The sequence below is a fragment of the Rubellimicrobium roseum genome (genome assembly GCF_006152145.1).
Lineage (GTDB): Bacteria > Pseudomonadota > Alphaproteobacteria > Rhodobacterales > Rhodobacteraceae > Rubellimicrobium > Rubellimicrobium roseum.
In genome coordinates this window covers 1-54,989 of sequence record NZ_VDFV01000008.1, presented here as the reverse complement: position 1 = coordinate 54,989, position 54,989 = coordinate 1, and the positions used below count along the sequence as shown (strand labels likewise).

Annotated in this window: 53 protein-coding genes, 1 tRNA gene and 4 pseudogenes (1 of these 58 running past the window's edge); 38 read left to right on the top strand and 20 right to left on the bottom strand. The window is 72.2% G+C overall.

Annotation, left to right across the window (positions count from 1 at the left end; translation table 11 throughout):
• The 10 genes from purH to FHG71_RS08345 form a co-directional block, all read left to right on the top strand.
• On the top strand, positions 1-926 hold the 3' portion of the coding sequence (gene purH / locus FHG71_RS08390; RefSeq protein ID WP_139081181.1) for a bifunctional phosphoribosylaminoimidazolecarboxamide formyltransferase/IMP cyclohydrolase. 649 nt of this gene lie to the left of the window's left edge; the window shows 926 of its 1,575 coding nt (coding positions 650-1,575); the start codon falls outside the window, past its left edge; its stop codon occupies positions 924-926.
• Position 927: 1 nt separating this feature from the next.
• Positions 928-1,485, top strand: coding sequence for a signal peptidase II (lspA, locus tag FHG71_RS08385; RefSeq protein WP_139081180.1), 558 nt, complete (start codon positions 928-930; stop codon positions 1,483-1,485).
• Between the two features lie 31 nt (positions 1,486-1,516).
• Positions 1,517-1,729, top strand: coding sequence for a hypothetical protein (locus FHG71_RS08380; RefSeq protein WP_139081179.1), 213 nt, complete (start codon positions 1,517-1,519; stop codon positions 1,727-1,729).
• 138 nt (positions 1,730-1,867) lie between these two features.
• Complete coding sequence (locus FHG71_RS08375; RefSeq protein WP_246045385.1) at positions 1,868-3,241, top strand: M16 family metallopeptidase; 1,374 nt, start codon at positions 1,868-1,870, stop codon at positions 3,239-3,241.
• Positions 3,241-4,626: a M16 family metallopeptidase gene (locus tag FHG71_RS08370; RefSeq protein ID WP_176559347.1), complete on the top strand. Its 1,386-nt coding sequence runs from the start codon at positions 3,241-3,243 to the stop codon at positions 4,624-4,626. The genes FHG71_RS08375 and FHG71_RS08370 overlap by 1 nt, the downstream gene beginning before the upstream one ends.
• Positions 4,627-4,678: 52 nt before the next feature.
• Positions 4,679-6,493 carry a DNA mismatch repair endonuclease MutL gene (gene mutL / locus FHG71_RS08365; RefSeq protein WP_139081176.1) on the top strand — a complete coding sequence of 605 codons (1,815 nt, stop codon included), beginning with the start codon at positions 4,679-4,681 and terminating at the stop codon, positions 6,491-6,493.
• 62 nt (positions 6,494-6,555) lie between these two features.
• The gene (locus FHG71_RS08360) at positions 6,556-7,032 is read left to right on the top strand and encodes a hypothetical protein (protein ID WP_139081175.1); all 477 of its coding nucleotides are present in this window, start codon (positions 6,556-6,558) and stop codon (positions 7,030-7,032) included.
• 64 nt (positions 7,033-7,096) lie between these two features.
• Positions 7,097-7,429, top strand: coding sequence for a DUF3775 domain-containing protein (locus FHG71_RS08355; RefSeq protein WP_139081174.1), 333 nt, complete (start codon positions 7,097-7,099; stop codon positions 7,427-7,429).
• A gap of 134 nt (positions 7,430-7,563) precedes the next feature.
• Positions 7,564-8,445 carry a DUF481 domain-containing protein gene (locus FHG71_RS08350; protein ID WP_139081173.1) on the top strand — a complete coding sequence of 294 codons (882 nt, stop codon included), beginning with the start codon at positions 7,564-7,566 and terminating at the stop codon, positions 8,443-8,445.
• Between the two features lie 174 nt (positions 8,446-8,619).
• Positions 8,620-10,272, top strand: coding sequence for a peptidoglycan-binding protein (locus tag FHG71_RS08345; RefSeq protein ID WP_139081172.1), 1,653 nt, complete (start codon positions 8,620-8,622; stop codon positions 10,270-10,272).
• A gap of 31 nt (positions 10,273-10,303) precedes the next feature.
• Here the strand turns inward: FHG71_RS08345 and FHG71_RS08340 are convergent, their stop codons facing one another.
• On the bottom strand, positions 10,304-11,620 hold the full coding sequence (locus tag FHG71_RS08340) for an ABC transporter substrate-binding protein (protein ID WP_176559337.1): 1,317 nt from the start codon (positions 11,618-11,620) through the stop codon (positions 10,304-10,306).
• A 242-nt stretch (positions 11,621-11,862) separates the two neighbouring features.
• Here FHG71_RS08340 and FHG71_RS08335 point away from each other — a divergent pair, with 242 nt between their 5' ends.
• From FHG71_RS08335 to FHG71_RS08325, 3 genes are read left to right on the top strand one after another with little or no spacing between them, the layout of a single operon-like run.
• Positions 11,863-12,816, top strand: coding sequence for a calcium/sodium antiporter (locus FHG71_RS08335; protein ID WP_139081171.1), 954 nt, complete (start codon positions 11,863-11,865; stop codon positions 12,814-12,816).
• Between the two features lie 44 nt (positions 12,817-12,860).
• Positions 12,861-13,580 (top strand): AzlC family ABC transporter permease, encoded by a 720-nt coding sequence (locus FHG71_RS08330; protein WP_139081170.1) that lies wholly within the window; start codon positions 12,861-12,863, stop codon positions 13,578-13,580.
• A complete protein-coding gene (locus tag FHG71_RS08325) occupies positions 13,577-13,897 on the top strand; it encodes an AzlD domain-containing protein (RefSeq protein ID WP_139081169.1) in 321 nt (106 codons plus the stop codon). The genes FHG71_RS08330 and FHG71_RS08325 overlap by 4 nt, the downstream gene beginning before the upstream one ends.
• On the opposite strand, the gene FHG71_RS08320 is transcribed toward FHG71_RS08325, so the two are convergent.
• The 3 genes from FHG71_RS08320 to FHG71_RS08310 form a co-directional block, all read right to left on the bottom strand.
• Positions 13,894-14,472 (bottom strand): hypothetical protein, encoded by a 579-nt coding sequence (locus FHG71_RS08320; protein ID WP_139081168.1) that lies wholly within the window; start codon positions 14,470-14,472, stop codon positions 13,894-13,896. The two genes, FHG71_RS08325 and FHG71_RS08320, sit on opposite strands and share 4 nt — an antisense overlap.
• The gene (locus tag FHG71_RS24660) at positions 14,472-14,687 is read right to left on the bottom strand and encodes an aa3-type cytochrome c oxidase subunit IV (RefSeq protein WP_139081167.1); all 216 of its coding nucleotides are present in this window, start codon (positions 14,685-14,687) and stop codon (positions 14,472-14,474) included. The genes FHG71_RS08320 and FHG71_RS24660 overlap by 1 nt, the downstream gene beginning before the upstream one ends.
• A 66-nt stretch (positions 14,688-14,753) precedes the next feature.
• Complete coding sequence (locus tag FHG71_RS08310) at positions 14,754-16,451, bottom strand: acyl-CoA dehydrogenase (RefSeq protein WP_139081166.1); 1,698 nt, start codon at positions 16,449-16,451, stop codon at positions 14,754-14,756.
• Between the two features lie 83 nt (positions 16,452-16,534).
• On the opposite strand from FHG71_RS08310, the gene FHG71_RS08305 reads away from it, so the two are divergent.
• Positions 16,535-17,512 carry an L-threonylcarbamoyladenylate synthase gene (locus tag FHG71_RS08305; protein WP_139081165.1) on the top strand — a complete coding sequence of 326 codons (978 nt, stop codon included), beginning with the start codon at positions 16,535-16,537 and terminating at the stop codon, positions 17,510-17,512.
• Between the two features lie 45 nt (positions 17,513-17,557).
• Positions 17,558-18,040, top strand: a complete 483-nt coding sequence (locus tag FHG71_RS08300) for a pyridoxamine 5'-phosphate oxidase family protein (RefSeq protein WP_139081164.1) — start codon at positions 17,558-17,560, stop codon at positions 18,038-18,040.
• 51 nt (positions 18,041-18,091) lie between these two features.
• Here the strand turns inward: FHG71_RS08300 and FHG71_RS08295 are convergent, their stop codons facing one another.
• From FHG71_RS08295 to ubiA, 3 genes are all read right to left on the bottom strand, one after another.
• Positions 18,092-18,418, bottom strand: coding sequence for a hypothetical protein (locus FHG71_RS08295; RefSeq protein ID WP_139081163.1), 327 nt, complete (start codon positions 18,416-18,418; stop codon positions 18,092-18,094).
• Between the two features lie 22 nt (positions 18,419-18,440).
• Positions 18,441-20,411 (bottom strand): OmpA family protein, encoded by a 1,971-nt coding sequence (locus tag FHG71_RS08290; protein ID WP_139081162.1) that lies wholly within the window; start codon positions 20,409-20,411, stop codon positions 18,441-18,443.
• Between the two features lie 96 nt (positions 20,412-20,507).
• Positions 20,508-21,473 (bottom strand): 4-hydroxybenzoate octaprenyltransferase, encoded by a 966-nt coding sequence (gene ubiA, locus FHG71_RS08285; RefSeq protein ID WP_139081161.1) that lies wholly within the window; start codon positions 21,471-21,473, stop codon positions 20,508-20,510.
• Between the two features lie 12 nt (positions 21,474-21,485).
• Between ubiA and FHG71_RS08280 the strand changes: the two genes are divergently transcribed.
• The 3 genes from FHG71_RS08280 to FHG71_RS08270 are packed head-to-tail and all read left to right on the top strand — an operon-like array spanning position 21,486 to position 23,567.
• Entirely contained in the window at positions 21,486-22,205 is a 720-nt protein-coding gene (locus FHG71_RS08280; RefSeq protein WP_139081160.1) for a 16S rRNA (uracil(1498)-N(3))-methyltransferase, read from the top strand.
• Entirely contained in the window at positions 22,202-23,038 is an 837-nt protein-coding gene (locus FHG71_RS08275; protein WP_139081159.1) for a GNAT family N-acetyltransferase, read from the top strand. The genes FHG71_RS08280 and FHG71_RS08275 overlap by 4 nt, the downstream gene beginning before the upstream one ends.
• Positions 23,031-23,567: a hypothetical protein gene (locus FHG71_RS08270; protein WP_139081158.1), complete on the top strand. Its 537-nt coding sequence runs from the start codon at positions 23,031-23,033 to the stop codon at positions 23,565-23,567. Before FHG71_RS08275 ends, FHG71_RS08270 begins: the two co-directional genes overlap by 8 nt.
• A 3-nt stretch (positions 23,568-23,570) precedes the next feature.
• On the opposite strand, the gene FHG71_RS08265 is transcribed toward FHG71_RS08270, so the two are convergent.
• Positions 23,571-24,074, bottom strand: a complete 504-nt coding sequence (locus FHG71_RS08265) for a hypothetical protein (protein WP_139081157.1) — start codon at positions 24,072-24,074, stop codon at positions 23,571-23,573.
• Positions 24,075-24,244: 170 nt separating this feature from the next.
• Between FHG71_RS08265 and FHG71_RS08260 the strand changes: the two genes are divergently transcribed.
• The 6 genes from FHG71_RS08260 to FHG71_RS08235 all read left to right on the top strand — a co-directional run bounded on the left by FHG71_RS08260 (position 24,245) and on the right by FHG71_RS08235 (position 31,099).
• Positions 24,245-25,600: a glutamate--cysteine ligase gene (locus tag FHG71_RS08260; RefSeq protein ID WP_139081156.1), complete on the top strand. Its 1,356-nt coding sequence runs from the start codon at positions 24,245-24,247 to the stop codon at positions 25,598-25,600.
• A 20-nt stretch (positions 25,601-25,620) separates the two neighbouring features.
• Positions 25,621-25,959, top strand: coding sequence for a hypothetical protein (locus FHG71_RS08255; RefSeq protein WP_139081155.1), 339 nt, complete (start codon positions 25,621-25,623; stop codon positions 25,957-25,959).
• A 48-nt stretch (positions 25,960-26,007) separates the two neighbouring features.
• Positions 26,008-27,147 carry a succinyl-diaminopimelate desuccinylase gene (gene dapE / locus FHG71_RS08250; RefSeq protein ID WP_139081154.1) on the top strand — a complete coding sequence of 380 codons (1,140 nt, stop codon included), beginning with the start codon at positions 26,008-26,010 and terminating at the stop codon, positions 27,145-27,147.
• On the top strand, positions 27,144-27,560 hold the full coding sequence (locus FHG71_RS08245) for a GNAT family N-acetyltransferase (RefSeq protein ID WP_139081153.1): 417 nt from the start codon (positions 27,144-27,146) through the stop codon (positions 27,558-27,560). Before dapE ends, FHG71_RS08245 begins: the two co-directional genes overlap by 4 nt.
• A 41-nt stretch (positions 27,561-27,601) precedes the next feature.
• A complete protein-coding gene (gene rnr, locus FHG71_RS08240) occupies positions 27,602-29,869 on the top strand; it encodes a ribonuclease R (protein WP_139081152.1) in 2,268 nt (755 codons plus the stop codon).
• A gap of 90 nt (positions 29,870-29,959) precedes the next feature.
• A complete protein-coding gene (locus FHG71_RS08235; RefSeq protein WP_139081151.1) occupies positions 29,960-31,099 on the top strand; it encodes a lytic murein transglycosylase in 1,140 nt (379 codons plus the stop codon).
• 21 nt (positions 31,100-31,120) lie between these two features.
• Here FHG71_RS08235 and FHG71_RS08230 read toward each other — a convergent pair whose 3' ends face one another.
• From FHG71_RS08230 to FHG71_RS08190, 9 genes are all read right to left on the bottom strand, one after another.
• Positions 31,121-31,597, bottom strand: coding sequence for an RNA pyrophosphohydrolase (locus tag FHG71_RS08230; protein WP_139081150.1), 477 nt, complete (start codon positions 31,595-31,597; stop codon positions 31,121-31,123).
• On the bottom strand, positions 31,594-33,018 hold the full coding sequence (locus FHG71_RS08225; protein WP_139081149.1) for a S41 family peptidase: 1,425 nt from the start codon (positions 33,016-33,018) through the stop codon (positions 31,594-31,596). Before FHG71_RS08225 ends, FHG71_RS08230 begins: the two co-directional genes overlap by 4 nt.
• A 10-nt stretch (positions 33,019-33,028) precedes the next feature.
• Entirely contained in the window at positions 33,029-34,144 is a 1,116-nt protein-coding gene (locus FHG71_RS08220) for a murein hydrolase activator EnvC family protein (protein ID WP_139081148.1), read from the bottom strand.
• Complete coding sequence (gpmI, locus tag FHG71_RS08215; protein ID WP_139081147.1) at positions 34,141-35,655, bottom strand: 2,3-bisphosphoglycerate-independent phosphoglycerate mutase; 1,515 nt, start codon at positions 35,653-35,655, stop codon at positions 34,141-34,143. The genes FHG71_RS08220 and gpmI overlap by 4 nt, the downstream gene beginning before the upstream one ends.
• A gap of 120 nt (positions 35,656-35,775) precedes the next feature.
• On the bottom strand, positions 35,776-36,363 hold the full coding sequence (locus tag FHG71_RS08210; protein ID WP_218014060.1) for a DUF1440 domain-containing protein: 588 nt from the start codon (positions 36,361-36,363) through the stop codon (positions 35,776-35,778).
• Positions 36,364-36,429: 66 nt separating this feature from the next.
• Positions 36,430-36,897 (bottom strand): 23S rRNA (pseudouridine(1915)-N(3))-methyltransferase RlmH, encoded by a 468-nt coding sequence (gene rlmH, locus FHG71_RS08205; protein ID WP_139081146.1) that lies wholly within the window; start codon positions 36,895-36,897, stop codon positions 36,430-36,432.
• A gap of 49 nt (positions 36,898-36,946) precedes the next feature.
• Positions 36,947-37,300 (bottom strand): ribosome silencing factor, encoded by a 354-nt coding sequence (gene rsfS, locus FHG71_RS08200; RefSeq protein WP_139081145.1) that lies wholly within the window; start codon positions 37,298-37,300, stop codon positions 36,947-36,949.
• A 137-nt stretch (positions 37,301-37,437) separates the two neighbouring features.
• Positions 37,438-38,004 carry a hypothetical protein gene (locus tag FHG71_RS08195; RefSeq protein ID WP_139081144.1) on the bottom strand — a complete coding sequence of 189 codons (567 nt, stop codon included), beginning with the start codon at positions 38,002-38,004 and terminating at the stop codon, positions 37,438-37,440.
• Positions 38,001-38,567 (bottom strand): HupE/UreJ family protein, encoded by a 567-nt coding sequence (locus FHG71_RS08190; RefSeq protein ID WP_139081143.1) that lies wholly within the window; start codon positions 38,565-38,567, stop codon positions 38,001-38,003. The genes FHG71_RS08195 and FHG71_RS08190 overlap by 4 nt, the downstream gene beginning before the upstream one ends.
• A 281-nt stretch (positions 38,568-38,848) precedes the next feature.
• Between FHG71_RS08190 and leuC the strand changes: the two genes are divergently transcribed.
• The 10 genes and pseudogenes from leuC to FHG71_RS08140 form a co-directional block, all read left to right on the top strand.
• Positions 38,849-40,279: a 3-isopropylmalate dehydratase large subunit gene (gene leuC / locus FHG71_RS08185; RefSeq protein ID WP_139081142.1), complete on the top strand. Its 1,431-nt coding sequence runs from the start codon at positions 38,849-38,851 to the stop codon at positions 40,277-40,279.
• Positions 40,280-40,291: 12 nt separating this feature from the next.
• On the top strand, positions 40,292-40,897 hold the full coding sequence (gene leuD / locus FHG71_RS08180) for a 3-isopropylmalate dehydratase small subunit (protein WP_139081141.1): 606 nt from the start codon (positions 40,292-40,294) through the stop codon (positions 40,895-40,897).
• Positions 40,898-41,130: 233 nt separating this feature from the next.
• Positions 41,131-41,967, top strand: coding sequence for a hypothetical protein (locus tag FHG71_RS08175; protein ID WP_139081140.1), 837 nt, complete (start codon positions 41,131-41,133; stop codon positions 41,965-41,967).
• On the top strand, positions 41,850-43,031 hold the full coding sequence (locus FHG71_RS08170; RefSeq protein ID WP_246045384.1) for an endonuclease/exonuclease/phosphatase family protein: 1,182 nt from the start codon (positions 41,850-41,852) through the stop codon (positions 43,029-43,031). The genes FHG71_RS08175 and FHG71_RS08170 overlap by 118 nt, the downstream gene beginning before the upstream one ends.
• A gap of 112 nt (positions 43,032-43,143) precedes the next feature.
• On the top strand, positions 43,144-45,102 hold the full coding sequence (locus FHG71_RS08165; RefSeq protein WP_139081139.1) for a calcium-binding protein: 1,959 nt from the start codon (positions 43,144-43,146) through the stop codon (positions 45,100-45,102).
• Positions 45,103-45,372: 270 nt separating this feature from the next.
• Positions 45,373-46,854, top strand: coding sequence for a M10 family metallopeptidase (locus FHG71_RS24550; RefSeq protein ID WP_139081138.1), 1,482 nt, complete (start codon positions 45,373-45,375; stop codon positions 46,852-46,854).
• 71 nt (positions 46,855-46,925) lie between these two features.
• Positions 46,926-48,029 carry a 3-isopropylmalate dehydrogenase gene (leuB, locus tag FHG71_RS08155; protein WP_218014059.1) on the top strand — a complete coding sequence of 368 codons (1,104 nt, stop codon included), beginning with the start codon at positions 46,926-46,928 and terminating at the stop codon, positions 48,027-48,029.
• 92 nt (positions 48,030-48,121) lie between these two features.
• Positions 48,122-49,102: a DMT family transporter gene (locus FHG71_RS08150; protein ID WP_139081136.1), complete on the top strand. Its 981-nt coding sequence runs from the start codon at positions 48,122-48,124 to the stop codon at positions 49,100-49,102.
• Between the two features lie 48 nt (positions 49,103-49,150).
• Positions 49,151-49,227: transfer RNA gene (locus FHG71_RS08145), tRNA-Pro, on the top strand.
• A gap of 155 nt (positions 49,228-49,382) precedes the next feature.
• Positions 49,383-50,351: pseudogene (locus FHG71_RS08140) on the top strand (IS5 family transposase); the annotation flags it as partial.
• A gap of 127 nt (positions 50,352-50,478) precedes the next feature.
• On the opposite strand, the pseudogene FHG71_RS08135 reads toward FHG71_RS08140, so the two are convergent.
• The 3 pseudogenes from FHG71_RS08135 to FHG71_RS08125 form a co-directional block, all read right to left on the bottom strand.
• Positions 50,479-50,685, bottom strand: a pseudogene (locus FHG71_RS08135) (transposase); the annotation flags it as partial.
• Positions 50,686-50,770: 85 nt separating this feature from the next.
• Positions 50,771-51,085: pseudogene (locus FHG71_RS08130) on the bottom strand (ATP-binding protein); the annotation flags it as partial.
• Positions 51,066-51,463 (bottom strand): annotated as a pseudogene (locus FHG71_RS08125) (IS21 family transposase); the annotation flags it as partial. The pseudogenes FHG71_RS08125 and FHG71_RS08130, both read right to left, overlap by 20 nt.
• 150 nt (positions 51,464-51,613) lie before the next feature.
• Between FHG71_RS08125 and FHG71_RS08120 the strand changes: the two are divergent.
• From FHG71_RS08120 to FHG71_RS08105, 4 genes are all read left to right on the top strand, one after another.
• On the top strand, positions 51,614-53,626 hold the full coding sequence (locus FHG71_RS08120; protein ID WP_139081135.1) for a methyl-accepting chemotaxis protein: 2,013 nt from the start codon (positions 51,614-51,616) through the stop codon (positions 53,624-53,626).
• A 3-nt stretch (positions 53,627-53,629) separates the two neighbouring features.
• Positions 53,630-53,914, top strand: coding sequence for an STAS domain-containing protein (locus FHG71_RS08115; RefSeq protein WP_139081134.1), 285 nt, complete (start codon positions 53,630-53,632; stop codon positions 53,912-53,914).
• The gene (locus tag FHG71_RS08110; protein WP_139081133.1) at positions 53,911-54,276 is read left to right on the top strand and encodes a response regulator; all 366 of its coding nucleotides are present in this window, start codon (positions 53,911-53,913) and stop codon (positions 54,274-54,276) included. Before FHG71_RS08115 ends, FHG71_RS08110 begins: the two co-directional genes overlap by 4 nt.
• A 30-nt stretch (positions 54,277-54,306) precedes the next feature.
• The coding region (locus FHG71_RS08105; protein ID WP_176559336.1) for an Hpt domain-containing protein at positions 54,307-54,989 on the top strand (683 nt) is incomplete at its 3' end.

Below are 54,989 nucleotides of genomic sequence, written 5' to 3'. Positions count from 1 at the left end.
AGACGCTGCGGTATGGCGAGAACCCGCACCAGCGCGCGGCCTTCTACCGGACGGCCGAGACGCGGCCGGGCGTGGCCACGGCGTCGCAGGTGCAGGGCAAGGAGCTGTCCTACAACAACATCGCCGACACGGACGCGGCCTACGAGCTGGTGGCCGAGTTCGACGCCGCCGAGGGCGCGGCCGTCGTCATCGTCAAGCACGCCAATCCCTGCGGCGTGGCCCTGGGCGCGACCCTGGCCGAGGCCCATGCGCGGGCGCTGGCCTGCGACCCGGTGAGCGCCTTCGGCGGCATCGTGGCCGTCAACCGCCCGCTGGATCGCGCGGCGGCCGAGGCCATCGTGGAGGTCTTCACCGAGGTCGTCATCGCGCCCGACGCGGACGAGGAGGCCAAGGCCATCTTTGCGCGCAAGGGCAACCTGCGCCTGCTGCTCGCGGGGGGCCTGCCGGACGCGCGGGCGCCGGGCCTTGCGTGGAAGCAGGTCGCGGGGGGGCTTCTCGTGCAGGACCGCGACGCGGGCGCGGTCACGGCCGCGGACCTCAGGATCGTGACGCGGAGGGCGCCGTCGGAGACGGAACTGGCCGACCTCCTGTTCGCCTGGCGGGTGGCCAAGCATGTCAAATCCAACGCCATCGTGCTGGCGCAGGGCGGCGCGACGGTGGGCGTGGGCGCGGGGCAGATGAGCCGCGTCGATTCGGCCCGCACCGCGGCGCGCAAGATGTCCGAGATGGCGCAGCCCCCCGGCGCGCCGGTGCTGGCCTCGGACGCCTTCTTCCCCTTCGCGGACGGATTGCAGGCGGCGGCCGAGGCGGGGGCGACGGCGGTCATCCAGCCGGGCGGCTCGATGCGCGACGCCGAGGTGATCGCGGCGGCGGACGCTGCCGGGCTCGCCATGGTCTTCACCGGCCTGCGCCACTTCCGGCACTGACATGCCCAAGCTGCGCCAGCCCCCTGCGCCCACCCGCCTGATGATCTGGACGATCTTCTGGGTCTTCCTGCTGGACCAGGCGACGAAGTGGCTGGTGGTCCACTGGCTGGACCTGCGCACGCGGCTGGAGATCGACGTGCTGCCGCCGTTCGTGAACTTCCGCATGGCCTGGAACCGGGGGGTGAACTTCGGCCTCCTGGCCGAGGTGGACATGCGCTGGGTGCTGGTGGCGCTGGCGGTCGTCATCTCGGTCGCCGTGGTGGTCTGGGTGCTGCGCGAGGGGGGCAGCCGCCTCGTGCATCTGTCGGCGGGGCTCTTGGTCGGGGGCGCCATGGGCAACGTCGTGGACCGGCTGCTCTATGGGGCGGTGGCGGACTTCCTCAACATGAGCTGCTGCGGGATCGAGAACCCCTACGCCTTCAACGTGGCCGACATCGCGGTCTTTGCCGGGGCCGTGGGGCTCGTGCTTTTCGCCGGCGGGGGCAAGGGCGGGGCGCAGGGGACCAAGCCGCCCAAGCCCGCGCCGAAGCCTGCGTCGAAGCCCGCCAAGACGGGGTGACGCCCGGATCGGGCTGCGCTAGAAGAGCGCCATGACCGGATTTTCGCAGATGCGGCCGCTGGCCTTGCTTGCCCTTCTGACCCTTGCCGCCTGCGGCGGGGGGCCGCGCGGCGACTGGCGCGCGGCGGTCGGGCAGACGACCCCGAACCCGGTGGTGCTGGTCCCGGCCGAGCCGCTGGTGGTTCCTCCGGTGCTGGAGCTGCCCCCGCCGGGCGGCGCCAGCCTCGCCACGCCGGGGCGCTGAAGCCCCCGATCACGGCGGCCTCACGGTCCGGGCCCCTGGGCTCGCGGCCCTTCACGTCGCCGTAGCCCCCGCTTGCGGGGGGCCTATCTTCCGTGGATCGTGCGGCCCGACGGCCCGCTTTCCCGGAGGACCATGCCCGTGACACGCCTCACCGCCCTTCTGCTGTCCTGCGCGGCGGCCGCCCCCGCCGCGGCCCAGGAGGTGACCACCGCCACGCTCGACAACGGCATGGAGGTCGTGGTCATCGAGGACCACCGCGCCCCCGTTGCCGTCCACATGGTCTGGTACAAGACCGGCTCGGCCGACGAGCCGCCCGGCGTCTCGGGCGTCGCGCACTTCCTGGAGCACCTGCTGTTCAAGGCCACCGACGACCTAGAGGCGGGCGAGTTCTCCCGCACCGTGGCCGAGAACGGGGGCACCGACAACGCCTTCACCAGCTACGACTACACCGCCTACCACCAGCGCGTGGCCGCCGACCGGCTGGAGCTGATGATGCGGATGGAGGCGGACCGGATGAACGACCTCCGGCTCACGCCCGAGGACATCGAGACCGAGCGGCAGGTTATTCTGGAGGAACGGTCGCAGCGGGTGGACAGCGATCCGGGCTCGATCGCGCGCGAGCAGATGCGTGCGGCGCAGTTCCTCAACCACCGCTACGGCCAGCCCGTGATCGGCTGGCGGCACGAGATGCAGGAGCTGGACCTGGAGGACGTGCTGGCCACCTACGACCTCTGGTATTCGCCCAACAACGCCATCCTAGTGGTCGCGGGCGATGTGGAGCCCGAGGCCGTCATCGCCATGGCCGAGGAGCATTACGGCGTCCTGCCCGCCGAGCCGGGGCTGCCCCCGCGCGAGCGGCAGCAGGAGCCGCCGCAGCTCGCCGCGCGGAGCGTGACCTACGAGGACCCGCGCGTGTCGCAGCCCTATGTCCTGCGCAGCTACATCGCGCCCGCCCGCAACGCCGGCGACCAGGAGAGGGCGGCGGCGCTCGTGTATCTCGCGCAGATCCTGGGGGGGTCGTCCTTCACCTCGGTCCTGGCCGAGAAGCTGACCTTCGAGGAGAACGTCGCGCTCTTCTCGGGGGCGGGCTACGACGGGACGGCGCTGGACGATTCCACCTTCGGCATCACCGTGGCGCCGCGCCCCGGCGTGAGCCTGGAGGAGGCCGAGGCCGCCATGGACCGGGCGGTGGCCGAGTTCCTGGAGGAGGGCGTGGACCCCGCGCAGCTCGAGCGCATCCGCACGCAGCTCCGCGCCTCGGAGACCTACGCGCTCGACAACGTGGCGGGGCTTGCCAACCGCTACGGGGCGGCGCTGGCCACGGGGCTGACGGTCGAGGACGTGAAGGCCTGGCCCGAGGTGCTGCAGGCCGTCACCGCCGAAGACATCATGGAGGCGGCGCGCGAGGTGCTCGCCCCCCGCTCGTCCGTGACCCTCTACGTCTCCGCGCCCGAGACGGAGGCCGCGCCGGCCTCCGAACCCGAACCTGTCTCCGAGGAGGCTTCCCAATGATCCGCGTCGCACTGGCCGCGCTCGTCTCCGTCTGGGCCGTCGCCGCCCAGGCCGCCATCGAGATCCAGGAGGTGACCTCGCCCGGGGGCATCGAGGCCTGGCTGGTGGAGGAGCATTCCATTCCCTTCACCTCGCTGGAGATTCAGATCCGGGGCGGCGCCAATCTCGACCCCGAGGGGAGCCGCGGCGCGGTGAACCTGATGACCGCGCTTCTAGAGGAAGGGTCGGGCGACATGGACGCCCGCGCCTTCCAGGAGGCGCGCGAGGGGCTGGCGGCCTCGTTCGGCTTCCGGGCCTATGACGATTCCCTGTCCATCTCGGCCACGATGCTGACCGAGAACCGCGAGGAGGCGGTGGCCCTGCTGCGGCAGGCGCTGGCCGAGCCCCGCTTCGACGAGGACGCCATCGAGCGGGTGCGGGCGCAGGTGCTGTCGGGCATCGCCTCGGACGCGCAGGACCCCTCGACCATCGCCAGCCGGACCTTCATGGCCGAGGCGTTCCCGGACCATCCCTATGGCACGAGCCTCGATGGCACCGTCGAATCGGTGGCGGCGCTGACGCGCGAGGATCTCGTTCAGGCGCATCGCGACACGCTGGTGAAGGACCGCGTCTACGTGGGCGCGGTGGGCGACATCACGCCCGACGAGTTGGGCCGCCTGCTCGACGAGCTGCTGGGCGACCTGCCCGAGGCGGGGCCGGCGCTGCCCGGCGAGGTGCCGGTGGCCCTGTCCGGCGAAACCACCGTGGTCGAGTATCCCACGCCGCAGGCGGTCGCCATCTTCGGGCAGCAGGGGCTGGAGCGGGACGACCCCGACTACTTCGCGGCCTATGTGCTGAACCACGTCCTGGGCGGCGGCGGCTTCGAATCGCGGCTCATGAACGAGGTGCGCGAGAAGCGGGGGCTCACCTACGGGATCGGCTCGTCGCTGGTGGACCGGGACTTCGCCGACCTGTGGCTGGGCTCGGTCGCGTCGTCGAACGCGACGGTCGGGCAGGCCATGGACCTCGTGCGGGAGATCTGGGCCGACGTGGCGGCGAACGGGGTAACCGAGGAGGAGCTGACGGCCGCCAAGACCTACATCACCGGCGAATATCCGCTGCGCTTCGACGGCAATGCCAAGATCGCGTCGATCCTGGTGGGGATGCAGATGATCGGGCTGCCCCCCGACTACGTGGTGAACCGCAACAGCTATGTCGAGGCGGTGACCATGGAGGACATCAAGCGCGTGGCGGCGGAGCTGATGAATCCCGAGGACCTGCACTTCGTGGTGGTGGGCCAGCCCGAGGAGCTGGACGGCGCGGCCCCGGCCGGGACCGAGACGCCCGCCCCGGTCGCCGCCGAGCCGGCCCCCGCGATGTCCACCGAGCCCGCGATGACCGAATGATGCCCGTCCCGCCCCTTGGCCTCCGGGCCTTGGGGCGGGTAGTCTGGGGCGCATGACCCTACCCGCCGCTCTCCCGACCATCCGGCCGCTCGACCCTCACGCCATCAACCGCATCGCGGCGGGAGAGGTGGTGGAGCGCCCCGCCTCGGCCGTGAAGGAACTGGTGGAGAACGCGCTCGACGCCGGGGCGACGCGCATCGACGTGGCGATCCGCGAAGGCGGCCGCGCGCTGATCCGCGTCGAGGACGACGGCTGCGGCATCCGGGCGGGGGAGCTGCCGCTGGCGCTCGCCCGGCACGCGACGTCGAAGACCGACGGGGCGGACCTCCTCGACATCCGCAGCTTCGGCTTCCGGGGCGAGGCGCTGGCCTCCCTGGCCGCCGTGGCGCGGCTGACGCTGACCAGCCGGGTCGCGGGGGAGGAGGCGGCGGTGATCGCGGCCGAAGGCGGGCGGCTCGCCCCGGTGCGTCCGGCGGCGCTGTCGCGCGGGTCGGTGGTCGAGGTGCGGGACCTGTTCTTCGCCACGCCCGCGCGGCTCAAGTTCCTGCGGGGGACGCGGGCCGAGGCGCAGGCCATCGCCGACGTGCTGCGCCGGCTCGCCATGGCCGAGCCCTTCGTGGCCTTCACGCTGCGCGACCTGACCGAAGGCGAGCGGCTGGTGATCCGGCTCGACGCCGAGGTGCCGGACCTGGGCGACCCGCGCGAGGCGCTGCGGCGGCGGCTGCGCGCGGTGATGGGCCGGGGCTTCTCGGAGGGGGCGGTCGCGGTCGAGGCCGAGCGGGAGGGGCATCACCTCACGGGCTGGGCGGGGCTGCCCGCCGAGGCGCGGGGGGCGGCCACGGCGCAGCACGTCTATGTCAACGGTCGGCCGGTGCGGGACAAGCTGCTGCTGGGGGCGTTGCGGGCGGGCTACATGGACGTGCTGGCCTCCGGGCGGCATCCGATGGCGGCGCTGTTCCTGGATTGCGATCCGCATCTGGTGGACGTGAACGTCCATCCCGCCAAGGCCGAGGTGCGCTTCCGCGACGCGGATTGCGTGCGAGGCCTTGTCGTGGGGGCGCTGCGGCGGGCCTTGGCGCCGCTCCGCCCCGCGCCGCTGCTGGCCGAGGATCTGGTGGAGGCAGCGCGACCCGAGCCGCTGGCGGCGTCGCTGGGCTTTCCCGAGCCGCGCCCGTCGCCCCGCGCGGTCGAAGCCGCGTTCCGGGCGCAGGCCCCGGCCTTTGCCGAAGCGATGCCGCCCGCCGCGCCCTGGGTTACCGCGCCCGAGCCCGCGCCCGAGGAGCCCGACCATCCGCTGGGCGTCGCCCGCGCGCAGCTTCACGGCAACTGGATCGTGGCCGAGACGGCCGAGGGGCTGGTGCTGGTGGACCAGCACGCCGCGCACGAGCGACTGGTCTACGAACGGCTGAAGCGCGAGGCGGCGCGGGGGCCGGTGCCCACGCAGGCGCTGCTGATCCCCTTGGTCGTGGAGATGGCCGAGGACGAGGCGCAGCGGCTTGCGGACGCCGCGTCCGACCTCGCCCGGCTCGGGCTGGTGCTGGAGGGCTTCGGGCGGGGCGCGGTGGCGCTGCGCGAGGTGCCGGCGGCGCTTGCGGGGGCGGACGGGGCGGCGCTCCTGCACGACGTGGCGGACGCCCTGGCCGAGGACGGGGGCGCGGGCGGGCTCCAGCGGCGGCTCGACGCGGTGCTGGCCTCCGCGGCCTGCCACGGGTCGGTGCGCTCGGGACGCCGGCTCCGGCCCGAGGAGATGAACGCGCTCCTGCGCGAGATGGAGCGCACCCCCAACGCCGGTCAGTGCAACCACGGCCGGCCCACCTTCGTGGCGTTGCGGCTTCAGGACATCGAGCGGCTCTTCGGGCGGCGCTGAGATGGACAGGGGCCTGCGGGCGGACTAGCCTTTCCGGTGCGGCAGCAGCGGGAGTTTCGGCGATGTCCTGGCAGATGGTGGCGATGGCGGCGGCGGGGCTTGCGCTGCTCGGAGCCTGCGCGGATCTCGACGATGGCTCCTACCGCGTCTTCGAGCCGCCGGAGGCGACCTTCGCCACAGCCTCGCCCGCCTGGGACCGCGCGGTCGAGCGGGCGCTGACCGAGGCGCCTTTCGCCAAGGGGCCCATGGCGGTGGTCGCGAACGAGGAGGGCGAGATCGACGTCTATCGCCTGGTGCCGTGCCGGGACGGCCGCGCCATCTGCGCGGGCGGGCCCGAGGGGGCGGCGGGGACGCTGCGCCGCACGCCCGACTGGTTCGTGGTGGAGGGCCTCTATGGGCGGACCTTCTGGCTGGGCTACGGCGGCGACGGCTATGTCGAGCGGGCGGGGCGCTTCGTGCCGCTCGCGTGGAACGCCCGGCCGCTGGGCACCGGCCCCGGCGACGACCCGGCGCTCGAGACCGCCTTCCGCCACGACTGAGGCCGCAGGGAACCGGCCCCGCCGGCGCTCCGTTCCGTGGCCAGAGCAGTATAAGGAGCGCCTCATGGACATCGGGATCGATCAGGTGGGCGAGGTCATCCTTCTCGCCCGCGAGATGACCGAGCAGTATACCGGCGCCGAGGAGCAGTTCGACGGGCTCTTCGAAGGCATGAACGAGGACGAGATCCTGGACCTGGTGGCCCTGGTCTGGATCGGCCGGGGCGACTTCGAGCCCGAGGAATGGGACGACGCCCGGCGCACCGCCGCCGAGGAGCGCACCCTGCCCACCACCGAATACCTCAAGGGCGTCGATCACTTGGCCGAGCATCTGGAGGCAGGCCTGGAGGCCATGGGCCTGTCGCCGGTCGAGGCGGAGGACAGCGCCACCGAGACCTGATGGCACAATTGTGGCATGATTGCCACATTCTCTTGTTCATCGTTTGGCTACGGGCAACAAAAGCCAGCCGGGCGTGTTCGCCCCCTGTGTATTCCTAACAGCATGACGGCTGTTTGATGAGAGGGGACCGATCCATGAACGATATCCGACTCTGGGCCAGCGTGGCCGCCGCTGCATTGCTGGCCTCGGCCGCTCAGGCGCAGAGCACCGTCTTCGGCATCGAGGATGCCGCGATCGACGTGGTGGACGAGATCCAGGAGGACGTGGAGGACGACTTCGACCGCGACCTCGACGTGGTCGGCAACGTCGGGCGCGAGCTGGGCTATTCTGGCTCGATCGCGGGGCGGCTCACCGCCCTTTCGGGGAACAACGACGATCTCAACGCCGGGATCGGCGCCCGTTACGGCTTCTACGACGGCGTGAACGGCGGCGAGATCAACTTCGCCTTCACCTATACCGACGACGGCGAGGACGAGCAGGAGACCAGCTTCTATCTCTCGACCGAGTACACCCGGGACTTCTCGGACCGCTTCTACGCCTATGCCCAGGGCGTGGGCGCCTTCGACGACAACCCCGGCGAGTTCGACGAGCTGGAGGACGACGAACTGTCGGGCCAGCGCGAGGACATCTTCGTGGGCGTGGGCCTGGGCTACCGCATCATCGAGACCGAGCGTCTGGCCTGGGGCGTGCAGGCGGGCCCCGGCTACCGCTGGTACGAAGGCTTCGACAACCTGACCACGCCTGAGGATGAGGGCGACCGGGTCAAGGAAGTGGCGGCGAGCCTGTCCTCGGACTTGATCTACCAGTTCACGGACACGGTGGCTCTCAGCAACGACACCGACGTGATCGCGTCGGACGACAACACGGCGGTGACCAACGACCTCGCGCTGGTGGTCGGCATCAGCGAGGCGCTGCAACTGCGCACGAGCCTCCTGACCGAATACAACAGCGATCCGGCGCCGGGTCTCAAGGACACCGACAACACGCTGGGCGTCGCGGTCGTCTACAACTTCTGATCCTTCGTGCGGGCGGCCCGGCCGCCCGTTCCCTGCAGGGCCGCCCCGACCCGGGCGGCCCTGTGCTATTGCCTAGCGGCGTGGCCTCTGGCCCGCTTCGGAGGCCGTGCTAGTCTGGTCCCGTGCGCGTTCCGCCGGGCCGGACCCGCGGGGAACCCGAAGAAGGAACCGTTCATGCGCCGCCTCGTGATGCTCGTCCTCCTGGCCCTGCTGCCCTTGTCGGCGCGGGCCGACGCGCTGGCGCTGGTGCTGGGCACCGGCCAGTACGACACATTGGACGACCTTCTCCGCGCGGCCCATGTCACCGAGGCCGCCGACGAGCTGGAGGCGGCAGGCTTCCGGGTGCTGGCGGTCGACAATGGCGGGCCACAGGGAATCGGCCGGGCGCTCGCGGACTTCGCCGCCGCCGTCCCCGAGGCCGACCGCCTCCTCGTGGTGCTGTCGGGCCGCTTCGCCACCGACGGAACGCGGACCTGGTACCTGACCCGTCAAACGCCGCGCCCGTCGCTCCTGGGTCTCGATGACCGCGCGGTGTCGGTGGACAGCCTCCTGACGATACTGGCGGGGCGACCGTCGCGGGCCCTGCTGATCCTGGGCATCGATCCCGAGGCGGACGACCTGTACGACCCTTGGCTGCGCGAGGGGCTGGGCCCGCTCGCGATCCCGCAAGGAGTGACGGTGCTGATCGGGCCGCACCGGAGGACGACCGGCTTCGTGACCGATCAGGTGGCCCAGCCGGGCGCCGACCTGTCCCGGCAGGTGGCCGCGGCGGAGGGCATCACCGGCCTGGGCTACTTACCCCGTGGCTATGTCTTCACGCCCCGGGCGGGGGAGGCCGCCGCCGGGACGCGCCCGGGGGCCGAGGCCCGCGAGACGGCGCTCTGGCAGGGCGCGGCGGCGCTGGGCACGGTCGAGGCCTATGGCAACTATCTCGACGCCTATCCGCAGGGCCGCTGGGCCGGCGACGCGCGCGCGGCCATCGCGGCGATCCGGGCCGAGCCCAACCGCGAGCAGCGGCTGGCCGAGGAGGCGCTGGGCCTGACGCGCGAGCAGCGGCGGACGATCCAGCGCAACCTGTCGCTTCTCGACTTCGATCCGCGCGGGGTCGACGGGATCTTCGGGCCCGGCACGCGGCGCGCGATCACCGACTGGCAGCAGCAGAACGGCTTCGGCCAGACCGCCTACCTGGATCGCGAGCAGATCGAGCGGCTGGCGGCGCAGGCGGCGCGACGGTCCCAGCAGATCGAGACCGAGGCGGAGCGCACGCGCGAGGCGCTGGAGCGCGCCGACCGCGCCTTCTGGGAGGAGACGGGCGCGCGGGGCGACGAGGCGGGGCTCCGGGCCTATCTGGAGCGTCACCCCGAGGGGCTGTTCGCCCGCAACGCCCAGGAGCGTCTGGACGCCATCGCGGAGGACAAGCGCCGGGTCGCGGCCGCGCAGGAGCGCGCCGCCTGGGATGCCGCGCGCGAGGCCGACACGACCGGCGCCTACCGGCGCTACCTGGAGGCCCATCCCGAGGGAAGCTTCGTCGAAGAGGCGCGGGCGCGCATCGCCGCGCTGGGCAGCGAGCGCTCCGAGGCCGAGACGCGGGCCCAGGCGGGCGAGGCGTCGCTGGGGCTCAACGCCCTGACCGCGCGCGTGATCGAGCAGCGGCTGGACGCGCTGGGGCTGAACCCCGGCGCGGTGGACGGGCGCTTCGACGGCGACACGCGGCGGGCGCTGCGCGGCTACCAGCGCGACCGGGGCCTGACGGCCACGGGCTTCCTAGACGAGCCGACGCTGGTGCGGCTTCTGGCGGATACGCTGGGGCAGCGGCTGGAGGAGTAGCGCGGCCCTCCGTGCGGGGCCGCGCCGGAGGTCAGGGCGCGGGCTGGGTGGGGACGTAGAGTTCCAGCAGCATCCGCGTGAGCGCCTGCGCGCCGTCGCCGAACTGCCGCACCCCCACGAGATAGGTCCCGGGCATGACGCGCGCGGCCACCAGCGCGTCGTAGGAGCCGCCGTTGTCGTCGTTGAAGGCGATCTGGCGGCCCACCTCGTCGAAGAGCACGAGCGAGGGGTCGCCCAGGTTGTTGGTGACGGCCTCGATCACGATCAGGCCGGGCTGGCCGACCTCGAAGGACAGCCAGGCGGCGGTGTCGTCGGTGCGCACGTCCTGCCGGAGCCGGCCGTCGACGGGGCCCAGCGCCGTCACCGGATAGGAGCCGTCGAGCGGGGGCGAGGCCTCGCCGCGCTCGTACAGGCCGATCTGGGCGGCCTGCACGTCGAAGGGGGCGACGGTGACGGTGATGGGCTGCGCCGTGTCCGCGAGCGCATTGACCTGGAGGCAGTAGCTGCCCGGCTGGAGCGGCGCCGACAGGTCGATGCGCGAGTTGAGCCCGTCCCAGTCGTCGTTGTCCGCCAGATAGCCGCCGAACTCGTCGGTGATGGTGATCGAGGGGTCCGCGTCGGGGTTCTCGGCGGTGATCGACAGGGCTGCGGGCGTTTCCAGCCGGAAGCCCCAGAAAGGCACCTCGTTGGCTGTGGCCGTGGCGGTGACGGGGCCGTTCGCCAGGAGCCGGTCGAGCGGCTCGCCCTCGCCCAGGAAGGTGGACAGCGTGGCCGGGTCGCAAGCCGCGTCCAGGCCCGTGGCGTCCGGGTCCTCGGCGGGCGGCATCGCCGGATCGGTGGGCGGCGCGGCGGGCGTGTCGGCACCGGTGGTCAGCGCCTCGTGCTCGGTCCGGCCCACGCGGACGAAGCCGGTCATGGGCGAGCCGTCGTAGCTGCGCATGGCGAGGCAGTAGCGGCCGGGCTGCAACTCCGTCTCGGCCCGGGCCGCGCCGTCGCCGCCCGAATCGTCGTCGGACAGGACCACGGCCCCACCCTCGTCATACAGGTCGATGGCCGGGTCGCCCGAGCCGCGGCCCTGCGCCTCGAGCCGGACGGCGGCGGGGGCCGAAAGCGAGAAGAGGCCCACGTATTCGTTGTTCTGGAGGACGAGCGCCATCTGCTCCAGATGGGCGTTGGCGGCGGCGAGGTCCGAGGCGGACTCGGTTCCGCCCAGCCACTGGCCGTTGGCGGACAACCCGCCGCAGAAGGTGGCGTCCGCGGCCAGCGCCTGATCCTGCGCCGCGGCCGGCAGGGCCCCGCCCAGAGCGAGCGCGGCGGCGGCGGCGAGCCGCGCGGTCCTGGTCGTCATCGGATGTTCCCTCCCCTTCGGCCTGTCCTGGCGCCGAACCTATGAGCAAGGGGAAGGGGGACGCCAGCGGCAAGTGCGGCGGGTCGGGAAAACCGGACCGGGGACGGAGGCCGCCTGTCGGCCGGGCAGAGACCCGTCAGATCCGTGAACGAAGCTACGGAGGCCGGGCGATCGGTCCGCTCCCTCTGGACAGGGCCCCGGCGACGGGCATCATTGCCTCAGGCTGACAAGGACCGTGCGGGATGACGTTGCTGCTTCTGCTGGTCGGGCTCCTGCTGCTGGCGGGAGGTGGAGAGATCCTCGTGCGGGGCGCCGTCGGCGCGGCGCGCAGCCTTGGCGTGTCGCCTCTCCTGATCGGGCTCACTCTCGTGGGCTTCGGCACTTCGACGCCCGAGCTGATCACCAGCCTCTTCGCGGCCTTCGAGGGCGCGCCGGGCATCGCGGTGGGCAACGTTGTGGGGTCCAACACCGCCAACATCTTGTTGATCCTGGGAGCCACGACGTTGATCCGGCACCTGCCGGTCACGCCCGAGGCCTTCTGGCGCGACGGGCTCGCGCTGGTGGGCTCGACCGTGATCTGCGTCGCGGCCGTGCTGTTCGGGCAGCTCGACCGTTGGGTGGGTGCGGTGCTGCTGGCGGCGCTTGCGGGCTATATCCTCTGGGCCTACCGGAGCGAGAGCGCCAACCCGGACGCCGAGGCCGAGATGCACGAGCACATCGCCGCCGACGCGCCCCAGGGGCCGTCCTCGGTGCTGCTGTCGGTGGGGCTGGCCCTCCTGGGCGTCGTGATCACCATCGTGGGCGCGCGGATGCTGGTGTCCAGCGCCATCGTGCTGGCGCAGGGATGGGGTATCAGCGACACGGTGATCGGGCTCACGGTCGTGGCGGTGGGCACCTCGCTGCCCGAACTGGTGGCCTGCGTGATCGCCGCCCTGCGCGGGCATTCCGACGTGGCGCTGGGCAACATCATCGGATCGAACATCTACAACGTCCTGGGCATCCTGGGGATCACCGCCCTCGTTCATCCGATCCCCGTCCCGCCCGAGATTGCGCGCTTCGACATCTGGGTGCTGGTGGGCACGACGGCGGTGCTGATGCTGTTCCTGCGCACGGGCTGGCGGCTGCGGCGCTGGGAGGGCAGCGCCTTCCTCCTGGCCTATGCCGCCTACGTGGCCTGGCTGCTCGGGACCGTCTGAGGACGGTTGCCACCTTCGCGTGCCGGGGCTAGGGCAGGCGCGCCATGACCGTCGCCCTGTCCCGTTCCCCCTCTCCGCTCGTGCAGGGCCTGCGCGACGGGCTGCCCTTCCTGGCGGCGCTGATGCCCTTCGGGCTCCTCTTCGGGGTGGCCGCGAACGAGGCGGGGCTGGGGCTGGGCGCGGCGATGGGCTTTTCCATCGGCGTGATCGCGGGGGCGTCGCAGTTCACCGCCGTCAGCCTGATCCACGACGGGGCGCCTGCTCTGGTGGTGGTGCTGACGGCGCTGGCGGTCAACCTGCGCATGGCGATGTACTCGGCGGCGCTGGCCCCGCACCTGGGCGCGGCGCCGCTCTGGCAACGGGCGCTGGCGTCCTATGCGCTCTTCGATTCGACCTATGCCTGCGCGGCGGCGGCCTATCCGCGCCATCCGGGCTGGTCCTTGGGCGATCGGCTGGCCTATTTCGCCGGGACGGCGGGGCCGGCGGTCGTGCTGTGGCTGATCGTGACGGCGCTGGGCTCGGTGCTGGGGGCGACGATCCCCCCTTGGCTCGCGCTCGACTTCGCGGCGCCGATCTGCTTCCTCGCCATGGTCGCGCCGGGGCTGAGGACCCTGCCGCAGGTGGCGGCGGCCCTGACCTCGGTCGCCGGGGCGCTCCTTCTCGCCTGGGTACCCTATTCCCTGGGGCTCCTGGTCGCGGCGGTGGCGGCGATGGCGGTGGGGGCCGAGGTCGAGCGGCGGCTGGCGAGGAGGGGGCGGGCATGAGCGGCGCGGCCGTCTGGGGCGTGATCCTGGCGCTGGGCGTGGGCACCTTCCTGATCCGCTTCAGCTTCCTCGGGCTCATCGGGCGGCGGCAACTGCCGGAATGGGTGCTGCGCCACCTGCGCTACACGGGCGTTGCGGTGCTGCCGGGGCTGGTGGCGCCACTGGTGCTCTGGCCGCCCGCGACGGGGGGCGAGACGGAGCCCGCGCGGCTCCTGGCCGGAATCGCCACGGTGGCCGCGGGCGTCTGGACGCGCAGCGTGCTGGGCGCGATGGCGGCGGGGGCCGGGGTGCTCTACGCGGGGCTCGCGCTGCTCTAGGCGCCCTCGGGCGGGGGGCCGTGCCGCTCGGTCGTGGTGACGCCGGGCAGGCGGGCGAACTGGTTCGACAGGCTCTCGGGCAGCCACGTGTGGCGGATCGCTTCGAAGCCCGGCAACTGGCGCAGGACGTCCGAGACGGCGCGCGTGCACATGGCCATGCCCACGGGGCCGTAGCCCTTGGCGAGCGCGAGCGCCTGCTCGGCCACCTCGGGGGAGACGGCGATCTCCTGACGGACGTAGTAGTAGCCGTCCTTGGCCTGGTAGCTCAGGTAGCGCTCCTCGACCGCCGGCGAGAAGCCGTGAAGCACGTCGTTGCGCTCGGGCACGTAGGGATCGGTCCAGCCGCCGTAGGGATCGAAGAGAACCCTTTCGCTGGCCGAGACAAGGAGCGCGGAATGCGCGCCCTGGCCATCGCCTTCGTTCCGCACGGTGACGAGGGCGAGGTAGGTGGACCCGGGCGCACGGTAGCGCGCGAGCGCCACGGCGTCGTCGGGGGCCCAGACGGATTGCGCATCGCTGCCGCAGCCCGCGAGCGCGGCGCAGCCGAGCCCGGCGAGGAGGGCGCGCCGCCGCATCAGGCGTTGATGAGCGCCAGGAGGACCAGGAGGACGATGATGACCATGGTCATGCGCGTGGCGAAGCGCATGAAGCCGACGAAGGTCTGCTGCTGGGCGGTGATGTCCATGGTGCCGGGCTCGTGGGTTGCGGTGACGTGGGCCTTGGTGGTGTGCGCCAGGGTCTCGCGGGCGAGGGCGCCCTCGTCCTTGGGCGAATGGCTGTGCTGGGCCATGGCGGGATCCTTCGGAAACGGTCGGGAGGGGGGATAGACGATCCCCCGGGCGCTGTCACGCCCCCGTCACGCCGAGAGATCGGTGGGCGTGACGGCAAGGACGCCCTCGGCCCCGTCGCGCACCTCGGTCAGAAGGCTCGCGTGCTCGGGCAGGAGGCGGCGGATGTAGAAGGCGGCCAGCCGCGCGCGCCCCCCGTCGCCGGCCATGGCGGCTCGCAGGTGGGCACGGGCGCCGAGGATGCGGGCGAAGGCGCGCAGGTAGGCCGTGGCGCCAGCGGCGCGGTCGCCGGGCCGCGTCAGGAGCCCGTCGGTGGCTTCCCGCAGGGATTCGGCGGCCTGCCAGAGCGGCTCGGCCAGCGCGGGATGCGACAGGCGGGCCTCGGAGGCGGTCTTCTCGATCTCGTCGATCAGGCGGTGCGCGGCCTCGCCTCCGTCGGACAGCTTGCGGCCCACGAGGTCGAGCGCCTGGATGCCGTTCGTCCCTTCGTAGATGCGGGTCACGCGCACGTCGCGGGCAAACTGGGCGGCCCCTGTCTCCTCGATGAAGCCCATGCCGCCGTGCACCTGGATGCCGAGGTCTGCGACCTCGTGTCCCACGTCGGTGCCGAAGGCCTTGGCGATGGGCGTGAGGAACGCGGCGCGGGCGGCCCACTGGGCATCCCCGGTGGCCTGGGCCATGTCGAGCGCGACCGCGCAGTCGAGCGCGATGGCGCGGGCGGCGAAGGTGTCGGCCTTCATATGGGCGAGCATCCGGCGCACGTCGGCATGCTCCACGATGGCGCCCGAGCCGTCGGTCCGGCCCTGCCTGCGCGTGGTGGCCCAGTCGAGCGCCTGCTGGAAGGCGGCCTCGGCCACGCCGATGCCCTGCACCCCCACGCCGAGGCGGGCGTTGTTCATCATGGTGAACATGGCCGCCATCCCGCCATGCGGGGGGCCGACCAGCCAGCCCTTTGCGCCCTCGTAGGCCATGACGGCGGTGGGCGAGCCGTGGAGGCCGAGCTTGTGCTCCAGCTTGAGGGGGCGCAGCGCGTTGCGCTCGCCGGGGCGGCCCTGCCCGTCGGGCAGGAACTTCGGCACGAGGAAGAGCGAGATCCCCTTGGTGCCGGGCGCCCCGTCGGGCAGGCGCGCCAGCACCATGTGGACGACGTTGCCGGTGAAGTCGTTGTCGGCCCAGGTGATGTAGATCTTCTCGCCGGTGATGGCGTAGGTGCCGTCGCCCAGAGGCTCGGCGCGCGCGCGCAGGGCGCCCACGTCCGAGCCCGCCTGCGCCTCGGTGAGGTTCATGGTGCCGGACCATTCGCCCGAGACGAGCCTGGGCAGGTAGAGGGCCTGGAGATCGGGGGAGGCGTGGTGCTGGAGCGCCTCGATCTGGCCCTGCGTCATCAGCGGGTTCAGTTGCAGCGCAAGGCAGGCCCCCGACATCATGTCGTTCACGGCGGTCGCGAGCGTGAGCGGCAGCCCCGCGCCCCCCCAGCGGGGATCGGCCGCGAGCCCGATCCAGCCGCCGTCTGCTATGGCGCGATAGCCCGCATCAAAGCCGGGGCTGGTGCGGACCACGCCGTTCTCCAGCCGCGCCGGGTGAAGGTCGCCCGCGCGGTTGAGGGGCGCCAGCACGTCGTCGCAGAGCCGCGCGGCCTCGGTGAGGACCGCCTCCACGGTGTCGGGCGTGGCCTCGGCGAAGCGGGCTGTCTGGCCGAGCCGCTGGACGCCCGCGACATGGTCGAGATGGAAGCGCAGCTCGGACAGGGGCGAGCGGTAGGGCATGAATGGACCTCGGACCGGGCTAGGCAAGGCGCATGACCGAGCCTAGAGGGGCAGGAAACGGCCTCAAAACGGAACGCCACGTCATGACCGCCACGCCCCCGCAGGACGTTACGACGCAACGGCTGCCCCCCGACGCTGGGGGGCTGCGCGCGGCCGCGCGGCTGCTGCGGGAGGGCCGCCTGGTCGCCTTCCCGACCGAGACGGTCTATGGGCTGGGGGCCGATGCGGGCGACGGGCGGGCGGTGGCGGGGATCTACGCCGCCAAGGGACGGCCGTCGTTCAACCCGCTTATCGTCCATGTGCCGGACGCCGAGGCCGCGGCACGGATCGCCGAGGTGCCGGACCGGGCGGCCGACCTGATGACGGCCTTCTGGCCGGGGCCTCTCACGCTGGTGCTGCGGGCACGGGAAGAGGCGGGGATCTCGCCGCTCGTGCAGGCGGGGCTGCCCACGGTGGCGCTGCGGGCCCCGGCGCATCCCCTGGCCCGGCATCTCCTGCGCGAGGTTGGGCGGCCCTTGGCCGCGCCCTCGGCCAACCCTTCGGGGCGGGTGTCGCCCACGACGGCCGATCATGTGATGGCGGGGCTGTCGGGGCGCATCGCGGCAGTGCTGGACGGCGGGCCCTGCCCGGTGGGCGTGGAGTCGACGATCCTGGCGCTCGACCCCGCGCCGCGCCTCCTGCGCGCGGGCGGCCTGCCGGTCGAGGCGCTGGAGGAGGCGCTGGGGCAGCGGATCGCGTGGGACACTGATCCCGCACGGGTCGCGGCGCCGGGGCAGATGGCCTCGCACTACGCGCCGCAGGGCGCCGTGCGGCTGAACGCCCTGGCGCCCGAGCCGGGTGAGGTGATGCTGGGTTTCGGGGCGGTCGCAGGGGAGCTGACCCTCTCGGCCTCGGGCGACCTGCAGGAGGCGGCGGCGAACCTCTTCGGCTGCCTGCACCGGCTGGATGCGATGGGGGCGGACCGAATCGCGGTGGCGCCCATCCCCGAGACAGGGCTGGGACAGGCGATCAACGACCGCCTGCGCCGCGCCGCCGCGCCGCGGCATGAGGGGCTTGCCTGAACCGTTTCCCCTAGGGCATCATTCCGTGCCGGGAGGGAAACGGTCATGAGACTCACCGATCCGGTTCTGGACGACCTGCGCCGCGCGGGAAGCTGCTGGTTCGCCACGGCGGATGCGCGGGGACGGCCCCACATGGGCGCGCGGGACGCCTGGGCCACGCTGGGAGCCGAGGCCGTGGTGCTGGCGGACACGCTGTCGCCGGCCACCGCGCGGAACCTGCGGCTCAACCCCTGGGCGGTGGCGGGCTTCTTGGACGAGACGGGGCGCCACGGCTGGCGCATCGAGGGGCCGGCGCGCACGCTCGCCCCCGGCGAGGCGGGCTTCGCCGACGCGGCGCTGCACTTGGTTGCCACGGGCGCGGCGCGGCCCAAGCGCATCCTGCACCTCACCCCCGTCCGGGTGGAGCGCATCGCCACGCCCGAGATGCCGCTGATCCCCGACCGGGCGGCCAAGGGCCTCGCCCTGATCCGCCAGGCGGCGGCGCAGGTGCAGGGGTTGCCGGGACTGCGGCCGAGGGGCGCGGAGTAGCGTCCGGTTTCCGGCCCCGAACCTGCCGGGGGAGCGGAGCCCCCGGCGGCCTCATCGGCGGTGGTTCCTCTCGATCCAGTCGCGCAGGCTCTCGGTCTCGGCGCGGGCGTCGCGCAGGCCGTCCATGGCGGCCCGAAGCTCGGCCTCCCTCTGGTGCAGGAGGTTCTCCATCTCGGTCTCGCGGGTGGCGAGCAGGACCAGCGCCTGATCGCGCGTCTCCTCGGCGTCATGGAGCGCCTGGGCCATCCGGTCGAGCTCGCCAATGTCGGCGCGGCTCACGCGGGTGAGGCGGTTCACGAGCCAGCCGGCGAACCAGCCCAGCGAAAAGGCCGCAAACAGGATGACCGCCGTGGCGATGATGAATTCGGTGCGGTTCACGTGCCCTGTCCCCGTCGCGGCCCTAGTCGGTCGCGTCTTCCTCGGACGGCGCGGCGGCGGGCGCAAGGTCCTCGGGCCGGGCGGGCGGCGCGCCGGGGGCCTCCCGCATCGGCTGCGCGGCCATGTCGTGCGGCAGCACCGGCAGGGGGCCGATGAAGTCGGCGGCGGGGACGGAGGCCGCGGCGCCGATCAGCGAGAACTCGATGCGCCGGTTGACCTCGCGCCCCGCCTCGGTCTCGTTCGAGGCGATGGGGTCGGCCTCGCCGAAGCCCTGCGCCTCGAACCCCGCGACAGGAACGCGCTCGGCGCGCAGGGCCGCCAGCACCGCCTCGGCGCGCGACTGGCTGAGGGCGAGGTTCGACGATTCGCGCCCCTGGCTATCGGTGTAGCCCGCGATCCGCAGCGGCAGGTCGGGACAGTTCCGCAGGATCTCGGCGATGGCCTCGATCACCGGCTCGCCTTCGGCCGAGATGGTGGCCGCGCCGGGATCGAAGGTGATCTTGGCCGCGTCGGTGACGGCGGTGATCTTGGCCAGGCATTCCTCGGGCGTGGGCAGCGCCGCGAGCGGGTCGAGCGCCTCGTCGTAGGCGACCTCGATCGAGAGCGCGGCGTCCGGGCCCAGGGTCTCGATGGCGCGGGCGGCGATCTCGTCGCGGGCCGCCGTGTGGCCGGTGCGCCCCTCGACGCGGATCGCATCCGGGGTGACGATGGCCTCTCCTTCCGCCAGGGGCGCCAGTGCCTCGATCCCCGCGAGCACCCGCATGGCCCAGCCGGCGGGCAGGTCGCGGGTGCCGGGCCGGGTGGCCACCACGACGTCCTCGGCCCCGAAGCGGGCCTGGGCGAAGGCGCGGGCAAGGCCGTTCATGCGCGCGTCCTCGATGGGTCCCATGAGCCGCAGCGTGCCGTCCGGCAGCAGCGTCGCGGTGAACTCGGGCGGCCCCAGGGGCGCCTGGTCGGCCACGGGCTCGGGGGTGCGCGCTTCTAGCGAGAAGACCTCGGGCAGCGCGCCGTCCAGGGCGCCCGCGACGCGGTCGAAGAGCGCCGGGTCGGTGCCGGGGGGCGCCACCAGCGCCACGTCGGCGTCCGAGAGGGTGAGCGTGCCGGCCCCGATGTCGCGCAGGGCCGAAAGGCCCGCGGCGGCGGCCTCTCCCCATTCGGGGCTGGGCGCGCCGAGCCCCAGGCGGCAGTCCACCGGGCCCTCGGAGCCCGCGCCCAGGGCGGCGGCGAGGATCGCGGCGCGCGCCTCCACCGTGTCGGCCGAGCAGGCGTCGAAGCGGAGCGTGCCATCCTCCAGGGTCGCGCGAAGCGTGAAGGGGGTGATGACCGGCCGAGGCGCCTCGATGGCCAGCGCGAGGCGGACGCCCTCGGGAACCGTTTCGGCGAGGCGGGACTCGAGCTGGCGCTGCGCCTCGGGCGTGTCGGCGATGGCGTCGATGGAAACGCGGCCCGCCGCGACCGAGATCTTGGCCTGCGGCAGGAGCTCCAGGGCGTCGAGCGCATAGGCCAACGCGGGGTCCCATCCTTCGGGCACCGGATGGTCGGCGGTCTCCAGCAGGTCGGACGGCGTCTCGTCGCTCGCGGCCTGGGCCGCGTCGCGGGTCAGCCGGTCCCGGTCGGTGTCGGCGGGGATCAGGCCGATCAGCGACACGCCCGCGTCGTTGCGCAGGATCTCCAGCGCGAAATCCGGGGGCGCGAGGGGGACGGCGTCGGCCACGTGGAGGTTGTCGATGACCCGGCTCGCGTCCACGACCGACCCCGCGACGGCGATGGCCTCGAAGCGGGTGGCCTCGGTCGGGGCCTCGCCTTCGAGGACGATCTGGAGCCCGTCGCCCAGCACGGCGGCCCAGTCGTGGCCCTCGACCTTCAGGCGCTCGGCCACGGCCTCGACCGAGCGGTCCTCGACGAGGCGGGCGAGGGCCTGGGCGGCCACCGCCGACAGGCCGCCGGCCGCGACGAAGGCAAGGACGGCAAGGAGCGGGGGCGAGAGCTTCATGGTCGATTTTTCGTGGCTGTGGCGGGCGAGCCACCCTTAGGCCTGCCCCCGCCGCTCCACAACCAACGCCCCCGCGAGGCGGCGGAAAGCCGCGGCTCAGAGAAGGGCGGCGAGCGCGAAGGCCAGGGCCGGGATCAGCCCCGCGTCGCGGTTGGAGCGGAAGAGCCGCAGCAGCCCCGGCCCGTCCTCGGGATCGAAGCGGCGGAGTTGCCAGGTGAGGTGCCAGCCCATCGCCCAGGGGCCGCCCAGCGCGACGGCGAGCGCGAGGGGCGACCCCTCCACGCCCGCAAGGATCGCGGCGAAGCCGAGGAGCGAGACGGTGGCCACGAGGAAGCGGCGTAGCCAAGTTGGCGTGTCGTCCCCGAAAAGCCGGGCGGTGGACTTCACGCCGATCAGCGCGTCGTCGTCCGCGTCCTGGTGGGCGTAGATCGTGTCGTAGAACAGCGTCCACATGATCCCGGCCGCCCAAGCCAGCACGGCCGGCGCCTCGACCGCGCCCGCGTGCGCCGCATAGGCGAGGAGCGCGCCCCAGTTGAAGGCCACCCCCAGCACCGCCTGCGGCCACCAGGTCACGCGCTTGGCGAAGGGGTAGAGCGCCACGGGGACGAGGCTCAGGAATCCCAGCGCGATGGCGACGGGCGGCAGCGTGAGCAGGATCAGGAGCGCGACCGCGCATTGCGCCGCGAGCCACAGGAGCGCCTGCCGAACCGTGACCTGCCCGGATGGGATCGGCCGCGCACGGGTCCGGGCCACCTGCCCGTCGATGTCGCGGTCGGCGACGTCGTTCCAAGTGCAGCCCGCCCCCCGCATCAGCACGGCGCCCATCGCGCAGGCGAGCGCGATCCAGAGATCGTGGGCCGAGGGCGCGCGGCCCGTGGCCACCAGCGCGAGCCCGAGGCCCCACCAGCAGGGGAGCAGGAGGAGCCAGGTGCCGATGGGCCGGTCGGCGCGGCTCAGGCGCAGGTAGGGGCGCCAGGCGGCGGGGGCATAGCTGTCCACCCAGTTCGCGGGGGGCGCGTCGGGCACCGTGCCCGCCTCTGGCGTCCGGGTCGCGTCGCTCATAGGGTTCGTCCCATGTCCAAAGTCCGCCTGTTCCTAGACCATCCGCTCGCCGAAGGGCAGCCCGTGCCTCTGGGTGCCGACCAGGCGCATTATCTCTTCGGGGTGATGCGGCTGGGGCTCGGCGCGCGGCTGTCGGTCTTCAACGGCCGCGACGGCGAATGGGAGGCCGAGGTCGCCGAGGCGGGCAAGCGCGCCGGGCGGCTGGTGGCGCGGGAGCAGACCCGGCCCCAGGCGATGCCGCCGGACCTGTGGCTCCTCTTCGCGCCGATCAAGAAGGCGCGGACGGACTTCATCGTGGAGAAGGCGGCCGAGATGGGCTGCCGCCGCATCCGGCCCGTCCAGACCGAGTTCACGAACAGCGAGCGCGTCCGCGCCGACCGCCTGCGCGCCCATGCCGTGGAGGCGGCCGAGCAGTGCGGCGGCGTCTTCGTGCCCGAGGTGGACGAGATAGCGCGGCTCGGGGACGTGCTGGCCGGATGGGACGTGGCCCGGACGCTCTGGTTCTGCGACGAGACGCTGGCCGCGGCCGAGGCCTCGCTGCCCGCGTGGTCGGGTAGTCCCGGCGCGGTGCTGATCGGGCCCGAGGGGGGCTTTTCCGATGCGGAGCGGGCGCGGCTGCGCGCGCTGCCCTTCGCGCGGCCCATCCGGCTGGGCCCGCGCATCCTGCGGGCGGACACGGCGGCGGTGGCGGCGCTGGCGCTGTGGCAGATGGTCGAGGGAGACTGGCGGTGAGGCCGCTGGGCGAGGCCGACCGCGCCGGGATCGAAGCCGTCCTGTGGTCTCGCGTCGAGACCTCGATGTTCCCGCTGGGCAACCTCGTCCGGCACGGGATGTCGGGCGGCCACCGGCACGCGATGCGCTTCTGGGGTGCGGGCGAGCCCCTGGAGGCCGTGCTGGGCCTGGCGGGCAGCGGCATGGTCCTGCCGCAGATCCCGCCCGCGCTGGCCGGCGCGGCGGCCACGGCCCTCGCAGGGCGGCGCATCATCGGCGCCGTCGGGGAAAGCAGGCAGGTCGCGGCCCTGCGGGCGACGCTGCTCCCGCCCGGGGCCCCGGTGCAACTCGACCGCGAGGAGGCGCTCCTGTCGCTGGACCTCTCCGACCTGACGATGCCGGCGACCGAAGGGCTGATGCTCGCGCCTCTCTCGGCCGCACCGCGCGACCTTCTGGTGCGCTGGCGCGCGGCGAGTGAGCGCGAGGCCTTGGGGGCGGGCGAAGAGTCCGAGGCGCAGGCCGAGGCCGACGTGGCGGCCTGGCTTGCGGCGGGCAGCCAACGCGTGCTGCTGCGCGGCGGCCGACCGGTCGCCATGACCGGCTTCAACGCGCGGCTGCCGGGGATCGTGCAGGTCGGCGCCGTCTGGACCCCACCCGAGCTGAGGCGCCGGGGCCTCGCGCGGGCCGCCGTCGCGCTGCATCTAGCCGAGGCGCGAGCCGAGGGCGTGGAACGGGCGATCCTCTTCACCGCAAATCCCTTTGCCGCCCAGGCCTATCGGGCGCTGGGGTTCCGGGAGGTCGGGAGATTCCGGCTCCTTCTCCTCGCTGCGCCGCAGGAGGTGCCCGGTGGCTGATCTCCTGCGCCCCGAGATCCGCGATGCGCTCTGGCGCGGCCGCGAGGCGATAGCGGGGATGGCCATCGTCCTGCTCGCGCTATGGCTCGGGCTGTCGACCTTCGGGATCACGCGCTGGGTGGCCGGGGCGCTCGGGCTCGCGGGTCTCGGCCTCGTCTGGACGGGCGTGCAGCGATGGCGCTTTTCCCGCAGCCAGGGCGGGCCGGGGTTTGTGCAGGTGGACGAGCGGCGGCTCGTCTACTGGGGGCCGCTCGACGGAGGCACGATGGACCTCGACAATCTCGCGCGGCTGGACCTCGACCCGGGGGCGGGGCGCTGGCTGCTGACCGGGCTCCGGGGCGAGGTGCTGGCCGTGCCGACGACCGCGCAGGGGTCCGAGGCGCTCTTCGACCTGTTCACGGCCCTGCCGGGGCTCCGACCCGAGGCCATGCTCTCGGCTCTGGAGCGGACGGAGGGGCCGCCCGTGACGCTCTGGCGCGCCCCCAACGTCGTGGTCCTGCCCCGGCCCGAGGTCCGGCGGCTGCGCTAGGGCCTACTGCCCGATCTTCCTGCGGAAGGCGGCCTGCGCCGGGATCGGCAAGCCCCGGTAGACGGCCACCAGAAGATCGACGAGCGCTTTGTCCTCGGCCTTCTCCTGCCCCGCCTCCACCACCGCGATCTCGAGGACGCGGGTGCGGGCGTTGGGCGGCTGGGTCTGGCCGTGGCGCAGGAACATCTCGCGCAGGCGACGCAGGTGCTTGGCCTGCCGCTTGGGGTCCTGCACGGGCGCGAACCAGGCGGCGAGCGCGGCGTCCGACTTGCGCCCGTCCAGCCGCTCGCTGACGGCGAGATAGCTCGCCGCGTCAAGGCCCCGGAACCCCGCCCAGCGCGAGAAGGCGTAGCGCCATTCTCCCTCGGCCTTCACCGCGATCCAGGCGCGGGCATAGGCGAGGCGGCCCGCCAGCGCGGGCGAGCGGCGCAGCTCGGGCTCGAAGGCGAGGGTGGCCTCGCGCGCCTCGGCGAGGGAGGTGACGAGGGGCGGCAGGTCAGGCGGCATCGGTTTCCCGTGGCGTGAGGAAGGTCTGCGTCAGGGTTGCCCGGAGATGCGATCTGCTTCAAACGCTTTCTGCGCAGGAGCGAAGAGGCGCCGTGCGGGCCGTTGCGATTGACTCCGGCCGATGCGCGCGGCACCTGTCGGGCCGCACAAGAAGAGCGAGGGGCCCCTTCATGTCCATTCCCCAGTCCGGCGGCGGCCCCATCGAGCGGCCGGAGCAGCTCGCCGAGTATCTGGAGAAGGGCTGCAAGCCCGCGGACCAGTGGCGGATCGGAACCGAGCACGAGAAGTTCGGCTTCCTCACGGACAGCTGCGCGCCGCTGCCCTACGAGGGGCCGCGCTCGGTGCGCGCGGTGCTCGACGGGCTCGCGGCCCGGGGCTGGGAGCCGGTGCGCGAGGGCGACGCGGTGATCGGCCTCAAGAAGGGCAAGGCCAACGTCTCGCTGGAGCCCGGCGGGCAGCTGGAGCTCTCCGGCGCGCCCTTGTCCCACATCCACGAGACGGCGGCCGAGCTGGATTCGCACTTCGCCGAGGTGCGCGAGATCGCCGGGCCCCTGGGCGTGGGCTTCCTGGGCGTCGGCGCGGCGCCCGAATGGACGCACGACCAGATGCCGGTGATGCCCAAGGGGCGCTACAAGCTGATGACGGCCTACATGGGCCGCGTGGGCACCCACGGCACGCAGATGATGTACCGCACCTGCACCGTGCAGGCGAACCTCGACTTCGGCTCCGAGGCCGACATGGTGAAGAAGCTGCGGGTGAGCCTCGCGCTTCAGCCCGTGGCCACGGCGCTCTTCGCCTCGTCGCCCTTCTTCGAGGGCAAGCCCAACGGGCACCGGAGCTGGCGGTCGCGGATCTGGCGGGGGCTCGACGATTCCCGCACCGGGATGCTGCCCTTCGCCTTCGAGGAAGGCATGGGCTTTGAGCGCTACGTGGACTGGGTGCTGGATGTGCCCATGTACTTCGTCTACCGCGACGGCGCCTACGTCGACGCGCTGGGGATGTCCTTCCGCGACTTCCTGAAAGGAAAGCTCCCGGCACTGCCCGGCGAGGTGCCGACGCTGTCGGACTGGGCCGACCACATGACCACCGTCTTCCCCGAGGCGCGTGTGAAGCAGTACATCGAGATGCGCGGCGCCGACATGGGCGACCGGGCCCACGCTCTGGCGCTCCCGGCCTTCTGGGCGGGGCTTCTCTACGACGGCGGCGCGCTGGACGCAGCCTGGGATCTTGTGAAAGGGCTCGACGCCGGAACGCGCGAGGGGCTGCGGGTCGCGGCCTCGGAACGGGCGCTCCAGGGCGAGGCGGGGGGCGTGCGGCTCCTCGATCTGGCGCGCGCGGCGCTGGGGCTGGCCGAGGAGGGCCTGCGGGCCCGTGCCGATCGCGGCATTCCCGACGAGAGGCCCTTCCTCGCACCGCTCTGGGATCATGTGGAGCGCGGCCGGGTCGTGGCCGACGACCTTCTCGCAGCCTACGAGGGCGAGTGGGGCGGCGACCTGGGCCGCATCTACGAGGCATGCCGCCTGTAAGGCGGGCGAAAGGAGCCGACATGGCCGACGAGGACAAGCCCAAGCGCCCGCAGCAGGTCTTCACCCTTCTCGTGGAGGTCGGGCGCAAGGCCGACGACGGCCTGCCCGAGGGCGCCACGGGCGGCGCGCTCCTCTGCTACGCCTCGGGCGTGGACGAGGCCGAGGCAGTGCGCGAGACGGTGGCCGTGCTCAAGGAGGCAGGACTCGCCCCCCTCGACGTGTCGGGCTACGGCACGCTGGAGGAGCGGCTGGCCGAGGGCCACGACATCGACGAGGAGGAGCGGGGGCTGATGCAGCAGGCGCTCGACGACAACGCGGTGATCGTGGCGCAGATGACGCCCTTCTACGACGAGAAATGATCCCGCCGGGCCACTGACCCGAGGCCCGCGCCCGCGACGGAGGACCCCATGCCCGACGCCCTGACCCTTGCCGCCGACCTGATCCGCTGCCCCTCGGTCACGCCCGAGGAGGGCGGCGCGCTGGTGCTGCTGGAGCGCGTGCTGACTGCCAGCGGCTTCGCCTGCACCCGCGTGGACCGCAACGGCACGCCCAACCTCTTTGCCCGGATCGGGCCTCGGGGCGCGGCGCGCAGCTTCGGCTTCAACGGGCACACCGACGTGGTGCCGCCGGGCGATCCCGCGCGCTGGAGCGCCGACCCGTTCTCGGGCGAGATCCGGGGCGGGATGCTCTGGGGGCGGGGCGCCGCCGATATGAAGTCGGGCGTCGCGGCCTTCGTCGCGGCGGCCGTGGAGGTCGCGCCGCGCCTTCCGGCCGACGGGGCCATCGTTCTGACCGTCACCGGCGACGAGGAGGGGGACGCGACGGACGGCACCGTGGCGCTCCTCGACTGGATGGAAGAGCAGGGCGAGGCCATGTCGGTCTGCCTCGTGGGCGAGCCCACCTCGGTCGAGCAGCTCTGCGACACTATGAAGATCGGGCGGCGCGGGTCGCTCACCGCCCATGTGACGGTGACGGGGGTGCAAGGCCATTCGGCCTATCCCGAGCGGGCGCGCAACCCGGTGCCGGCACTGGCGCGGCTGGTGGACCGGCTGTCGTCGCATCAGCTGGACGAGGGGACGAAGCATTTCGGCCCCTCGACTCTCGCGGTGGTGACGATGGACACCGGCAACCCCGCCTCGAACGTGATCCCGGCCGAGACGCGGGCCACGCTCAACATCCGCTTCAACGACCTTCACACGGGCGCCTCGCTGGAGGCTTGGCTGCGCGAGGGGGCCGCGAAGGTCGCAACCGAGTTCGAGGTAAGCGTCGAGCTGACCCTGCGCGTCTCGGGCGAGGCCTTCCTGACCCCGCCCGGCCTCCTGTCCGAACTGGTGAGCCGCGCCGTCGAGGCCGAGACGGGGCGGCGGCCCGCGATGTCCACGACGGGCGGCACCTCGGACGCGCGCTTCGTCAAGGCGCATTGCCCGGTGGTGGAGCTGGGCCTTGTGGGGCCGACGATGCATCAGGTGGACGAGCGGGTCGAGGCGGCGCAGGTCGGAGACCTGTCGCGCGTCTACCAGCGCGTGCTGGAGGACTATTTCGCATGATCGCGGTCGCGCGGACGACGGACCTCGACGCCTGCCTGCGGCTCCGGCGGGTGGTCTTCATCGAGGAGCAGGCGGTCCCTGAGGACCTTGAGATCGACGGATTGGACGGCGAGGCGGTGCATCTGCTGGCCACGCTCGACGGGCGACCCGTGGGGACGGCGCGGCTCTTCGCCAAGGGCGACATCGGCAAGATCGGGCGGGTCTGCGTGCTGAAGGAGGCGCGGGGCCGGGGCATCGGCGCGGCCCTGATCCGGCAGGCGGTCGAGGAGCTGCGGGGCTTGGGACTGGCCCGCGCCAGGCTCGGCAGCCAGGTCCACGCGATCCCCTTCTACGAGGCCCTGGGCTTCGTGGCCGAGGGGCCGGTCTACGACGACGCGGGAATTCCGCACAGGGACATGACGCGGACGCTGTGAGCCCGTGACGCCGGGGGCCGGGCGCGCTAGCTACGCCCATCATGGCAGAATTTCCCACCAAGGACGCGATCCTCCAATGGATCGAGGACAACCCCGAGGCCACAAAGCGCGACATCGCCAAGGCCTTCGGCATCCGGGGCGCGGCGAAGATCGACTTCAAGGCGCTGCTCAAGAACATGGAGGCCGAGGGCGAGCTGCCCGGCCGCAAGCGCCGGCGCGAGCCCGAGGCAGCCGGGATGCCCCCCGTCACCGTGGTCGAGATCACCGGGCCCGACCGGGGCGGCGATCTTCTGGCCCGTCCCGTGGACTGGCGCGGCGATGGCCCGCCCCCCGTGATCCGGGTCGAGGCGCGCCCGGCGGACGGGGCCCTGGGCCCGCGCGACCGGCTGCTCGCCCGCATCGACGAGACGCCGGGCGAGGATCATCCGTTCGTCGCCCGCCCCATCCGCCGCATCGCCGCCGCGCCCGCCCGCCTGCTGGGCATCTTCAAGCGCGACAGCCACGGCGGCCGGATCCTGCCCATCGACAAGGGCGAGGCCAAGCAGTGGGTGGTGAGCGCCGGCCAGGAGAACGGCGCCGAGGACGGCGAGCTGGTCGAGGCCGAGCAGGTCGGGCCCAAGGGGCGGCTGGGGCTCCCCAATGCGCGCGTGACCGAGGTGCTGGGCGACCCGGCGGGCCCGCGCGCGGTCAGCCTCATCGCCATCCACCAGCACGGCATCCCCGACGTCTTCCCTGACCGCGTGCTGGAGGAGGCCGAGGCCGCCGAACCGGCCGGGCTGGAGGGGCGCGAGGACCTGCGCCATCTCGACCTTCTCACCATCGACCCCGAGGACGCGCGCGACCGCGACGACGCCGTGCTGGCGATCCCGGACATCGACCCGGCCAACGCGGGGGGCTTCGTCCTCTGGGTCGCCATCGCCGACGTGGCCTACTACGTGCGCCCGCAGAGCCCGCTCGACACCGAGGCGCGGCTGCGCGGCAACTCGACCTACTTTCCCGACCGGGTGGTGCCGATGCTGCCCGACCGGCTATCGGGCGACCTCTGCTCACTGCACGAGAACGTCGACCGCGCGGTGGTCGCGGTGCGGATGCGGATCGACCGGGACGGGCGCAAGCTCGACCACGCCTTCACGCGCGGGCTCATGCGCTCGCGGGCGTCGCTCGCCTACGGGCGGGTGCAGGCGGCCATCGACGGGCAGCCGGACGAGCAGACCGCGCCTCTGCTGGAGACGGTCCTGAAGCCCCTTTACGGCGCCTACGAGGCGCTGCGCCGCGCGCGCGAGCAGCGGGCCCCCCTGGACCTCGACCTGCCCGAGCGGCGGATCGTGCTTGACGAGCGGGGCAAGGTGACCTCGGTCGCCTTCAAGGACCGGCTCGACGCGCACCGGCTCATCGAGGAGTTCATGGTGCTGGCCAACGTCGCCGCCGCCGAGACGCTGATCGCCAAGCGCACGCCGCTCCTCTTCCGCGTCCACGAGGAGCCGGACCCGGAGAAGCTGAACAGCCTGCGCGAGATCGTCGAGGCCTCGGGCCTTTCGCTCGCCAAGGGGCAGGTGCTGCAGACCCGGCACCTCAACCGGCTGCTCGCGCAGGCGGCGGGGACGGACCAGGCCGAGCTCATCAACATGGCGACGCTGCGGTCGATGCCCGCGGCCTACTACGCCGCCACCAACTTCGGGCATTTCGGGCTCGCGCTGCGCAACTACGCCCACTTCACCTCGCCCATCCGGCGCTACGCCGACCTGATCGTGCACCGCGCGCTGATCGCCGCGCATCGCTGGGGACCGGACACGCGCCGCGACGGGCTCTCAGACGCCGACATCGACCGGCTGGACGAGACGGGCGAGCTGATCTCGGCCGCCGAGCGGCGCTCGATGATGGCCGAGCGCGACACGCAGGACCGCTATCTCGCCGCCTTCCTCGCCGACCGCGTCGGGGCCGAGATGGCCGGGCGCATCTCGGGCGTGGCGAAGTTCGGGCTCTTCGTGAAGCTGGACGAATCGGGGGCGGACGGGCTGGTGCCGGTGCGGTCCATCGGCGAGGAATACTTCCACTACGATCACCGCGAGCAGACGCTGACGGGCGGCAGCTCGGGCGTGGTCTTCGCCGTGGGCAGCCGGGTGACGGTCAAGCTGGCCGAGGTGACACCCGAGACGGGGGGCATCCTCCTGGAACTACTGACGCTGGAAGACCATGCCCTGCCGCGCGGCCGCAGGACCGGCACCCGGGGCGCCCCTCCGCGCCGCAGGCTCGGGCAGGAGAAGGCGCGCGCCGCCAAGGAGCGCAAGGTCACCCGCCGGCGGAAGTGACGAAGGGGAAACCGCCGCCCGATCCACCTTCCGCGCGGGCGCGCGGGCCGCTAGCCTCCGGTCCCAACAACACGCCGAGGCGGGGGCAGCATGGCACAGCGACGGGCTCGACTTCTTCTGGCAGGGGCGGCGGCGCTGGCGCTGGCCGCCTGCGGCGGAGGATTTTCGCGCGGAGGGCAGGGGACGATGGCGCAGCCGGCGGTGAACGAATGGGCCAGCGTCCCGAACCCGGCCTATGACGCCTGGGTCCTGAACTTCCTGCCCCGCGCGCGCAGCGCGGGCATTCCCGACGCGACGCTCCAGGCGGCCTTTGCGCAGGGCGGCTTCATCCCCGCCGTGATCGAGCGCGACCGCAACCAGGCCGAGTTCAAGCGCAGCCTGCCGGACTACCTCCTGACCGCCGTGTCGGACAGCCGGGTGGAGAACGGCCGGGCCGCGCTCGCCCGCCACGCCGACGCGCTCGCCCGCATCGAGGCGACCTACGGCGTGGACCGCGAGGTGGTCGTGGCGGTCTGGGGCATGGAGTCCTCCTACGGCACGCGCAAGGGCGACGTGCCGGTGGTTCCCGCGCTCTCGACGCTGGCCTTCGAGGGGCGGCGCGCGCAGTTCTTCGAAAGCCAGCTCCTTTCGGCGCTGCGCATCCTCGCGGCCGGGGACACCACCCCGCAGGCGATGAAAGGGTCCTGGGCCGGAGCCATGGGGCACACGCAGTTCATCCCGACCTCGTTCGAATCGCTCGCCGTGGACTTCACCGGCGACGGGCGGCGCGACATCTGGGGCGAGGACCCGTCGGACGCGCTGGCCTCCACGGCGAACTACCTTGCACGCTCCGGCTGGCGGCGGGGGGAGTCGTGGGGCAGCCTCGCCTCCGAGGGATCGGGCGGGCGGGTGATCCAGCCCGAAGGGGCGCCCGCGTTCCGCGTCTACGGCAACTTCGACGTCATCAAGCGCTACAACAACTCGGACGCCTACGCGATCGCGGTCGGACACCTCGCGGACCGGCTCAAGGGGCGTCCGCCGCTGGCCGGGATCTTTTCCTCCGAGCGGCCGCTCACGCTTCCCGAGCGGGTGGCGCTGCAGGAGCGGCTGACGGCCCTGGGCTTCGACACCGGAGGCACGGATGGCAACGTGGGCCCGCGCACGATCCAGGCGATCCGCGACTTCCAGACGTCGCGCGGCCTCGCGCCCACGGGCTTCGCCGCGCCCTCGGTGCTGGCGGCGCTGCGCTGACGCAGGCGGCCCGCTTGGGGCTCAGGCGGGCTCGTTCAGGAAGGCCAGCGCGGCGCGATAGGCTTCGCGCTTGAAGGGGACGATGTGCGCCGCCAGTCGCGCGGGATCGTCCCAGCGCCAGTCGGCGAACTCGGGATGCGCGGTGGCGATGCCCACCTGCGCGTCCGTTCCCAGGTAAAGCATCCGCACCCAGGTGATTGCCTGCCCCCGATAGCGCCCCTTCCAGTGGGCCGGGCGCATCGCCTCGGGGATGTCGTAGGCGGTGGGGACGGGCGCGACCGCCTCGACCCGCACCAGCGCCGACGGGATGCCCGTCTCCTCTTCCAACTCGCGCAGCGCGGCCGTCACGAGGTCCTCGCCGGCGTCCACGCCGCCTTGGGGCATCTGCCAGGCGGCGGGATCGTCGGACGTCAGGTCGTTGCGACGGCCGGCGAAGACCCGGCCCTCTGCGTTCCGCAGGATGACGCCCACGCAGGGGCGGTAGCTTTCGGGCGTCACGGCTCGGCGGTCTCCGACGTCCCGGTCTGCGCCTCGGCGGCCTGCAGTCGGGATGGCGTCGCCACCGGGCCCAGCGCCGACAGCCCCTTGAGGATGTCGATGGCGTAGGCGAGCTGGTAGTCCTCCTCGCGCAGCTTGGCGGCGGCCTCGGCGCGGGCGATCTCGTCCTCGACCTGCGTCCGCTCCTCGTCGGTGAGCGAGTCGTTGGTCAGGGCGCCCCGCAGGTCGCCCTCGTGGATCTCGCGCGGGGGCGTGGGCGCCTCGCTGGCCTGCTCGTCGGCGATCTCGGCCGCGACGGCGGGCTGGGGCTGGGCCACGATGATGTCGGGCGAGATGCCCAGCGCCTGGATCGACCGGCCCGAGGGCGTGTAGTAGCGCGCCGTGGTCAGCCGCATGGCCCCGTCGCCCGCGAGCGGCATCACCGTCTGCACCGAGCCCTTGCCGAAACTCTGGGTGCCGACGACCACCGCGCGGTCGTGGTCCTGCAGCGCGCCCGCCACGATCTCGGAGGCCGAGGCCGAGCCGCCGTTGATGAGCACGACCATGGGCAGGCCGTCCGACAGGTCGCCGGGCGTGGCGTTGAAGCGCTCGCCATCCTCGGCGTGGCGGCTGCGGGTGGACACGATCTCGCCCGCGTCGAGGAAGGCGTCCGCGACGTAGATCGCCTGGTCCAGAAGCCCGCCGGGGTTGTTGCGCAAGTCGAGCACCACGCCGTTGACGTTGCCCATGCCACCCGCGGCCTCGACCTGCTCGGCCAGGCCCTGCGACAGGCCGGGGAAGGTCTGGTCGTTGAAGGTGGTCACGCGCAGCACAACGGTCTTGCCCTCGGTCCGGGCGCGCACGGCCTGGAGCTTGATCGTGTCGCGCACCAGCGTGACGTCGAAGGGCTCGGCCGGGGTCTCGTCCTCGGTCTGGCGCACGATGGTCAGCACGATCTCGGACCCCACGGGGCCGCGCATCATTTCCACCGCCTCGTCGAGCGTGAGGCCCAGGACCGACTGGCCGTCCACGGCGGTGATGTAGTCGTTGGCCAGGATCCCGGCCTGGTCGGCGGGCGTGCCGTCCATGGGCGAGACGACCTTGACCCAGCCCTCCTCCTGCGTGACCTCGATGCCCAGGCCCCCGAACTCGCCGCGCGTCTGCACGCGCATCTTTTCGGCGTCGTCGGGCGACAGATAGCTCGAATGCGGGTCGAGCGAGGTGAGCATCCCGTTGATGGCGGCCTCGATCAGGTCCTGCTCGTCCACCTCCTCGACATAGTCGGCGCGGATACGCTCGAAGATGTCGCCGAAGAGATCGAGCTGCTCGTAGATGCTCCGCTCCTGCTCGGTCCCTTGAGCGAGGAGCGGCCCCGCGACCTGCGTGGTGACCACGAGGCCCAGCGCGGCCCCTCCGACGGCGGCGAACGCCAGCTTCTTCATGGATGCCCTCTCAGTCGAGCCGGAACCAGGTGCCGGGGTCCACGGGACCCTCGGCGTCTCGGACCTCAAGGTAAAGGGTTTCCGTGCGGGCACTAGCCCCTGCGGGTACGGCCCCGGTCAACATCGCGTGGGCGTCCGGCGTCTCTCCGCCCATCAGGCCCAGGGGCGCGCCCGCGGGCAGGATCTCGCCCGCGTCGCCAAAGACCTGCGCGAGGCCCGCGACCACGAAGAGCGTGCCCGGCGCGGGCTCCAGGATGGCGACGGTCCCGTAATCGAGAAGCGGCCCGCGGAAGCGCAGGGTCGCCGCCACCGGCACGGTGACCAGCGCGCGCGGCTCGGCGGCGATCACGAGGCCGGGGCGGGCCACGCCGGCGGCGTCGGGCTCGCCCGGGCGGCGCAGGACGGCGCCCGGGACGGGCAGGGGCAGGCTTCCCGTCCCGCTGGCGACGGGGGAGGGGGCCAGTTCCTGGTCCACCGTTTCCCCGAGCCCGTCCGCGAAGGCGTCGAGCGAGTCGGTCGAGGCCATCAGGAGCGCGGTGGCCACCGGGTCCTCGGTGTAGGCGCGGGGCAGCTCGGTCCGATCGGCGGCGGCGGCGGCCAAAGCCGCGCGCGCTTCCTGCACGTTCTCCAGCCCCTCGCGCAGCGTGCCCTCGGCCTCGGCCTGCGTGCGCTCGATGGCGCCCAGCGCCTCCAGCCGGGCCTTCAGCGCCTCGGCCTCGGCCTGGAGCGCCGGGGTCACGTCCGCGATCAGCATGCCCGCGCGGGCGGTGCCCAGCGGGCCCTGCGGGTGCAGCATCAGCACGGGCTCGGGGGCCTGCCCCATGGACTGCAGCACGCCCAGCAGGCGGGCGACCTCGCCCGAGCCGGCGTCGAGCTCGGCCTGGAGCCGGTCCCGTTCCACCGCGACCCGGCGCAGCGTGTCGCGCATGAGCGCGAGGCCGTCCTCGTAGGCCTTCACGGTCGCGGTGAAGGCGGCGAGCCGGTCCTGCGCCCCTTCGGCGCGGTCCATGAGCGCCGCCGCCTCGCGCAGCCGGGCCGCGGCCGCTTGGGCGGCCTCGGCGGTGCCGGCCTCCTGCGCGGCCAGCGGCCCCGCGAGAAGCAGAAGGAGCAGGAGCGCCCGCCTCATCGCTGGATGAGGCTCCGGCCGGTCATCTCGGGCGGCAGGTCCAGCCCCATGAGGTCGAGCACCGTGGGCGCGAGGTCCGCGAGGCGCCCGTCGCGCAGGGTGGCGCCCTCGGGCCCACCCACGAGGATCACCGGCACGGGGTTCGTGGTGTGGGCCGTGTGGGGGCCGCCCGTCGCAGGGTCCACCATCAGCTCGCAGTTGCCGTGGTCGGCGGTGACGACCATGGCGCCCCCGGCCTTCTCCAGCGCCTCGACGACGCGCGACAGGCCCCGGTCCACCGCCTCGCAGGCCTTGATCGCGGCCGACAGGTCCCCGGTGTGACCCACCATGTCGGGGTTGGCGTAGTTGGTCACGATCAGGTCATAGCCCTGCTCGACCGCTCGGACGAAGTGCTCCGTCACCTCCCCGGCCGACATCTCGGGCTGGAGGTCGTAGGTCGCCACCTTCGGCGAAGGAGGCATGTGCCGGTCCTCGCCGGGGAAGGGCGTCTCGACGCCACCGTTCAGGAAGAAGGTGACGTGCGGATATTTCTCGGTCTCGGCCAGCCGGAACTGGCGCAGGCCCTTGGAGGCGACCCATTCGCCCAACGTGTTGCGGATGTCGCGCCTGGGGAAGACCTGCGGATACCAGGCGTCGTGCCGGTCCGAGTAGGTCACCATTCCCAGCCGCGCGGCGAGCGTGGGCGCGGGCCCCCGGTCCCAGCCCGCGAAGTCCGGGTCGGCGAGGGCGGCCAGGATCTCTCGCGCGCGGTCAGCGCGGAAGTTGAGGCAGAAGAGCCCGTCCCGCGGCCCGATCCCTTCGTGGCCGTCCAGCACCGAGGCCTCAATGAACTCGTCCGTCTCGCCGCGCTGGGTGGCCAGCTCCACCGCCGTGGCCGCGTCGCGGGCGCGGGTGCCTTGGGCGTGGAGCATGGCGTCATAGGCCTTCTTCACCCGCTCCCAGCGGTTGTCGCGGTCCATCGCGTAGTAGCGCCCGATCACCGTGGCGACGCGCGCGCCCTCGGGCAGCTTGGCCTCCAGCTCGGCCACGAAGTCCTTGGCCGAGGTCGGGGCCACGTCGCGGCCGTCGGTGATGGCGTGGATGGAGACGGGGACGCCGGCGCCGGCGATCACCCGCGCGGCTTCGAGGATGTGGTCGATATGGCCGTGCACGCCGCCGTCCGAGACCACGCCCATCAGATGCGCCGTGCCGCCCGACTGCCGGAGCGTGGCGATGAAGGTCCCCAGCATCTCGTTCTTTGCGAAGGACCCCTCCTCGATGGCGAGGTCGATCTGCCCGAGGTCCATGGCCACGACCCGGCCCGCGCCGATGTTGGTGTGGCCGACCTCCGAATTGCCCATCTGGCCCGAGGGCAGGCCCGCGTCGGGCCCATGGGTCCGGAGCTGCGCGTGCGGGCAGGTCGCCATCAGCCGGTCGTAGGTCGGCGTCTGCGCCAGCGCGGGGGCGTTGGCGAAGGAGTCCTCGCGCAGGCCCCAGCCGTCGAGGATGCAAAGGACGACGGGCTTCGGCATGGCGGGGCTCCCTTCCTGGACCGGGCCCTTCTAGACGAGGGCGGGCGGGGGGCGAAAGGGGCTCCGCCCCTCGCCGAGGCGCGGCTTGCTCCTATAGGCTCGGAACGATGGAAGGCCCGGTCAGGCGGCCAGCCGCCTGGGCTCGCCCGCGGGGCCGTCCAGCGCCCGCAGCACGCCCTCGGCCACGAGACCCAGCGCGAGATGCGCCGCGACCGAGCGGGCGTGGTCCTGCCAAGGATAGTCCTGCGGCGGCGCGGCGAGCCCGAGAAGCGGGTTCATGCCCTCGTCCTCGACCAGCGTCGCGGCCAGGCCGAACAGCGCGCCGCCCCCCGCCGCGACCGCCGGATAGCGGTGCCGCAGCACGGCGTAGGCGATGGTCGGGGTCGTCGCGAAGGCGTAATGGAGCGCAAGGCCGAGCGGATGCGGCTGCGGCGGGTTCAGCTCCTTCCCGAACGCCCCCGCGATGCGGTTCGCTGCCACATGCGCGGGGTCGAGCCCGCCCGGCCGCGCCCGGCGCGTCTCGGCCCGCCGCTCCGAGGCCTCGGCGTCCCACATCGCCCAGTCCAGCCGGTCGAGCACCCAGGTCGCGACGATCCCCGCCGCGGCGCCCTTGAGAACCGTGCCGAGCAGCCCGTCGCCCTCCATCGGGCGATTGCGGGGCCTCTCTTCCGTCTCGGGCCAGTCCCTGACCCTCACTCCGTCCACCATCTCGCGTCTCCCTTGCCGTCTCGGGCCCAACAGCCGCGCGGTGGGAGGGTTCCGCCCCGCCGGCGCTCAGGCCCGGTGGTAGGGCCCGCCCGAAAGGATGGTCGCGGCGCGGTAGAGCTGCTCGGCCAGCATCACGCGCACGAGCATGTGCGGCCAGACCATGGGCCCGAAGGAGAGCAGGAGGTCGGCGCGCCCTCGCACGGACGGGTCGATCCCGTCCGCCCCCCCGATCACGAAGACGGCGTCGCGCCGCTCGTCCTTCCAGCGGTCCAGGCGGCTCGCGAAGGCGGGCGAGGGGAGCAGCTCGCCCCGTTCGTCGAGGCAGCAGAGCCAGGCGTCCTTGGGGATGCGGGCGATCTGGAGCACGCCCTCGGCCGCCATGCCCGCGCCGGGCTTGGCCTCGACCTCGACGACCTGCGCGGGCCCCAGGCCCAGCGCCCGGCCGGTCCGGTCGAAGCGGAGGAGGAAGTCGTCGATCAGCGTCCGCTCGGGGCCGGCCCGGAGGCGGCCCACCGCAAGGATCGTCACGCGCATCCGGGGTCAGCCCGGCGTCGCGGGACGGCAGGGGATCAGGCGCACCGCGTCAGCCCGCGGCGGCGGTCCGGTGGGCGCTACCCGAGGGCATCCACATCTTCTCAAGCTGGTAGAAGTCGCGCACCTCGGGCCGGAAGACGTGGACGATGATGTCGCCCGTGTCGATCAGGACCCAGTCGGCGGTCTCCTTGCCTTCCATCTTGGACAGGATGCCGTGGTCCTGCTTCAGCCGGTCGGCGAGCTTTTCCGCGATGGCGGCGACCTGGCGGGTGGAGCGGCCGGAGGCAATGACCATGAAGTCGCCCATCTCGGAGCGGCCGCGCAGGTCGATCGTCACAATCTCCTCGGCCTTGTCGTCCTCGAGCGAGTCGATGACCACCTTGAGCAGGTCCTCGCTGGTCATCTGGGGGTCGGGCGCGGGCCCGGTAGCTGCGGCGAGTGCCGCGTGGGTGTCGGGTGACAGGGAGTCATCCTCCGTGTGGCGCGCCGTCGGCCCCGGCGCCGGGCTTGCCCCAAAGATAGCATCCGGGGCCGCTTCTCTCAAGGAAGGGGTCCCGCGAATGTGAGCGCGAGCGCCAGGGCGCCGATGGCCGCGAGCCACGAGCCCATGACGCGCAGAGCCACCCGCGCCGGACCGGGTCGGCGGGCGAGGAGGGGGCGCAGCCCGAAGGGCAGCGCCATCGCCAGCGCCGCCCCCAGCGCGACCGCCAGCAGCGCCGGCGGCTCCATCGCCCGCCAGCCCGCCCCGTGGGTGAGGGCCGCCCCGGTCAGGAGCGCCGTGGCCTGCGCGAGGACCCCGTGCCCCGCCCGCGCGAGCGGCCGCCCCGAGGCGGCGAGGATCGCACAGGCCAACCCCCCGCCCAGCGCCAGGAGGTCCGCGTTGATGCCTACGAGCGGGGCCACGAGGAACCCCAGCGGGACGGCGGCCACCGCCCCGGCCAGCCCCCGCGCGCGCCCCGCGAGCGCCAGCATCAGCCCCAGCGACAGAAGCGGCAGCAGCAAGGGGCCGGGCAGGAAGGCGAAGCCCTCCCCGAAGCTCTGCGGCAGTTCGTGGGCGGAGGCCGGCCCCGCCGCGAGGACGAGCGGCAGCCCGGCCCCGCGCCTCACGCCAGCCCGGTCAGGAAGGCGCCGCCCATCAGCGCGATGGCCGCCCCCAAGGCGCGCAGCACCGGCCGGCCGCGCCGCACGGTCGCCTCGCCGATCCCGATGCCCAGGAGATGCAGGAGCCCGGTCGAGACCACGAAGCCCACCGCATAGGCCAGCGGGTTCGCCGCCACGGGCAGTTCGGCCCCGTGGGCATGGCCGTGAAAGAGCGCGAAGGCCGCGACGATGGCCCCTGCCAGCGCCAGCGGCAGCCGGACGGCGAAGGCCACCAGCAGCCCCAGCGCTACGCCCGACAGCGCGATGCCCGTTTCCACGCCCGGCAGCAGCACCCCCAGGATGCCCAGGACGCCCCCGAAAGCCATCACCAGCGGAAAGGCCACGGGCAGCGCCCAAAGCGCAGGCCGCCCCAGCACCGAGCCCCAGAGCCCCACGGCCACCATCGCCACCACGTGGTCGAGCCCCAGGACCGGGTGCGAAAGCCCGCTGACGAGGCCCCCCGCCGCGCCTGTATGCGCGGACGCCGCTCCGGGCGCGAGAAGGAGAAGAAGCAGGAACGCGCGCGCCATGTGGGGGCCTCCAGGTTGCGCGGGGACTCTGGCGGCTGCGGCAATCGCCCGCAAGGTGCGCGTGACGCTTGAAGCGAAGGGGCCTCTCCTGTATGTGCCGGGCCATGACGCGTGTTTTCGACATGGGCGACCGGGACAGGCTCCCCTGGCGGTTCTTCGGAGCCACCCACGGCATTCGCGCGCAGGCGTAAGCCGCCTCGCGTCCCCTCGCGCGCGGGACCCTCCAAGGCGCGCCCCTCGACCTTCGCCTCACGTCACGACATCCTGCCAGGAGCGGATTCATGTCCTCCAAGCCCCGCACGCTTTACGACAAGATCTGGGACGCCCATCTCGTCGACATGCAGCCCGACGGCACCGGGCTCCTCTACATCGACCGCCACCTCGTTCACGAGGTGACTTCGCCCCAGGCCTTCGAGGGGCTGCGCCTTTCGGGCCGCAAGGTCCGCGCGCCCGAAAAGACCATCGCCGTGCCGGACCACAACGTCCCCACGACCGCGGGTCGCGACAAGCACATCGACAACGAGGAATCCCGCATCCAGGTCGAGGCGCTCGACAAGAACGCCAAGGATTTCGGGATCAACTACTACCCCGTCTCCGACATTCGGCAGGGCATCGTCCACATCGTGGGCCCCGAGCAGGGCTGGACCCTGCCCGGCATGACCGTGGTCTGCGGCGACTCGCACACCGCGACGCATGGGGCCTTCGGCGCGCTCGCGCACGGGATTGGAACCTCGGAGGTCGAGCACGTGCTCGCCACCCAGACGTTGATCCAGAAGAAGTCCAAGAACATGAAGGTGGAGATCACCGGGAGCCTCCGCCCCGGCGTCACCGCCAAGGACATCACGCTGTCGGTCATCGGCGCCACGGGCACCGCGGGCGGCACCGGCTACGTGATCGAGTACTGTGGCCAGGCGATCCGCGAGCTCAGCATGGAAGGCCGCATGACGGTCTGCAACATGGCCATCGAGGGCGGCGCGCGCGCGGGCCTCATCGCCCCCGACGAGAAGACCTACGCCTACGTCAAGGGCCGTCCCCACGCGCCGAAGGGCGACCAGTGGGAGGCCGCGCTCGCCTGGTGGAAGACGCTCTACACCGACGAGGGCGCGCATTTCGACAAGGTGGTGACCATCCGGGGCGAGGACATCGCCCCCGTCGTGACCTGGGGCACCTCGCCCGAGGACGTGCTGCCGATCACCGCCGTCGTCCCCGATCCGTCGCAGTTCCAGGGCGGCAAGGTCGAGGCGGCGAAGCGCTCGCTCGACTACATGGGCCTCCAGCCCGGCCAGCGCCTGCAGGACATCCAGATTGACACGGTCTTCATCGGCTCCTGCACCAACGGCCGGATCGAGGACCTGCGCGCCGCCGCCGAGATCCTCAAGGGCAAGACGATCAAGCCGGGCCTGCGCGCCATGGTCGTCCCCGGCTCGGGCCTCGTGCGCGCCCAGGCCGAGGAGGAGGGTCTCGCGCAGATCTTCATCGACGCGGGCTTCGAATGGCGGCTCGCGGGCTGCTCCATGTGCCTCGCCATGAACCCCGACCAGCTCGCCCCCGGCGAACGCTGCGTGTCCACGTCCAACCGCAACTTCGAAGGCCGTCAGGGCCGGGGCGGGCGCACGCACCTCGCCTCGCCCGCGATGGCGGCGGCAGCGGCGCTCACCGGGCGGCTGACCGATGTGCGCGAGATCATGGCCCAAGAGCCCGAGCTGGCCTGAGGAGAGACGACGATGGACAAGTTCACCCAACTCAGCGGCATCGCCGCGCCCATGCCGCTCGTCAACATCGACACGGACATGATCATCCCCAAGCAGTTCCTGAAGACCATCAAGCGGTCGGGGCTGGGGAAGAACCTGTTCGACGAGATGCGCTACAAGCAGGACGGGACCGAGATCGACAGCTTCGTCCTGAACCAGCCCGCCTACCGGCAGGCCAGCATCCTCGTCGCGGGCGACAACTTCGGCTGCGGCTCCTCGCGCGAGCATGCGCCCTGGGCGCTCGCCGACTTCGGCATCCGCTGCGTGATCTCCACGTCCTTCGCGGACATCTTCTACAACAACTGCTTCAAGAACGGCATCCTGCCCATCGTTCTCCCCGAGGCTGAGCGCGACCTGTGCATGAAGGATGCCGAGAAGGGCGCGAACGCCCGGATCGAGGTGGACCTGGAGGCGCAGACGATCACCCTGTCCGACGGGCAGGTGATCCGCTTCGAGGTGGACGCCTTCCGCAAGCACTGCCTCCTGAACGGCCTCGACGACATCGGGCTCACCATGGAGAAGGCGCCGGCCATAGCCGCCTTCGAGACCCAGGCCGCCCAGGCCCGTCCCTGGGTCTGAGACCTTCCCGGGGCGGCGCATCGGCGCCGTCCCGCCAAGAGTTGTGGCGCGTGCGACACAATTCCTGGAAATTCTGGGGGTGAACGGCTGGACAACAACCGTAAGTTGAATTGTCCTTGCGTCGCCGTATTTATGCCTTCATGATCGTTTCATGCACGACTTGACGCCACGATCGGCGTTGGTTGGAGCCTCGGAGGGACCGGGGCTTTCGCGCTGTTGTGGGACGGGTGTCAATGGTCCGCATTGTCGGTACGCGCGTGCCGGGGTCGCTCCTGCGCGCAGCCTTGATGGCATCACTCGTGGCGCTGCCCCAGTTGCTTCTGGGCACCGTCTCGGCCGGCGCCACTACCCTCGCCGCCCTGGCGGCTTTGGTCCTGGCCATCTTCACCTTCGCCGAATACGTCGTGCGCGCGCCCAGCATCGTCGAGTTCCGCGACGCCCGGCCCTATAACCGTCTCCGCTTCGCCGCCCTGCTGGCCGCCGTCCTGCTGGCGAGCCTGCTGCTGCGGCCCGACTGGGACAACGCGGCCCTGACCGCCGTGCTGCGCCGCATCTGCGACGTCTGGACCCATCTGGACGTGCCCTGGTCGCCGGTCCATCTCTTGCTCGGCACCCTGCCCGAAGACACCGACCCGCTCCTGGGCGACGCTATCGGCGCCGCCGCCGCCGTGACCTACGCCCTTTCGCTCCTGATGATCGCGGCCTTCGCGCTCACCATCCGGCTCCATCACTGGCCGGGCCGCTCGGCCTTCAACGTCTGGGTCAACCTGCCCCAGTTCGACCCCGCCTCGGGCCTCGACGTGGTCGTGCGGCTCCAGCGCGACGCGCAGGTCAACCTGTCCTTCGGACTTCTCATGCCCCTGATCGCCCCGCTGGCGGTGAACATCCTGTCGGTGCCCTTCGACGGGACCAGCCTGGACGAGCCGGTGCTGCTCTTGTGGATGGTGATGGCATGGGCCTTCATTCCCGCCAGCCTCGCGATGCGGGGCCTGGCGCTCAACCGACTGGCCTGGATGATCGCCGCCCACCGCGCGCGCCTGCGCCCCGAGGGAGCAGAGCACCCCGTCTGACGGCGGCGCTCCTCGCGCTTCTTCTGGCCGCGCCCCTGAGGGCCGAGCCGCTGCGCGTCGCCACCTGGGCCGCGGATCTCAGCCGCGACGGGCCGGGCCTTCTGCTGCGCGACATCGGCCGGGACGACCCGGCGGTGGCGGGGGTCCTTGCGGGACTGGCCGCCACGCGGCCCGATGTGGTGCTGCTCACCGACATGGATTGGGACGGCGACGGCGCGGCGCTGGGCGCGCTCGCCGACCGGCTCGCGGCCGGGGGGCTCGACTATCCCTACCGCCTCGCGCTGCCCTCGAACGCGGGGCTTGGCTCGGGGCTCGACCTCGACGGCGACGGGCGGCGGGGCACGGCGCGGGACGCGCAGGGCTACGGGCGCTTCGCCGGACAAGGGGGGCTCGCGCTCCTGTCGCGCTGGCCGCTGGGCGAGGTGCGGGACCTCTCGGGCCTCCTCTGGCGAGACCTGCCGGGCGCGCGACTGCCCGTGGGGCCCGATGGACGGCCCTTCCCTTCCGAGGAGGCGCAGGCCGCGCAGCGCCTGTCCTCCACGGGGCATTGGATCGTCCCCGTCGCCGCGCCCGGCGGGCCGCTCACGCTGTTCGCATGGGCCGCGACGCCCCCCGTCTTCGACGGGCCCGAGGACCGCAACGGTCTGCGCAACGCCGACGAGCTGGCACTCTGGGCCCGCCTTCTCGACGGCGCGCTGGGGCTGGTGCCCGAAGGCGTCTTGCTCCTGGGCCTGTCCAACCTCGACCCCGCCGACGGCGAGGGCCGGCGCGAGGAGATGGCCGCGCTCCTCGCCGACCTCCGCCTGCAGGACCCCCGGCCGGCCAGCGAGGGCGGGCGCGCCGACGCCGATCCGGGGCAGGCGGGCGACCCTGCCGTCGACACAGTGGACTGGCCCGGCGGGCCCGAGGGACCGGGAAACCTGCGACTCAGCTACGTGATTCCCGCCGCCGAATGGCGCGTCACGGGGGGCGGCGTCCTTTGGCCGCTGCCCGCCGATCCCCTGGCCGAGGCGGTCGCCGCCGCGGGCCCGCACCGCCTGGTCTGGGTGGACCTCGACCGCTAAGCCCTCGACCGCCAGGCCCAATCGGGTTTCTGCACCAGGGCCCCTCGGCTTAACTTCTCCTTAAGCGATGTTCGCTATTTTCCCCTGCGACGATGATCGAACAGGGGGAATCATGGCGGTCCGCAGATGGGGGCCCGAGCTGGAGGTCGACGGCTCCGGCCCGCAGGGCCTCCCCGACATGGCGGCACTGCAGGACGGCGGCTTCGTGACCGCCTGGCTCGACCTCGCGGACTCGGATGGCGGGCGCATCCTCGTCCAGCGCTTCGACGCGACCGGACAGGCGCCGGGGGCCCCGGCCATCCTGTCCGCGCCGGGCGGGCTCTCGGCGCCGGCGATCCTGACGCTCGCGGACGGGGGCTTCGTCCTCCATGCGGAGCGGGCGGGTCCCGGGGACGACCGCGACGTGGTCGCCTTCCGCTTCGGCCCGACCGGGGCCGCGCTGGGAATGATGGCGGTGGACGACACTCCCGGCGTGCCCTCCACCGGCCCGGCGCTGTCGCGCCTGGGCGCGGGCTTCGTCTCCGTCTGCGAACGCGGGGGTGACCTCTTCGCGCGCCTGCACGGGCCGGACGGGGCGGCCGGGGACGGCCCGCTCCCGGTCAACGCCACGACCATGGGGCCGCAGGGGCGGGCGGCGGTGGCCGATCTGGCCGGGGGCGGCTTCGTCGCGGCCTGGATGGATGGGAACCTGGGCCGTCTCCAGGCCCGTGTCTTCGACGCCCAGGGCGTGCCCTGGAACATCGACGAGGTGCTGGTGAACTCCACGCCGCTCGGCGGCCGGCCCGCCGATCCCGCGCTGGCCGCCTTGGCCGACGGTGGCTTCGTGCTCGCCTGGGAGGCGGGGACAAGCCCCTATCCCAACACCGCCCCGGACGTGCGGGCGCGGCTCTTCGATCCGCTGGGGGTGCCGCGGGGACCCGACTTCGTGGTGAACGCCCGGACGCTCGGCGCGCAGGGAACCCCCGACATCGTGGCCCTGCCGGACGGCGGCTTCGCCGTGGTCTGGCTGGACCTCGCGGGGATGCCCACGATCCGCGGGCAGGTCTTCGATGGCGATGGCCGGCGCCAGGGCGGCGCCTTCACCGTCAACACCCATGCGCCGGCCCCGGACATGGCCAAGGGCGACCTGTCGCTGGCTGCCCTCGCGGACGGCCGTCTCGTCGTGGCCTGGACCGGCACGCGCGAGGATGGCAGCCCCGGCATCCACCAGCAGATCCTCGACCCCCGCGACGGCGTGGTCGAGGGGACGGCCGGCCCCGACCTTCTCCACGGCCACAACGCCTGGGGGGACGAGATCTCCGGCTGGGAGGGGGCCGACACGCTTCTGGGGCTCAAGGGGGACGACCAGCTTTCGGGCGGGGCCGGGGCGGACGATCTGGTGGGCGGGCGCGGCGACGACGAGCTCTGGGGCGGGCGCGGCAACGACACCTTGGTGGGCGGCGCGGGCGCCGACGATCTGTCGGGCGGCGCGGGCCTCGATCTCGCCAGCTACGCAGCGGCCCCGGCGGGGGTGACGGTGGCGCTCGACGGCTCGGCGCCCTCCGCGGGCGAGGCGGCGGGCGACAGCCTGACGAGGATCGAAGGCCTCCTGGGCTCGGCGCACGGAGATTTCCTGCGCGGGCAGGCCGGCGCCGATCTCCTGCGCGGCGGGGCCGGCAATGACACGCTGGAAGGGATGAGTGGCGCCGACAGCCTCGCGGGCGATGCGGGGCGGGACCGGCTGGTCGGCAGGGCGGGGGCCGACGTTCTTACAGGCGGCACGGGCGGGGACGCCTTCGTGTTCCTCTGGCCGTCCGACAGCCTGCCCGGCGGGTCCGACCAGGTGACCGACCTCGTCCGCGGCCTAGACCGCATCGACCTGTCCGCCATCGACGCCAAGCCCCTGCAGGGGGGCAACCAGGCCTTCGTCCTCGACACGGACGGCTTCTTCGCCCTGGGCGATCTGCGGCAGGTCCGTCAGGGGGCGAACCTCCTTCTGGAAGCCAACCTCGACGCCGACGGGACAGCCGAACTGGCCATCCTGCTCCTCGACGTGCCAGGCGCGCTCGCGGCGCGCGACCTGGAGCTATGAGCCCACGCCCCGACCCCCCGGCCAAAGCGGGTACGCCGATGCCGCAGGACCAGCGCGGCCGCGCCTCGGGCCAGTTGCCCGTCCCGGCTGATCGGCCCAGGCCAGCCGGGCACAGGGCCTGAAAGACACGTCGCGCGCCGAAATCCGCCCGCCCGCGCGCGCCCGTCCTGCCGATCACCGCCGACGCACGGGTCTGTGACAGGTCTCCGGCTGGTACTCTGCTTGCCCTCCGGCATAGGCTGGCGCCCGTTCCCTGCCGAGGAGATCGACATGGCCGGCACGGCCGATCCGACCGCGACGCAAGCTACCGGCAATCCTTGGGTCGATGCCCTCGTCTCCGAGGAGCGCTGGTCCTCGGGGACCGGCGTCACGACCGTCTCCGTCTACGTCGCCGGAACAAGGGGCGCCGAATCCCTCGCCTACGATCGGGTGGGCATCACGGCGCTCACCCCTTCCGCGGCCGAGCGCACGGCCCTGGCGAAAGCGATGGCCGCCATCGAGGAGGTCTGCCAGCTCGACTTCCGCCCCGTGACCCGCGCGGCCGACGCCGACCTCGTCTGGGCCAGCGTGGGCAGCGCCGACGCGGCCGGCAACCTGGGCTGGGCCTACATGCCCGGCGACCTGAGCGCCGTTCCGGGCGGGGCCGTGCAGGCCCTCGTGGCGATCAACCGCGACGCCTACGACCCGGCGCCGGGCGCGGCCGGGGCGCTGGTCCGGGGCAGCTACGACTGGTGCACCCTGTCGCACGAGCTGGCCCATGCCGTGGGCCTCAAGCACCCCCACGACACCGAAGGCGGCCCCGCCACCTTTCCCGGCGTGACGGCGGCCTTCGGGGATTACGGCGACCACGGCCTCAACCAGGGCCTCTGGACGATGATGTCCTACAACGACGGCTGGCCCGAGGGCGCCCTCGGCCTGCCGCCCGGCCGGGGCTGGGGCTACGAGGCCGGGCCCATGGCGCTCGACATTGCTGCGCTCCAGCAGATGTACGGCGCCGACCGCACGACGCGGACAGGAAACGACAGCTACGCGCTGCCCAGCGCCAACGCTCCGGGCGCCGCCTGGACCTGCCTCTGGGACGCGGGCGGCACCGACCGGATCGTCGGCGGGAACGGGGGCAACGTCATCGATCTGCGCGCCGCGACGCTGGCCGCGGGCCCCGGCGCGGCGGGTTTCGTCTCGCAGGCGCAGGGCATCCATGGCGGCTTCACCATCGCCGGCGGCACGGTGATCGAGAACGCCCGGGGCGGGACCGGGATCGACGTGATCCGCGGCAATGCGGCCGCCAACACGCTCGACGGGGCCGGGGGCGCCGACGGCCTGATCGGCTCCGGCGGCCATGACCGGCTTCTGGGCGGAGCGGGCGACGACCGGCTCAACGCCGGCACCGGCAATGACCAGCTCCTGGGCGGGGCGGGGACCGACCGGCTCCTGGGCGGGGCGGGCCGCGACGGCTTCGAGTTCCTGTCCGCAGGCGAGAGCCGGGCGGCGACGCCCGACCTCATCGCGGGCTTCGTCCGGGGCGAGGATCGCCTCATCCTGTCGGCGATCGACGCCAACGCCACCTTGGCCGGCAACCAATCCTTCCGGCTCGACCGGGGCGGCTGCTTCGCGACGGGCGAGATCCGGCAGTCGGTCCGGGACGGCGACCTCCTTCTGGAGATGAACATCGACGCCGACCTCCAGGCCGAGATGGCGATCCACCTCGAAGGGCGCGCGGCGCCGCTGGCGGCCTCCGACTTTTGGCTCTGACCGCCCCGGCTTGACCCCGGGTTTCCCCGGGGCTACGCCCCCGCGCGACCCTGTCCCACGGAGCGCGCATCATGGCCCACGACCTTCTCCTCCTCGCCGGCGACGGCATCGGCCCCGAGGTGATGGGGGAAGTGAAGAAGGTCATCGGCTGGTTCAACGCCAATGGCATGGACTTCGCCGTCGAGGAGGACCTCGTTGGCGGCTGCGCCTACGACGCGCACGGGCAGGCCGTCTCGGACGCGACCATGGACAAGGCGCTCCGGGCCGACGCGGTGCTCCTGGGCGCCGTGGGCGGGCCCAAGTGGGACAAGGTCCCCTACGAGGTGCGTCCCGAGGCCGGGCTCCTGCGCCTGCGCAAGGACCTGGAGCTCTTCGCCAACCTCCGCCCCGCCAAGTGCTTCGACGCGCTCGCCGACTTCTCCTCGCTCAAGCGCGAGCTGATCGAGGGCCTTGACATCCTGATCGTGCGCGAGCTGACGGGTGGCGTCTACTTCGGCGAGCCGAAGGAGATCCGCGACCTCGGCAACGGCCAGAAGCGCGCCATCGACACGCAGGTCTACGACACCTACGAGATCGAGCGCATCGCCGCGGTCGCCTTCGACATGGCCCGGCTGCGTGACAACCGCGTCTGCTCCATGGAGAAGCGCAACGTGATGCGCTCGGGCGTCCTCTGGAATGAGGTCGTGACCCAGGTCCACCAGGACCGCTACGGCGACGTGCAGCTTTCCCACATGCTGGCCGACGCGGGCGGGATGCAACTCGTCCGCGCGCCCAAGCAGTTCGACGTGATCGTGACCGACAACCTGTTCGGCGACATGCTCTCGGACGTGGCGGCGATGCTGACGGGCTCGCTCGGGATGCTGCCTTCGGCCTCGCTGGGCGCGCCCGACGCCGCGACCGGCCGCCGCAAGGCGCTCTACGAGCCCGTCCACGGCTCGGCCCCCGACATCGCCGGGCAGGGCAAGGCCAACCCCATCGCCTGCATCCTCAGCTTTGCCATGGCGCTGCGCTACTCCTTCGACGCGGGCGAGGCCGCCGACCGGCTGGAGAAGGCCGTGGAGTCCGTGCTGGCCCAGGGCGTGCGCACCGGGGACCTCCTGGGCCCGAACGGCGGCGCGGCGGTCAGCACCGCCCAGATGGGTGACGCGATCGTCGCAGCGCTCGGCGCGAACTGATCCGATCCCATCAGGCCCCGGCTTGACCGGAGCCGATTCGGGGCCCTAAAGCGATCGTGGCGCGAATGAGGCCGCGCCCGAAAGGACCCCCAATGTCACAGAACGGGAAGGGAGCGATGCTGTCGCTCCTGGCCTTCGGCATCTACGCGACCAGCGATGCCCTGGTGAAGATCCTGGGCGAGGACTACTCGCCCTTCCAGCTCATCTTCTTCTCCACGCTCTTCTCCTTTCCGCTCGCGATGGGGATGATCCTGACCGATCCCCAGCCGGGCACGCTGCGCCCCGTCCACCCGTGGTGGATCGCCGTTCGCTCGGGGGCCACCGTCATCTGCGGGCTGTCGGCCTTCTACGCCTTCTCGGTGCTGCCCATGGCGCAAGTCTATGCCCTGGCATTCGCGCAGCCGCTGCTTATCACGCTGCTCGCGATCCCCATGCTGGGCGAGAAGGTGGGCCTGCGCCGCGCGCTCGCCGTGGTGGCGGGCTTCGCGGGCGTGCTGGTCGTCCTGCGGCCCGGCACGGCCGAGCTGGGGCTCGGGCACCTCGCCGCGCTCTCGGCGGCCGTCTTCAGCGCCGTGGCCTCGGTGATCGTCCGCAAGATCGGCAACGAGGAGCGCCCCGTGGTGCTGCTCCTGTATCCGATGTTCGCCAACCTCGCCGTGACCGCGCTGGCGATGCCCGCGCTCTACCGGCCCCTGGCGGCCGACCACCTGGGCCTCGTGGCCGTCCAGGCGCTTCTGGGCTGGGTGGCGGGCGTGGTCATCATCGCGGCCTACAAGGCGGCGGTGGCGGTCGTGGTGGCGCCCATGCAGTACGTGCAGATCCTCTTCGCCGCGGCCTTCGGCTACCTGCTGTTCAACGAAAGCATCGACGGCACGACGGCCATCGGCGCGGGCATCATCATCGCCTCGGGGCTCTACATCGTGCTGCGCGAGGACACGCCCGGCGCCTCGGCCAACCGTCCGGTGCTCAACACCCGGATGCGGCCCGAGACCGGGACCGCGCCGCGCCCCTTCGCGCTCCAGCGGCTCTTGGGCCGGCGCGGGCGCGACGCGGCGGCAACTCCGGGCGAGTGACCGAAGGGGCTTGCAAATCGGGGGCGCGCGGGATACCCCGCGCCCAGTCGGAGTGTAGCGCAGCCTGGTAGCGCACCTGCTTCGGGAGCAGGGGGTCGGAGGTTCGAATCCTCTCACTCCGACCATTTTCCCCGGACTTCGTGTCGTGTTCCACGTCAGGCGACTCAAAATCCTGCGCTAGATCCTGTAAAATCAACGACTTGGGTTGATCTCGGCCGGCCTTGTTGCACGAAGCCTGCCGAGGATTCACACGGGGAGTCCGGCGACATAGCTGGACAGCATGTCCAGGCTTGCGCCGACCCGCGACCGCACCCTGGACTGGTCCGCCAGCAACGCCGCACTGCGTGAGCGTGGATCTCTGACCGTCTGGTTCGATCCGTCAACGCCCTGGCGCGCTGCGCCGTCGGGCCAGCGCGGCGGCCAGCCGGTCTACAGCGACGCCGCCATCCAGGCCTGCCTCATGACCAAGGTGCTGTTCGGCCTGCCACTGCGGCAGATCGAGCCATGGAAACGCCATCGGTGCAAGTGACCGTGGCGAGGGGGGTTCCTCGCGAGCCTTCTGAAGCTCGCGGGGCTCGACCGGCCCGTGCCGGACTTCCCAACGCTGTGCCGACGTCAGAAGGCCTTGGCGGTGCAATTGCCCTGCCGAGGCAGCGGTAGCCCGCTGCACCTGCTTGTGGACAGCACCGGCATCGAGGTCCGGGGCGAGGGAGAATGGCAGGTGCGCAAGCACGGCGGAGCGCGCAGGCGCATAAGGCGCAAGGTCCACCTGGCTGCGGACGAGGCGACGCTGGAGGTCCGTGCGGTCGAGATCACCGGCAGCGGCGTGGGCGATGCTCCCGTGCTGCCCGATCTGCTCGGCCAGATCCCGGCACGCGAGCCAATCGCCTCTGTCACAGCCGACGGCGCCTACGACGCCCGCGGCTGCCGCGATGCCATTGCGAACCGGGGCGCCGATGCAGTCATCCCTCCCAGGCGCGAGGCCAAGCCGTGAAAGAAGGACAGCCCTGGGGCGGCAGGCCGGAACGAGGCGCTGCCGGCCATCAGGCGCCTCGGCCGGACCATCTGGCGAAACTGGAGCGGTGACCACCGCCGAAGCCGCGCAGAGATATGAGGAGGATCAGACAACGATCCGGGGGATCGTTTTCCCGACGACTGGATGAACGGCATGAAGCGGCTCGGTCAGAAGCTCATGGCCCGCGACTTCGACCGCCAGACTGCCGAGTTCCAGGTCCGCATCGCCATCGTTGAACGGACACTCGCGACCACGTTGGCCGCTCCTTGTCAAAGCAGGAGAAAACCCGTCTCACAAAGCTGGTACGGTGATCGTCTCAGTGACGGCAGGCCTTACGGACATTTTGGCAGCTGGGACACGTCTTCACGTCCACGGCCGGAGCAGGCTCAGGCGTGGGGGCGGCACCAAAGATGCCAGAGGCTCCCTCCAGCAGCTGCGCCCGCCACTGCGTGATCTGGTTCGGATGCACGTCGAACTGCTGGGCCAGCGTTCTCTCGCCCTTGATGGCAGCAAGTGCAAATTTGGCCTTGAAGTCCGGGCTGTGGTTCCGGCGCGGTCGTCTCGTCATGGTCTCTCCTCGCTCCCCGGCATCATGCCGATGTCGCGCGGATCATCCGCTCAGCGCCCGTGTTCAGTTTTTCCGAGCCACCTCAAACGTTGTATACGTCCTCGAGGAACTCGCCGCGATGCGGCTGGCGGACAGTGGCCTCGTTGACCTCGCTGGCGGCGAAGTCGAACCCTGAGAGATCCTTGCAGGCCGGGAAGCGGGCGGCCTTCATGTGTCAGGCGATGGAGCGCACCTCTCGCTCGGCCATCTCGGCCTTCAGCCGCTGCGACAGGATCGGCACGGCCGCCTCGAAGGCGGGCGCCCCTTGCTCGATCAGGTCGGCGACGGCCTGGGCCAGGCCGAACATCTTGAAGCTGCGCAGCATGATGACGACCGCGCCGTTAGCGGGGTGATGACGCATGGCGGCCTTCGGCGATCCTGGCGCACAGGCCGTCGTAGCGCTCGACATCAGCCCTGGGTTCGCGGCGTAGGACCAGCGCCTGTGGCGTGTCGACAGGCCGATTGCCGGCTGTCTTGCCGTCCACCAGCCGGTGCGAGGCAGGTTCAGCACGTGGGTCTTGGTCGGCACGCCTGCCTCCAGGGCCAGTTCCACCGCACAGAGCACCGCCGGCTCGCCGTGGTGCAGGACCAGCGCCAGGATGTCGACCATCTCCCGGCCCCCACCCGGGCGCCGCAGGGTCAGATCCTGCAACTGCCGGAAGGCCGGTGGCAGCTCCGTGAACGGCGCATCGTTCCGAAGCGCCCCCGGCTTGCGCTGGAGAACGGCCGGGTAGTGCCGCCGCTCCGGCTTGCGATGCAAGACCGCAGCGGCCGATGCGGCCATTAATCTGGCTTTAAACCGCTCCTGCTAAACTCAGGCCTAAGTCCCGCTACCCCACCGCCAGCGGCCCGAGTCATCCCAGTCCAGCTTCCACCCGAAGGCAGCCTCATGAGCGATTCCAACTCCAACTCCTTGTTCCAGCCATTGGCCCGCCTGCAGATCGGCTCGGCCATCCGGGGTGCCTCGCTGCTGCTGCTCGCGACCGTGTCGGCGGGCGCGCTTGTGAACGGCTTCGGCTTGGCCCAGGTGCGCCTCGGGGGCTCCCTCCATCACGGCATGGTCAATGTCCGCGAAGTTCTCGTGGCGACGGAACGGCCGACATTCTACCTGATCCGACCGGTCTTGCTGGCGCAGGCGATCGCGAATCAGGACGACGAGGCCGAGGTTCTGCGTCGGATCGAGCAGCTTCGCCAGTTCCGCCGCGACTACGATGCCAAGGTGCAGGCCTGGACCGAGCTGGACCTCCCGACCGAGGTCAAGGACCACATCCGGACCGTGGAGAACGATTCCAAGCCTCTCTGGGAGGAAATCGAAGGCACCTTCATCCCGCTCGTGAGCCAGCGCATGGCCCAGGAGGGGCAGCCGGCCCGGCCCGATATGTCGCAGGCCGTGGCCGCATCCCTGGGGCGCATCATGGAGCATTTCGACCGCCACGTCGGCGAGATCGACGCCCTGAGCGAGCATATCCGTGAGGTGCTGGACCGGATCGTCGTCGATGCCGAGGATACCTCGCAGAAGGTCACGGCCATCTCCTGGGTCACCATCGCGGTCTCGCTGGGCGTGCTGCTGGTCATGATGCGGGCCGCCACAATAGCCATCGCCGCACCGCTCCGGACGCTGACCGGGGTGACGGAGCAGCTTGCGGCGCGCGATTACGGCGTCAGCATTCCCTTCGCCGACCGCGGGAACGAGATCGGCAAGCTCGCCGCCGCGTTGAGCACTCTCCGCGATACGGCACGGAATGCCCAAGCGCTCGAGGCCGAGCTGGCCGAGCGCAACCGCCTCGCCCTTGCCGAAGCCGACAGGACGGCGGCCGAGCAGGACGCGGCAGCCGCGACCTTCAGCCGAACGCTCGCCCGGTTCCTCGAAGGCGATCTGACCGCCAGGATCGAGGGCGAGGTGTCGAGCGCCTATGCCTCGATCAAGCGGGACCTCAACGCGGGGCTAGAGCAGGTGCGCTCCATGCTGTCCGGCGTCCGGCTCGGCATGGGCGAGATCCGCAGCAGCGCCGCCGAGATCGCCACGGCGGCCGAGGACCTGTCGCGCCGCACCGAGACGCAGGCGGCCAACCTTGAGGAAACCGCCGCCGCCGTCGAGCAGATCACCGCCACCGTCAAGGCTGCGGCCGAAAGCTCGGTCCACACCCGGCAGGTCGTGTCCGCGACCAAGCTCGACGCCGAGAAGAGCGGCGAAGTCGTCGAGCGCGCCGTGGTCGCCATGAGCGCCATCGAAGCCTTCTCGCGCCAGATCAGCCAGATCATCGGGGTCATCGACGAGATTGCCTTCCAAACGAACCTGCTCGCGCTCAACGCGGGCGTCGAGGCGGCCCGCGCCGGCGAGGCGGGCCGGGGCTTCGCCGTCGTAGCCACGGAAGTCCGCGCGCTGGCGCAGCGATCGGCCGAGGCCGCCAAGCAGATTAAGGACCTCATCTCAGCCTCCACCACGCAGGTCGGGCAGGGCGTGGACCTGGTGGGGCAGACGGGACAGGCGCTCCGGCGCATCGTGCATTCCATCAACGAGATCAATGACCTCGTGGCTGGCATCGCGGCCGGAGCGGCCGAGCAGTCCTCGGGCCTCAGCCAGGTCAATATCGCCGTCGCGCAGATGGACCAGATTACCCAGCAGAACGCCGCGATGGTCGAGGAGACGACCGCTGCCGTGCGGGCGCTCGCCACCCAGACCGAAGGGGTCGCCGTTCAGGTCGACCGCTTCCACACGGGGGCCGACTCGCAGGCCAGCACGATCCGGCATTGGTCCGAGGACGCCCAGAGAGAAGCGGCACAGACCTCGGACGAACCTCGGCCCTTCGCCCGGCGGGACCGAGCGGGCCAGCCCAAGAGGGCGTTGCGCCTTGCCGTTGGAGGAAGTCGGCAGGCCTCGGACGACTGGGAAGAATTCTGAACCATGAGCAGCACCCGATTGGACCTTCCGGAGCGGCTCGACCTTGCGGCGACCTGCACCCTCGCCAAGGATCTCATAGCACGGCGCGGCGGACCTCTCGATCTGAATGCTGCCGCAGTCGCGCGGATCGGCACGCCGGGACTGCAGGTTCTTCTGTCGGCAGCACGCACTTGGCGAGCCGACGGGCAGATCCTGCGGCTGACCGATGCCTCGCCGGTCCTCCAGGAAGCTGTCAGGACGCTTGGCCTCGACCTTGCCGAGCTTTGCGCAGAAGGGAACCTCAATTGAAGCGAACGGTGCTCACGGTGGACGACTCGCGCACGATGCGCGACATGCTGCGGCTTTGCCTGATCGAGGCGGGCTACGCGGTAGAGGAGGCGGTGGACGGCGAGGACGGGCTCATCGCCCTGAGCCGGCACAAGCCCGATGTCATCATCTCGGACATCAACATGCCGCGCCTTGATGGCTACGGCTTCATCGAACGCGTGCGGGCCGACGCAGCCTTCAATGGCATCCCCATCCTCGTGCTCACGACCGAAAGCGATGCGGCCAAGAAGGATCGCGCCCGCGCCGCAGGGGCCACCGGCTGGATCGTGAAACCCTTTGAGCCCGCCAAGCTGGTCGGCGCGCTGGCGCGCGTCCTGGCCTGAGCGCAAGCCGTTCGCATGGAGAACCGGGACATGATCGACAGCATGGCAGCCATCCGCGTCACCTTCTTTCAGGAATGCGAGGAGCAACTCGCGGATCTCGAGTCCGGCTTGGTGGCCTTCGCAGAGGGCACAGCCGATCCGGACACCCTCAACGCCGTGTTCCGCTCGGTTCATTCCATCAAGGGAGGAGCGGGCGCCTTCCAACTCACCGACCTCGTGACCTTCGCGCATGGGTTCGAGACGGTGCTCGACGAGATCCGCTCCACTCGTCTGGAGCCACGGCCCGAAATTGTGCGGACCATGCTGCACGCCGCGGACGTCCTGGCCGACCTTGTGCGCGTGGCGCGAGACGGCGCCCCGATCGGCCCCGGATGGCGGGACGTCCTGGCCGATCTCGACGGCATCGCGAATCCCGGTTCCGTTTCCGGAACTCCAGCGGATGATCCCGAACAGGGCGATTTTGTCCCGATCGCCATCCAGATCCCCTTGGACGGTGTGGATACTTGGCCCTGCAGTCCGGATGAGGTTCGAGTCCTGCTACAACCCCGGCCGACCCTCTTTGCACGAGGGCACGATCCGCTTCCCGTCCTGCGCGAGCTTGCACTCCTGGGAGATGTGCGCCCCGTCTGCGATCTGAGCCGGCGGCGTTGTTGCGTAACCCATGAGCGAGGGGGCTCGCGCGGCGGGTCTGCCTGCTTATCTGGGCGGCCATG

What these genes read in the sequence shown, in the direction of transcription:
- lspA (WP_139081180.1), top strand. Translation starts at nt 928, where the DNA reads ATGCCCAAGCTGCGCCAGCCCCCTGCGCCCACCCGCCTGATGATCTGG.
- FHG71_RS08380 (WP_139081179.1), top strand. Translation starts at nt 1,517, where the DNA reads ATGACCGGATTTTCGCAGATGCGGCCGCTGGCCTTGCTTGCCCTTCTG.
- mutL (WP_139081176.1), top strand. Translation starts at nt 4,679, where the DNA reads ATGACCCTACCCGCCGCTCTCCCGACCATCCGGCCGCTCGACCCTCAC.
- FHG71_RS08360 (WP_139081175.1), top strand. Translation starts at nt 6,556, where the DNA reads ATGTCCTGGCAGATGGTGGCGATGGCGGCGGCGGGGCTTGCGCTGCTC.
- FHG71_RS08355 (WP_139081174.1), top strand. Translation starts at nt 7,097, where the DNA reads ATGGACATCGGGATCGATCAGGTGGGCGAGGTCATCCTTCTCGCCCGC.
- FHG71_RS08350 (WP_139081173.1), top strand. Translation starts at nt 7,564, where the DNA reads ATGAACGATATCCGACTCTGGGCCAGCGTGGCCGCCGCTGCATTGCTG.
- FHG71_RS08345 (WP_139081172.1), top strand. Translation starts at nt 8,620, where the DNA reads ATGCGCCGCCTCGTGATGCTCGTCCTCCTGGCCCTGCTGCCCTTGTCG.
- FHG71_RS08340 (WP_176559337.1), bottom strand. Translation starts at nt 11,620, where the DNA reads ATGACGACCAGGACCGCGCGGCTCGCCGCCGCCGCCGCGCTCGCTCTG.
- FHG71_RS08335 (WP_139081171.1), top strand. Translation starts at nt 11,863, where the DNA reads ATGACGTTGCTGCTTCTGCTGGTCGGGCTCCTGCTGCTGGCGGGAGGT.
- FHG71_RS08330 (WP_139081170.1), top strand. Translation starts at nt 12,861, where the DNA reads ATGACCGTCGCCCTGTCCCGTTCCCCCTCTCCGCTCGTGCAGGGCCTG.
- FHG71_RS08325 (WP_139081169.1), top strand. Translation starts at nt 13,577, where the DNA reads ATGAGCGGCGCGGCCGTCTGGGGCGTGATCCTGGCGCTGGGCGTGGGC.
- FHG71_RS08320 (WP_139081168.1), bottom strand. Translation starts at nt 14,472, where the DNA reads ATGCGGCGGCGCGCCCTCCTCGCCGGGCTCGGCTGCGCCGCGCTCGCG.
- FHG71_RS24660 (WP_139081167.1), bottom strand. Translation starts at nt 14,687, where the DNA reads ATGGCCCAGCACAGCCATTCGCCCAAGGACGAGGGCGCCCTCGCCCGC.
- FHG71_RS08310 (WP_139081166.1), bottom strand. Translation starts at nt 16,451, where the DNA reads ATGCCCTACCGCTCGCCCCTGTCCGAGCTGCGCTTCCATCTCGACCAT.
- FHG71_RS08305 (WP_139081165.1), top strand. Translation starts at nt 16,535, where the DNA reads ATGACCGCCACGCCCCCGCAGGACGTTACGACGCAACGGCTGCCCCCC.
- FHG71_RS08300 (WP_139081164.1), top strand. Translation starts at nt 17,558, where the DNA reads ATGAGACTCACCGATCCGGTTCTGGACGACCTGCGCCGCGCGGGAAGC.
- FHG71_RS08290 (WP_139081162.1), bottom strand. Translation starts at nt 20,411, where the DNA reads ATGAAGCTCTCGCCCCCGCTCCTTGCCGTCCTTGCCTTCGTCGCGGCC.
- ubiA (WP_139081161.1), bottom strand. Translation starts at nt 21,473, where the DNA reads ATGAGCGACGCGACCCGGACGCCAGAGGCGGGCACGGTGCCCGACGCG.
- FHG71_RS08280 (WP_139081160.1), top strand. Translation starts at nt 21,486, where the DNA reads ATGTCCAAAGTCCGCCTGTTCCTAGACCATCCGCTCGCCGAAGGGCAG.
- FHG71_RS08265 (WP_139081157.1), bottom strand. Translation starts at nt 24,074, where the DNA reads ATGCCGCCTGACCTGCCGCCCCTCGTCACCTCCCTCGCCGAGGCGCGC.
- FHG71_RS08260 (WP_139081156.1), top strand. Translation starts at nt 24,245, where the DNA reads ATGTCCATTCCCCAGTCCGGCGGCGGCCCCATCGAGCGGCCGGAGCAG.
- FHG71_RS08255 (WP_139081155.1), top strand. Translation starts at nt 25,621, where the DNA reads ATGGCCGACGAGGACAAGCCCAAGCGCCCGCAGCAGGTCTTCACCCTT.
- dapE (WP_139081154.1), top strand. Translation starts at nt 26,008, where the DNA reads ATGCCCGACGCCCTGACCCTTGCCGCCGACCTGATCCGCTGCCCCTCG.
- FHG71_RS08245 (WP_139081153.1), top strand. Translation starts at nt 27,144, where the DNA reads ATGATCGCGGTCGCGCGGACGACGGACCTCGACGCCTGCCTGCGGCTC.
- rnr (WP_139081152.1), top strand. Translation starts at nt 27,602, where the DNA reads ATGGCAGAATTTCCCACCAAGGACGCGATCCTCCAATGGATCGAGGAC.
- FHG71_RS08235 (WP_139081151.1), top strand. Translation starts at nt 29,960, where the DNA reads ATGGCACAGCGACGGGCTCGACTTCTTCTGGCAGGGGCGGCGGCGCTG.
- FHG71_RS08225 (WP_139081149.1), bottom strand. Translation starts at nt 33,018, where the DNA reads ATGAAGAAGCTGGCGTTCGCCGCCGTCGGAGGGGCCGCGCTGGGCCTC.
- FHG71_RS08220 (WP_139081148.1), bottom strand. Translation starts at nt 34,144, where the DNA reads ATGAGGCGGGCGCTCCTGCTCCTTCTGCTTCTCGCGGGGCCGCTGGCC.
- gpmI (WP_139081147.1), bottom strand. Translation starts at nt 35,655, where the DNA reads ATGCCGAAGCCCGTCGTCCTTTGCATCCTCGACGGCTGGGGCCTGCGC.
- FHG71_RS08210 (WP_218014060.1), bottom strand. Translation starts at nt 36,363, where the DNA reads ATGGTGGACGGAGTGAGGGTCAGGGACTGGCCCGAGACGGAAGAGAGG.
- rlmH (WP_139081146.1), bottom strand. Translation starts at nt 36,897, where the DNA reads ATGCGCGTGACGATCCTTGCGGTGGGCCGCCTCCGGGCCGGCCCCGAG.
- rsfS (WP_139081145.1), bottom strand. Translation starts at nt 37,300, where the DNA reads ATGACCAGCGAGGACCTGCTCAAGGTGGTCATCGACTCGCTCGAGGAC.
- FHG71_RS08190 (WP_139081143.1), bottom strand. Translation starts at nt 38,567, where the DNA reads ATGGCGCGCGCGTTCCTGCTTCTTCTCCTTCTCGCGCCCGGAGCGGCG.
- leuC (WP_139081142.1), top strand. Translation starts at nt 38,849, where the DNA reads ATGTCCTCCAAGCCCCGCACGCTTTACGACAAGATCTGGGACGCCCAT.
- leuD (WP_139081141.1), top strand. Translation starts at nt 40,292, where the DNA reads ATGGACAAGTTCACCCAACTCAGCGGCATCGCCGCGCCCATGCCGCTC.
- FHG71_RS08175 (WP_139081140.1), top strand. Translation starts at nt 41,131, where the DNA reads ATGGTCCGCATTGTCGGTACGCGCGTGCCGGGGTCGCTCCTGCGCGCA.
- FHG71_RS08170 (WP_246045384.1), top strand. Translation starts at nt 41,850, where the DNA reads ATGGGCCTTCATTCCCGCCAGCCTCGCGATGCGGGGCCTGGCGCTCAA.
- FHG71_RS08165 (WP_139081139.1), top strand. Translation starts at nt 43,144, where the DNA reads ATGGCGGTCCGCAGATGGGGGCCCGAGCTGGAGGTCGACGGCTCCGGC.
- FHG71_RS24550 (WP_139081138.1), top strand. Translation starts at nt 45,373, where the DNA reads ATGGCCGGCACGGCCGATCCGACCGCGACGCAAGCTACCGGCAATCCT.
- leuB (WP_218014059.1), top strand. Translation starts at nt 46,926, where the DNA reads ATGGCCCACGACCTTCTCCTCCTCGCCGGCGACGGCATCGGCCCCGAG.
- FHG71_RS08150 (WP_139081136.1), top strand. Translation starts at nt 48,122, where the DNA reads ATGTCACAGAACGGGAAGGGAGCGATGCTGTCGCTCCTGGCCTTCGGC.
- FHG71_RS08120 (WP_139081135.1), top strand. Translation starts at nt 51,614, where the DNA reads ATGAGCGATTCCAACTCCAACTCCTTGTTCCAGCCATTGGCCCGCCTG.
- FHG71_RS08115 (WP_139081134.1), top strand. Translation starts at nt 53,630, where the DNA reads ATGAGCAGCACCCGATTGGACCTTCCGGAGCGGCTCGACCTTGCGGCG.